This window comes from Bacillus spongiae, from assembly GCF_037120725.1.
Classification (GTDB): domain Bacteria; phylum Bacillota; class Bacilli; order Bacillales; family Bacillaceae_K; genus Bacillus_CI; species Bacillus_CI spongiae.
Map to the genome: position 1 here is coordinate 57,672 of NZ_JBBAXC010000002.1, position 57,671 is coordinate 115,342.

62 protein-coding genes and 1 pseudogene (2 of these 63 cut by a window edge) are annotated in these 57,671 nt (G+C 34.5%); 48 read left to right on the plus strand and 15 right to left on the minus strand.

Going from position 1 to position 57,671, the window contains the following annotated elements; translation table 11 throughout:
- The 4 genes from WAK64_RS02410 to WAK64_RS02425 form a co-directional block, all read left to right on the plus strand.
- Positions 1-345 carry the 3' portion of a methylated-DNA--[protein]-cysteine S-methyltransferase gene (locus WAK64_RS02410; protein WP_336585337.1) on the plus strand. It extends 120 nt beyond the left edge of the window, so 345 of the gene's 465 nt are visible here — the last part of the coding sequence; its start codon lies off the left edge, out of view; the stop codon is at positions 343-345.
- 54 nt (positions 346-399) lie between these two features.
- Positions 400-690, plus strand: a complete 291-nt coding sequence (locus WAK64_RS02415; protein ID WP_336585338.1) for a DUF2087 domain-containing protein — start codon at positions 400-402, stop codon at positions 688-690.
- Positions 691-922: 232 nt separating this feature from the next.
- A complete protein-coding gene (locus WAK64_RS02420) occupies positions 923-1,372 on the plus strand; it encodes a MarR family winged helix-turn-helix transcriptional regulator (RefSeq protein ID WP_336585339.1) in 450 nt (149 codons plus the stop codon).
- 220 nt (positions 1,373-1,592) lie between these two features.
- Positions 1,593-3,287 (plus strand): M3 family oligoendopeptidase, encoded by a 1,695-nt coding sequence (locus WAK64_RS02425; protein ID WP_336585340.1) that lies wholly within the window; start codon positions 1,593-1,595, stop codon positions 3,285-3,287.
- A gap of 140 nt (positions 3,288-3,427) precedes the next feature.
- Here WAK64_RS02425 and WAK64_RS02430 read toward each other — a convergent pair whose 3' ends face one another.
- Positions 3,428-5,551 carry an ATP-dependent Clp protease ATP-binding subunit gene (locus WAK64_RS02430; RefSeq protein WP_336585341.1) on the minus strand — a complete coding sequence of 708 codons (2,124 nt, stop codon included), beginning with the start codon at positions 5,549-5,551 and terminating at the stop codon, positions 3,428-3,430.
- 328 nt (positions 5,552-5,879) lie between these two features.
- Between WAK64_RS02430 and WAK64_RS02435 the strand changes: the two genes are divergently transcribed.
- Positions 5,880-6,914 (plus strand): YkvI family membrane protein, encoded by a 1,035-nt coding sequence (locus tag WAK64_RS02435; RefSeq protein ID WP_336585342.1) that lies wholly within the window; start codon positions 5,880-5,882, stop codon positions 6,912-6,914.
- A gap of 104 nt (positions 6,915-7,018) precedes the next feature.
- Here the strand turns inward: WAK64_RS02435 and WAK64_RS02440 are convergent, their stop codons facing one another.
- Positions 7,019-7,627: a CPBP family intramembrane glutamic endopeptidase gene (locus tag WAK64_RS02440; RefSeq protein WP_336585343.1), complete on the minus strand. Its 609-nt coding sequence runs from the start codon at positions 7,625-7,627 to the stop codon at positions 7,019-7,021.
- A 184-nt stretch (positions 7,628-7,811) separates the two neighbouring features.
- Here WAK64_RS02440 and WAK64_RS02445 point away from each other — a divergent pair, with 184 nt between their 5' ends.
- The 3 genes from WAK64_RS02445 to WAK64_RS02455 all read left to right on the plus strand — a co-directional run bounded on the left by WAK64_RS02445 (position 7,812) and on the right by WAK64_RS02455 (position 9,280).
- Complete coding sequence (locus WAK64_RS02445; RefSeq protein WP_336585344.1) at positions 7,812-7,925, plus strand: DUF6254 family protein; 114 nt, start codon at positions 7,812-7,814, stop codon at positions 7,923-7,925.
- A 143-nt stretch (positions 7,926-8,068) separates the two neighbouring features.
- Complete coding sequence (locus WAK64_RS02450) at positions 8,069-8,827, plus strand: hypothetical protein (protein WP_336585345.1); 759 nt, start codon at positions 8,069-8,071, stop codon at positions 8,825-8,827.
- Between the two features lie 15 nt (positions 8,828-8,842).
- A complete protein-coding gene (locus WAK64_RS02455) occupies positions 8,843-9,280 on the plus strand; it encodes a hypothetical protein (protein WP_336585346.1) in 438 nt (145 codons plus the stop codon).
- A 55-nt stretch (positions 9,281-9,335) separates the two neighbouring features.
- Here the strand turns inward: WAK64_RS02455 and WAK64_RS02460 are convergent, their stop codons facing one another.
- On the minus strand, positions 9,336-9,524 hold the full coding sequence (locus WAK64_RS02460; protein ID WP_336585347.1) for a YkvS family protein: 189 nt from the start codon (positions 9,522-9,524) through the stop codon (positions 9,336-9,338).
- A 191-nt stretch (positions 9,525-9,715) separates the two neighbouring features.
- Here WAK64_RS02460 and WAK64_RS02465 point away from each other — a divergent pair, with 191 nt between their 5' ends.
- The 13 genes from WAK64_RS02465 (at position 9,716) to WAK64_RS02525 (ending at position 20,608) form a co-directional block, all read left to right on the plus strand.
- Entirely contained in the window at positions 9,716-9,910 is a 195-nt protein-coding gene (locus tag WAK64_RS02465; RefSeq protein WP_336585348.1) for a hypothetical protein, read from the plus strand.
- 236 nt (positions 9,911-10,146) lie between these two features.
- The gene (locus WAK64_RS02470; RefSeq protein WP_336585349.1) at positions 10,147-10,353 is read left to right on the plus strand and encodes an aspartyl-phosphate phosphatase Spo0E family protein; all 207 of its coding nucleotides are present in this window, start codon (positions 10,147-10,149) and stop codon (positions 10,351-10,353) included.
- Positions 10,354-10,553: 200 nt separating this feature from the next.
- The gene (locus WAK64_RS02475; protein ID WP_336585350.1) at positions 10,554-11,492 is read left to right on the plus strand and encodes an AAA family ATPase; all 939 of its coding nucleotides are present in this window, start codon (positions 10,554-10,556) and stop codon (positions 11,490-11,492) included.
- A 4-nt stretch (positions 11,493-11,496) separates the two neighbouring features.
- Positions 11,497-12,690, plus strand: coding sequence for a DUF58 domain-containing protein (locus tag WAK64_RS02480; protein WP_336585351.1), 1,194 nt, complete (start codon positions 11,497-11,499; stop codon positions 12,688-12,690).
- Positions 12,657-13,919, plus strand: a complete 1,263-nt coding sequence (locus tag WAK64_RS02485; RefSeq protein WP_336585352.1) for a hypothetical protein — start codon at positions 12,657-12,659, stop codon at positions 13,917-13,919. Before WAK64_RS02480 ends, WAK64_RS02485 begins: the two co-directional genes overlap by 34 nt.
- A gap of 39 nt (positions 13,920-13,958) precedes the next feature.
- Complete coding sequence (locus WAK64_RS02490; RefSeq protein WP_336585354.1) at positions 13,959-14,567, plus strand: ABC transporter ATP-binding protein; 609 nt, start codon at positions 13,959-13,961, stop codon at positions 14,565-14,567.
- 67 nt (positions 14,568-14,634) lie between these two features.
- On the plus strand, positions 14,635-15,381 hold the full coding sequence (locus WAK64_RS02495) for an ABC transporter permease (protein WP_336585687.1): 747 nt from the start codon (positions 14,635-14,637) through the stop codon (positions 15,379-15,381).
- 61 nt (positions 15,382-15,442) lie between these two features.
- The gene (locus WAK64_RS02500; protein WP_336585355.1) at positions 15,443-15,697 is read left to right on the plus strand and encodes a hypothetical protein; all 255 of its coding nucleotides are present in this window, start codon (positions 15,443-15,445) and stop codon (positions 15,695-15,697) included.
- A 703-nt stretch (positions 15,698-16,400) separates the two neighbouring features.
- Positions 16,401-16,961, plus strand: coding sequence for an isochorismatase family protein (locus WAK64_RS02505; protein ID WP_336585356.1), 561 nt, complete (start codon positions 16,401-16,403; stop codon positions 16,959-16,961).
- Positions 16,962-17,261: 300 nt separating this feature from the next.
- Positions 17,262-17,528, plus strand: a complete 267-nt coding sequence (locus WAK64_RS02510) for a phosphocarrier protein HPr (RefSeq protein ID WP_336585357.1) — start codon at positions 17,262-17,264, stop codon at positions 17,526-17,528.
- Positions 17,528-19,243 (plus strand): phosphoenolpyruvate--protein phosphotransferase, encoded by a 1,716-nt coding sequence (ptsP, locus tag WAK64_RS02515; protein WP_336585358.1) that lies wholly within the window; start codon positions 17,528-17,530, stop codon positions 19,241-19,243. Before WAK64_RS02510 ends, ptsP begins: the two co-directional genes overlap by 1 nt.
- Before the next feature lie 263 nt (positions 19,244-19,506).
- Positions 19,507-20,373: an NAD(P)-dependent oxidoreductase gene (locus WAK64_RS02520; protein WP_336585359.1), complete on the plus strand. Its 867-nt coding sequence runs from the start codon at positions 19,507-19,509 to the stop codon at positions 20,371-20,373.
- 58 nt (positions 20,374-20,431) lie between these two features.
- Complete coding sequence (locus WAK64_RS02525) at positions 20,432-20,608, plus strand: hypothetical protein (protein WP_336585360.1); 177 nt, start codon at positions 20,432-20,434, stop codon at positions 20,606-20,608.
- A gap of 35 nt (positions 20,609-20,643) precedes the next feature.
- Here the strand turns inward: WAK64_RS02525 and WAK64_RS02530 are convergent, their stop codons facing one another.
- Positions 20,644-21,810, minus strand: coding sequence for an aminotransferase A (locus WAK64_RS02530; RefSeq protein ID WP_336585362.1), 1,167 nt, complete (start codon positions 21,808-21,810; stop codon positions 20,644-20,646).
- A gap of 243 nt (positions 21,811-22,053) precedes the next feature.
- Between WAK64_RS02530 and WAK64_RS02535 the strand changes: the two genes are divergently transcribed.
- Together WAK64_RS02535 and WAK64_RS02540 are read left to right on the plus strand one after the other, a co-directional pair.
- A complete protein-coding gene (locus tag WAK64_RS02535) occupies positions 22,054-22,497 on the plus strand; it encodes a TlpA family protein disulfide reductase (RefSeq protein ID WP_336585363.1) in 444 nt (147 codons plus the stop codon).
- 259 nt (positions 22,498-22,756) lie between these two features.
- Positions 22,757-23,659, plus strand: coding sequence for a chemotaxis protein (locus WAK64_RS02540; protein ID WP_336585364.1), 903 nt, complete (start codon positions 22,757-22,759; stop codon positions 23,657-23,659).
- A gap of 101 nt (positions 23,660-23,760) precedes the next feature.
- On the opposite strand, the gene WAK64_RS02545 is transcribed toward WAK64_RS02540, so the two are convergent.
- A complete protein-coding gene (locus tag WAK64_RS02545) occupies positions 23,761-24,180 on the minus strand; it encodes a YkyB family protein (protein WP_336585688.1) in 420 nt (139 codons plus the stop codon).
- A gap of 198 nt (positions 24,181-24,378) precedes the next feature.
- On the opposite strand from WAK64_RS02545, the gene WAK64_RS02550 reads away from it, so the two are divergent.
- Together WAK64_RS02550 and WAK64_RS02555 are read left to right on the plus strand one after the other, a co-directional pair.
- Positions 24,379-25,896, plus strand: coding sequence for a Ppx/GppA family phosphatase (locus WAK64_RS02550; protein WP_336585365.1), 1,518 nt, complete (start codon positions 24,379-24,381; stop codon positions 25,894-25,896).
- Positions 25,897-25,935: 39 nt separating this feature from the next.
- Positions 25,936-28,053: an RNA degradosome polyphosphate kinase gene (locus WAK64_RS02555; RefSeq protein ID WP_336585366.1), complete on the plus strand. Its 2,118-nt coding sequence runs from the start codon at positions 25,936-25,938 to the stop codon at positions 28,051-28,053.
- 142 nt (positions 28,054-28,195) lie between these two features.
- On the opposite strand, the gene WAK64_RS02560 is transcribed toward WAK64_RS02555, so the two are convergent.
- Positions 28,196-28,462, minus strand: a complete 267-nt coding sequence (locus WAK64_RS02560) for a hypothetical protein (protein WP_336585367.1) — start codon at positions 28,460-28,462, stop codon at positions 28,196-28,198.
- Between the two features lie 475 nt (positions 28,463-28,937).
- Between WAK64_RS02560 and WAK64_RS02565 the strand changes: the two genes are divergently transcribed.
- From WAK64_RS02565 to WAK64_RS02575, 3 genes are all read left to right on the plus strand, one after another.
- Positions 28,938-29,150, plus strand: a complete 213-nt coding sequence (locus tag WAK64_RS02565) for a hypothetical protein (protein WP_336585368.1) — start codon at positions 28,938-28,940, stop codon at positions 29,148-29,150.
- Positions 29,151-29,275: 125 nt separating this feature from the next.
- Positions 29,276-30,040 carry a 2,4-dienoyl-CoA reductase gene (gene fadH / locus WAK64_RS02570; RefSeq protein WP_336585369.1) on the plus strand — a complete coding sequence of 255 codons (765 nt, stop codon included), beginning with the start codon at positions 29,276-29,278 and terminating at the stop codon, positions 30,038-30,040.
- Between the two features lie 175 nt (positions 30,041-30,215).
- Positions 30,216-30,446 carry a hypothetical protein gene (locus WAK64_RS02575; protein ID WP_336585371.1) on the plus strand — a complete coding sequence of 77 codons (231 nt, stop codon included), beginning with the start codon at positions 30,216-30,218 and terminating at the stop codon, positions 30,444-30,446.
- Positions 30,447-30,514: 68 nt separating this feature from the next.
- Here the strand turns inward: WAK64_RS02575 and WAK64_RS02580 are convergent, their stop codons facing one another.
- The gene (locus WAK64_RS02580) at positions 30,515-30,748 is read right to left on the minus strand and encodes a glutaredoxin family protein (RefSeq protein ID WP_336585373.1); all 234 of its coding nucleotides are present in this window, start codon (positions 30,746-30,748) and stop codon (positions 30,515-30,517) included.
- 261 nt (positions 30,749-31,009) lie between these two features.
- Between WAK64_RS02580 and WAK64_RS02585 the strand changes: the two genes are divergently transcribed.
- From WAK64_RS02585 to WAK64_RS02620, 8 genes are all read left to right on the plus strand, one after another.
- Positions 31,010-31,258 carry a YkuJ family protein gene (locus WAK64_RS02585; RefSeq protein ID WP_336585374.1) on the plus strand — a complete coding sequence of 83 codons (249 nt, stop codon included), beginning with the start codon at positions 31,010-31,012 and terminating at the stop codon, positions 31,256-31,258.
- Between the two features lie 99 nt (positions 31,259-31,357).
- Positions 31,358-31,504 carry a hypothetical protein gene (locus WAK64_RS02590; protein WP_336585704.1) on the plus strand — a complete coding sequence of 49 codons (147 nt, stop codon included), beginning with the start codon at positions 31,358-31,360 and terminating at the stop codon, positions 31,502-31,504.
- Between the two features lie 85 nt (positions 31,505-31,589).
- Complete coding sequence (cbpB, locus tag WAK64_RS02595; protein WP_336585375.1) at positions 31,590-32,036, plus strand: cyclic-di-AMP-binding protein CbpB; 447 nt, start codon at positions 31,590-31,592, stop codon at positions 32,034-32,036.
- A gap of 115 nt (positions 32,037-32,151) precedes the next feature.
- On the plus strand, positions 32,152-33,663 hold the full coding sequence (locus WAK64_RS02600) for an MDR family MFS transporter (protein ID WP_336585377.1): 1,512 nt from the start codon (positions 32,152-32,154) through the stop codon (positions 33,661-33,663).
- A 15-nt stretch (positions 33,664-33,678) separates the two neighbouring features.
- A complete protein-coding gene (locus tag WAK64_RS02605) occupies positions 33,679-34,566 on the plus strand; it encodes a LysR family transcriptional regulator (RefSeq protein ID WP_336585378.1) in 888 nt (295 codons plus the stop codon).
- Positions 34,567-34,700: 134 nt separating this feature from the next.
- Positions 34,701-35,411: a 2,3,4,5-tetrahydropyridine-2,6-dicarboxylate N-acetyltransferase gene (gene dapD / locus WAK64_RS02610; RefSeq protein ID WP_336585379.1), complete on the plus strand. Its 711-nt coding sequence runs from the start codon at positions 34,701-34,703 to the stop codon at positions 35,409-35,411.
- A gap of 188 nt (positions 35,412-35,599) precedes the next feature.
- The gene (locus WAK64_RS02615; RefSeq protein WP_336585689.1) at positions 35,600-36,712 is read left to right on the plus strand and encodes an N-acetyldiaminopimelate deacetylase; all 1,113 of its coding nucleotides are present in this window, start codon (positions 35,600-35,602) and stop codon (positions 36,710-36,712) included.
- Positions 36,713-36,902: 190 nt separating this feature from the next.
- Positions 36,903-37,358 carry a GNAT family N-acetyltransferase gene (locus WAK64_RS02620; protein ID WP_336585690.1) on the plus strand — a complete coding sequence of 152 codons (456 nt, stop codon included), beginning with the start codon at positions 36,903-36,905 and terminating at the stop codon, positions 37,356-37,358.
- Positions 37,359-37,508: 150 nt separating this feature from the next.
- Here the strand turns inward: WAK64_RS02620 and WAK64_RS02625 are convergent, their stop codons facing one another.
- The 3 genes from WAK64_RS02625 to WAK64_RS02630 form a co-directional block, all read right to left on the minus strand.
- Positions 37,509-38,411: an NAD(P)/FAD-dependent oxidoreductase gene (locus WAK64_RS02625; RefSeq protein ID WP_336585381.1), complete on the minus strand. Its 903-nt coding sequence runs from the start codon at positions 38,409-38,411 to the stop codon at positions 37,509-37,511.
- Positions 38,412-38,568: 157 nt separating this feature from the next.
- The gene (locus WAK64_RS22340) at positions 38,569-38,751 is read right to left on the minus strand and encodes an Rrf2 family transcriptional regulator (RefSeq protein ID WP_419465886.1); all 183 of its coding nucleotides are present in this window, start codon (positions 38,749-38,751) and stop codon (positions 38,569-38,571) included.
- A gap of 220 nt (positions 38,752-38,971) precedes the next feature.
- On the minus strand, positions 38,972-39,652 hold the full coding sequence (locus tag WAK64_RS02630) for an HAD family hydrolase (protein ID WP_336585383.1): 681 nt from the start codon (positions 39,650-39,652) through the stop codon (positions 38,972-38,974).
- A 373-nt stretch (positions 39,653-40,025) separates the two neighbouring features.
- Here WAK64_RS02630 and WAK64_RS22345 point away from each other — a divergent pair.
- Positions 40,026-41,063: pseudogene (locus WAK64_RS22345) on the plus strand (cache domain-containing protein); the annotation flags it as partial.
- Positions 41,064-41,069: 6 nt separating this feature from the next.
- A complete protein-coding gene (locus tag WAK64_RS22350) occupies positions 41,070-42,005 on the plus strand; it encodes a methyl-accepting chemotaxis protein (protein ID WP_419465887.1) in 936 nt (311 codons plus the stop codon).
- A 449-nt stretch (positions 42,006-42,454) separates the two neighbouring features.
- Here the strand turns inward: WAK64_RS22350 and WAK64_RS02640 are convergent, their stop codons facing one another.
- Positions 42,455-42,877: a hypothetical protein gene (locus WAK64_RS02640; protein WP_336585388.1), complete on the minus strand. Its 423-nt coding sequence runs from the start codon at positions 42,875-42,877 to the stop codon at positions 42,455-42,457.
- Positions 42,878-43,249: 372 nt separating this feature from the next.
- Positions 43,250-43,804: a hypothetical protein gene (locus tag WAK64_RS02645; protein WP_336585390.1), complete on the minus strand. Its 555-nt coding sequence runs from the start codon at positions 43,802-43,804 to the stop codon at positions 43,250-43,252.
- Between the two features lie 684 nt (positions 43,805-44,488).
- Between WAK64_RS02645 and ahpA the strand changes: the two genes are divergently transcribed.
- Positions 44,489-45,031 (plus strand): biofilm-specific peroxidase AhpA, encoded by a 543-nt coding sequence (gene ahpA, locus WAK64_RS02650; protein ID WP_336585391.1) that lies wholly within the window; start codon positions 44,489-44,491, stop codon positions 45,029-45,031.
- Between the two features lie 124 nt (positions 45,032-45,155).
- Entirely contained in the window at positions 45,156-45,611 is a 456-nt protein-coding gene (locus tag WAK64_RS02655; RefSeq protein ID WP_336585691.1) for a TlpA family protein disulfide reductase, read from the plus strand.
- Positions 45,612-45,763: 152 nt separating this feature from the next.
- On the opposite strand, the gene WAK64_RS02660 is transcribed toward WAK64_RS02655, so the two are convergent.
- Positions 45,764-46,471 (minus strand): isoprenyl transferase, encoded by a 708-nt coding sequence (locus WAK64_RS02660; protein ID WP_336585393.1) that lies wholly within the window; start codon positions 46,469-46,471, stop codon positions 45,764-45,766.
- Positions 46,472-46,794: 323 nt separating this feature from the next.
- Between WAK64_RS02660 and WAK64_RS02665 the strand changes: the two genes are divergently transcribed.
- From WAK64_RS02665 to WAK64_RS02675, 3 genes are all read left to right on the plus strand, one after another.
- Entirely contained in the window at positions 46,795-47,679 is an 885-nt protein-coding gene (locus WAK64_RS02665; protein WP_336585395.1) for an alpha/beta fold hydrolase, read from the plus strand.
- Positions 47,680-47,769: 90 nt separating this feature from the next.
- Positions 47,770-48,165 (plus strand): NUDIX hydrolase, encoded by a 396-nt coding sequence (locus WAK64_RS02670; protein WP_336585396.1) that lies wholly within the window; start codon positions 47,770-47,772, stop codon positions 48,163-48,165.
- A gap of 95 nt (positions 48,166-48,260) precedes the next feature.
- Positions 48,261-48,656, plus strand: coding sequence for a GyrI-like domain-containing protein (locus tag WAK64_RS02675; RefSeq protein WP_336585397.1), 396 nt, complete (start codon positions 48,261-48,263; stop codon positions 48,654-48,656).
- An 82-nt stretch (positions 48,657-48,738) separates the two neighbouring features.
- Here the strand turns inward: WAK64_RS02675 and WAK64_RS02680 are convergent, their stop codons facing one another.
- Both WAK64_RS02680 and WAK64_RS02685 read right to left on the minus strand, forming a co-directional pair.
- On the minus strand, positions 48,739-49,455 hold the full coding sequence (locus tag WAK64_RS02680; RefSeq protein ID WP_336585692.1) for an SDR family NAD(P)-dependent oxidoreductase: 717 nt from the start codon (positions 49,453-49,455) through the stop codon (positions 48,739-48,741).
- Positions 49,456-49,773: 318 nt separating this feature from the next.
- Entirely contained in the window at positions 49,774-51,438 is a 1,665-nt protein-coding gene (locus WAK64_RS02685; RefSeq protein WP_336585693.1) for a DUF3981 domain-containing protein, read from the minus strand.
- Between the two features lie 179 nt (positions 51,439-51,617).
- Between WAK64_RS02685 and WAK64_RS02690 the strand changes: the two genes are divergently transcribed.
- The 5 genes from WAK64_RS02690 to WAK64_RS02710 form a co-directional block, all read left to right on the plus strand.
- Positions 51,618-53,372, plus strand: coding sequence for an ABC transporter ATP-binding protein (locus tag WAK64_RS02690; protein WP_336585398.1), 1,755 nt, complete (start codon positions 51,618-51,620; stop codon positions 53,370-53,372).
- Positions 53,373-53,376: 4 nt separating this feature from the next.
- Complete coding sequence (locus WAK64_RS02695; RefSeq protein WP_336585399.1) at positions 53,377-55,203, plus strand: ABC transporter ATP-binding protein; 1,827 nt, start codon at positions 53,377-53,379, stop codon at positions 55,201-55,203.
- Positions 55,204-55,420: 217 nt separating this feature from the next.
- Positions 55,421-55,993, plus strand: coding sequence for a hypothetical protein (locus WAK64_RS02700; protein WP_336585401.1), 573 nt, complete (start codon positions 55,421-55,423; stop codon positions 55,991-55,993).
- A 574-nt stretch (positions 55,994-56,567) separates the two neighbouring features.
- Positions 56,568-56,939 carry a GntR family transcriptional regulator gene (locus WAK64_RS02705; RefSeq protein WP_336585403.1) on the plus strand — a complete coding sequence of 124 codons (372 nt, stop codon included), beginning with the start codon at positions 56,568-56,570 and terminating at the stop codon, positions 56,937-56,939.
- Positions 56,940-56,944: 5 nt separating this feature from the next.
- Positions 56,945-57,671: the 5' portion of an ABC transporter ATP-binding protein gene (locus WAK64_RS02710; protein ID WP_336585404.1), read on the plus strand. Its footprint extends 140 nt past the window's final position; only the first 727 of its 867 coding nucleotides appear in the window; its start codon is at positions 56,945-56,947; the stop codon falls past the right edge of the window.

Below are 57,671 nucleotides of genomic sequence, written 5' to 3' on the forward strand. Positions count from 1 at the left end.
CTTGCAGCAAAGAAACAATTAGAAGAATACTTTGAGCAAAAAAGAACTTCTTTCGACTTACCTTTAAGTATTGAGGGTACTTCTTTTCAAAAAAAAGTTTGGGAGGCGCTTAGATCCATTCCTTACGGTGAAACATGTAGTTATCAAGATGTTGCTATAAAAATGGACAATCCAAAGGCCGTACGCGCTGTAGGACAAGCCAATCGAAAGAATCCATTCCCTATTATCGTTCCTTGCCATAGAGTAATTGGTAAAAATAAAAAGTTAATCGGATATGCTGGGAATCAAACCGATAAACAACAATATTTGTTATCATTAGAAAATAGTTCAAATAGTGTGAACTGACCGTCATCATCTAATTTGCAAATGAGAAATGTTCAATAGAGAGGTTGAAGTAAGATGGAAAATAAACAAAATGAAAAAGAAAAAATTGTTAGAAATTATTTGAAGGGTGGTAAGTTAACAGTTATTCCTTCACAATTAAAGAAAAAACTTTACATACTCGAATATTTGGCTGAAGGGCTTTCTGCTGAAGTTAAGTATCATGAAAAAGAAATTAACGAGTATATAAAAAAATATCACGAGGATTTTGCAACCATTCGTAGAGAGTTCATTGTTCAAGGAATAATGACCCGTGAAAATAATATATATCAATTAAACTCACGTGATAAATGGCGAAGAATTTCTTAATCCAATAGGTAGCTTGTATTGGGATGAGAAAGTAGAGGTAGAATTGTAAATATAGTAGAGTTTAACCGTCCTTGCTAATTGTATTTAAACAATTATTAAAAAGTTAAAAATGGACTGTATAAATAGCAATTACTAGGGTAAATCATTCTGATAACCCTCAATTGTTGACATCATCCCTTTGTTTTTTTATAATGATTTAGTTAAATGTTAGTTATATAAAGGATTTGATATAATGACGAATAGAAAAGAAATTGAACAATCCTTAAACTTATTTATTGTATTATCACGAGCGAATAAGGCTATGAATGAGAAAATAAGTATTCATATTCAAGAGCAGGGTTTAAATCCTACTGAGTTTCAAGTATTAGAACTCCTGTATCATAAAGGAAATCAACCACTGCAACAAATTGGTGGGAAAATATTGCTTGCTTCAGGAAGCATTACCTATGTTGTAGATAAGCTAGAGAAAAAAGGTTTAATTGAGAGAGTAGCTTGCCCAAGTGATCGACGAGTAACGTACGCATCCATCACTGAAGCAGGAAAATCATTAATTAGTAATTATTTTCCTGACCATGAACAATTAATTCATGACATTACGTCAGTCTTATCGATGGAAGAAAAAGAGACGGCGATCAAACTGATAAAAAAATTAGGCTTGTCTATTAAAGATTTTTCTCGTTAAGCACTCCCGATACGGAGTGCTTTTTAGTTTTAGTCCTTTTTTGATAATTTGTCCATACATTAAATTGATAGGTTTTCTAAAATCGTTTATGATACGTGGTAGACAGATAAGAGTAGTTATTGTCAAAGCTTTACCTTCGTCTGTGAAGGGGTTAAGTAAAGGAATTTAGTTTAGAACAGCGAATACATAATAGAAATATATAAGAGGAGTGTGGAAAACAATGTCTTTTCAAGATTATACGTATAAAAGGCCAGACATAGAGAAAATAAAAGCTGTCTTTCATGACTCATTAACTGCCTTCCAGTTAGCGAGTTCAGTTGAAGAACAAATTGAAGCAATGGAGCAAATAAACTTCATTCGCAATGAGTTTGATACAATGCTGAATGTATGCTATATACGACATTCCATCCAAACTGAAGACAGTTTTTATCAACAAGAACAAGAATTCATGGACGAAGTTCAGCCCGAGATAGAAGAATTAACTTCTAAATACTATAAGGCATTAGTTTCCTCTAAGTTTCGTTCTGAATTAGAAAATAAATGGGGGGCTCAACTTTTTCGTTTAGCAGAAACACAGCTAAAAACATTCTCATCAGAGGTTATTCCATTACTACAAAAAGAGAATAAACTTTCTTCTGAATATACGAAATTAATTGCATCCGCAAAAATTATGTTTAATGGAGAGGAGATGACCCTTTCCCAACTACAGCCATATTCACAATCATCGAATCGTGAAGTAAGGCAAAAAGCATCTTTAGCAAGAACGAAATTTTTTATTGATAACGAATCTAAAATAGATTCTCTATTTGATGAGTTGGTAAAAATTAGACATCAAATTGCTACTACACTCGGTTACCAAAACTTTGTTGAATTAGGATATTACAGAATGGCAAGAACAGATTATTCTCCTAAAATGGTCGAAAAATTCCGTAATGAGGTTCATCATCATGTTGTCCCGCTCGTCTCGGCCTTAAAGGGGAGACAACAAAAGCGAATTGGTGTCAATAAACTGAAATATTATGATGAACATTATAAGTTTAAATCAGGAAATGCTGATCCAAAAGGGCCACCTAAGTGGATTATAGAGAAGGGAAGAAAGATGTATAACGAATTGTCTAAAGAGACAAGCGAATTCTTCAATTTTATGATTGATAACGATTTAATGGATTTAGAAGCAAAAAAAGGGAAAGCAATGGGAGGATACTGTACGTATATAGAGAACTATAAAGCACCGTTTATTTTTTCGAATTTTAACGGAACAGCTGGAGATATAGATGTTTTAACTCATGAAGCAGGTCATGCGTTTCAAGTGTATTGTAGTAGGGACGTTAACATACCAGAATATATTTGGCCAACGTATGAAGCGTGTGAAATTCATTCAATGAGTATGGAGTTTTTAACGTGGCCTTGGATGGAACTATTTTTTGAAGAGGAAACAGATAAATACAAATATACACATTTGAGTGAAGCTTTAATCTTTATACCATATGGCGTAGCCGTAGATGAGTTCCAGCACTTTGTTTATGAAAACCCAACTGTCACACCATTAGAACGGAAGTTAAAGTGGCGTGAGATTGAAAAGAAATATTTACCTCATAGAGATTATGATGGGGAAGAATATCTAGAGAATGGTGGATTTTGGCATCGTCAAGGTCATATATTTAATTCACCATTTTATTATATTGACTATACATTAGCGCAAGTATGTGCATTTCAATTTTGGAAGTTATCTCAAGAGAACCAACAAGATGCGTGGGAAAAATATTTATATCTTTGCAAGCTAGGAGGAAGATATTCCTTCACAGATCTTTTAGAAAAAACTAGCTTATTATCACCATTTGATGAAGGAAATATGACAACCGTAATTAAACCAATTGAGGATTGGTTAAGAACAGTGAATGATGATACACTTTAAAGTGACAATTCTAATAGGATAAATAGAAAAGCGCTAGGAGATGGTAATCTCCTAGCGCTTTTCTTATTGTTCATTAACAAATCAATATTCATTTATTAATGAGTATAAATCGCTGCTTGCATTAAGGTAAATTGAGTAGATTATTGAGTCTGAATGACAATTTTATTATTTTCGACGGATGCTGATAATGTCTTAACATTCGGTTCTTCTAAAATAATATCGACAATTTGATCTTCAAGCTCTTGCTGAATGACTCTTCTTAAGGGGCGAGCGCCAAAAGCTGGGTCAAAGCCGTCAGTCACTAGTTGTTGTTTCACCTCATGACTTAATTCAAGCTTAATTTTTTGTTCATCTAAAGATAAGTAAACATCTGATAGCATCAGGTCAACAATTTGTAGTAGATCTTCATTACCAAGAGATTTAAATTCAATCACAGAGTCTAAGCGGTTTAGAAATTCAGGTTTAAAATACATTTTTATAGAATCGATTATGTTGGATTCCTGATAATCCTCTTTACCGAAACCTACCGTTATTCTTTTTTCGCTTTGGCCGGCATTACTTGTCATAATAATGACGGTTTCCTTAAAGCTAACGGTTTTTCCTTGACTATCTGTTAATCGTCCATCTTCTAATATTTGTAAGAAAAGATGTTGAACATCTGGGTGAGCTTTTTCAATTTCATCTAAGAGAATAATACTATATGGGTTTCGACGAACTTTTTCTGTTAGTTGACCAGCTTCCTCATGTCCTACATAACCAGGAGGAGAGCCAATAATTTTAGAAATAGAATGTCTTTCCATATACTCACTCATGTCTAAACGAATCATGCTCTCTTTTGTGCCAAATAATTCCTCCGCTAATGATTTGGTTAACTCTGTTTTACCGACACCTGTTGGACCGACAAAGAGAAACGATCCAATTGGACGATTATGTCTCTTAAATCCTGTACGACTTCGACGAATAGCTTTAGATACTTTAGAAACGGCCTCAGATTGACCAATCACCTTTTTCTGTAAATTTCCTTCTAGGAGCTTTACACGTAACTTTTCATCTTGATGTAGTTTAGTAACGGGAATACCTGTTTTCTCCTCAATAATAGATTGAATGTGCTGAATGTCTACTGTGACTTTAGTATTGTCATTCCTGTCATTTGATGAAAGTCTCTTCTCTAACTGTAATTCTTCATCACGTAATTTGGCTGCCCGTTCATATTTTTCCTGTTTTAATGCATCCTCTTTTTCTTTATGAATTACATTTAATCGTTCACGTAATTGAGAATGGTCACTTTCACTCAAGGAAAGATTTAATTTTGATCCCACTTGGTCCAATAAATCTATTGCTTTATCTGGCAGATAGCGATCCTGAATATAGCGGTGGGAAAGCTCAACACATGCTTTGAGAGCTTCATCTGTATAGTTTACACTGTGAAATTCTTCGTATTTTTCTTTTAGCCCTTTCAGAATAATGAAGGCTTCTTCAAGAGAAGGTTCCTTCACCATTACAGGTTGAAATCTTCTTTCTAAGGCTGCATCTTTTTCAATTTGTCTATACTCTTTTAATGTTGTAGCCCCTACAAGCTGTAATTCACCACGTGCAAGGGCAGGTTTTAAAATATTACCTGCATCCATGCTACCTTCCGCAGAGCCAGCTCCAACCACTAAATGTAATTCATCTATAAAGAGGATAATATTTTTCTTTTGCTGAAGTTCAGAAATCAGTTTTTTCATCCGCTCCTCAAATTGTCCTCTAATGCCTGTGTTAGCAACTAATGAAGCAACATCTAACAAATAGACTTGCTTGTTTTTTAGTTTTATAGGTACGTCACCTGTGGCAATTTTAGAAGCAAGCCCTTCTGCAATGGCTGTTTTCCCAACACCAGGTTCACCAATTAAGACAGGGTTATTCTTATTGCGTCGATTTAATATTTCGATTACTTGTTGAATTTCTTTATCTCTTCCGATTACAGGATCAATTAATCCAGTTTTTGCAATGCTAGTTAAATTACGACCAAATTGGTCCAGAAAACTGTTTTCTGTTTGTTTTTTAGTAGCTCTCGATGTATTTTGTTGGTTCATTTCATTTAACCAATCATTCATTGAGAAACTATTCATAGATGGGGGTGTTTGGCCATTAAAAGTAGCTCCTAAATTGCTTTTTTGTTGTTCATAGCATGAGTGACATAGTATTGCCTCTGATGTATTGCCGTTCAAATTAAAAGAAAGTTTAATACTCGCTTGATTTTGATTACATTGTTGACATTTCATAATTTGTCTCCTCCTTTAAAAATAAAGTTCTCAGTTTGACTTTGACTTTCTTTGACTAATTTCTTTTATTATAATTTGACCTTTCTTGACTTTCAAGTAGTTTGCCTTGAGAATTAGTCGCTTGAGTTAAAGAAGAGACAAAATGGTACATCCATAATTAGGATATGAAATGTAGCTTCCTTTAAAATAAACGAATTTCATTGTTTAGGGATTTAATGATGGAAGTCATAAAAATCATGACAAGCTATAATTTGTAGTTAAAAACACTTCTGTTTCCCCATGCTTGGACATAAGTTGTAATAAGTAAGAAGGGAGAAGTGGTAGGTCAGTGAAAAATTGGAATCAAGCTTTTCAATTGGCAGCTGTTTATGTAGGAACTGTGGTAGGCGCTGGTTTTGCCACTGGCAAAGAGATTGTTGAGTTCTTTACACGTTTTGGTTTTATTGGCTTTATTAGTATTTTAATGAGCGGGTATTTATTTATCATTATGGGATCTAAAATGATGATAAAAGCACAAGAAATAAATGCAAAATCATTTGAAGATTTTCAAACTTACTTATTTGGACCTTTTTTCGGTAAGGTGATGAACGGCCTCGTTTTACTTATGCTTTTGGGAGTAACCTCTGTAATGCTTTCAGGTGCAGGTGCGGTGTTTGAGGAACAACTTTACTTGCCGAAAACATTAGGAATTGGATTAACTATTTTATTAGGATATATCGTGATCCTTGTTGGAACAAAGGGTCTTTTTATGGTGAACTCATTTGTTGTACCAATCATGATTATCTTTAATTTTTTAATCATGATAAAATCTGTCACTACAGACGGGTTTATAGGTGAATTTATGTGGATTCCTCATGCAGAAGATGGGTGGAAAGTGGTGGTGGCACCTTTCTCCTACACAGCATTTAATTTAGCAATGGCACAGGCTGTCCTTGTTCCTATAGCTGCTCAAATAAAGGATCGTACCACTATTCGTTTAGGTGGACTAATTGGAGGTGCATTCTTAACGTTAATTCTTTTATCTATACATTTTACACTGATAATGCTTCCAAATTTAGAAACGTATGAAATTCCGATGGCAGCAGTTATGCAATTGATTGGAGGGGGATTTTATTGGCTCTACGTAGTGATTATTTATGGAGAAATCTTCACGTCAGTAATAGGTGGTGTCTTTGGTTTAGAACAACAGGCGATGACTCATGTTAAGATAAACCGTTCTGTAGTCTTACTCATTTTATTTGCCACGATGTATATAATTAGTCGAGTTGATTATAGTGAACTGCTTTCCTATTTATACCCATTATTCGGAAATGTTAGTTTGATTTTTATCGTATTGTTATGGATGAAAAAGGAAAGTGGATAAATGAAAGCCAAACCTCGAGGGTAGTACACTTCTGTTGAAGTAAAACTTTAAGCAACGATGATCGGAAATAGCTGCTTAAAGTTTTACAATGAAGGCTTCAGCTCTTATAGAGGAAGCAAGATAATAAAGAATAAAATAAAGACTATATGAGAAACAATGACAAGTCGCAAGCTTTCTTTCCACTTGTAAAGAAGTCCCCAGAATAGTCCTGCTACAAAGGCAGCGAGCATCCATATAGGTTGAGAGCTATAGTAAAAAATGGAAGCGTAAGCAATGCTGGAAATAAAGATAGCCATAAAACTGTTCATTTTACTTGCAAGCCTTCTTTGAAAAAAACCACGCCAAAATACTTCTTCACCTGGAATTAAAATAAATAATAACACTAAATAATGCCAAAAGAATTCAGGTGAATAATTTCCATATAATTTATTTACGTCCTTTTCTACTGAGGAAGAGAATAGAACTAAGAGAGAAAATCCAATTTTAAATATTCCGTATAGTAGTAAACCTGAAAGGATTCCGTAGAGGTAATCCTTCTTTTTATCGCTTTGACTTTTAGGAATATGATAAAAAAGCGTAAACGTTACTAAAAATAAAATAGCGGCTGTATACATATACCAAAAGATATCTTTATCAATAAACGTAAAATATAAAAGTATGTGTGCAAATAGTAAGCTAACAAGGAGAGGTAGTTCCTTATTAAAGCGTTTCATAAAAAAATCCCCTTTCTTATATCAGGCACTATTGTATCAAAATGAAACGAGAAATGGTATGTCTGTGGTATTATTTTGAAAAAAAAGAATGTTTCATTTTTATAGATATAAATTTAAACACCATAAGCTGTGGTTAATTTTTATCTATTTGCTTAGGCTAACAAAGGAAAGGAGGTATCCTATTATGTCAAAATCTAAGCGTGAAAGAGAGAGAGAATGGAAAGTAAGAAAAGAAGACCAACCCTCTCATGGAAAAGTAGAATCTTTTAAAGAATTAAAGAATAAAAAAATGGACTAAGGCAGCCAATGGCTGTCTTTTTTTATACAATTAATCGTTTAATAAAACTTGATGCCAATGTATGGTAAGAAGCGAGACAATTATAGAATAGATTATGACAGAATCAAACAAACTAAGAAAAATGTCTATAGAGGAGAGAGTGTGTGAATCATAACTCCGTTTATCTTAACATTACTAGTCAATATTCTATAAGTTCTCTACGGATTCAAAATCCATATATTGTGGCATGGTGGTCAGCTGCGTTTCCTGGATTCGGTCACCTATTGATTGGCAAGCTATACTTAGGTTATTTTCTGATTGTGTGGGAAGTTATTGTCAATTCTCTTGCTCATTTAAATGAAGGTATTTATTATTCAATGGTAGGTGAGTTTGAACAAGCTGTCCACGTTTTAAATGTCCAGTATTTAGTATTGTATTCCCCGATCTACATATATATCATTTGGGACTCGTATCGGTGTACACAAGAAATCAATCATTTAACACGGGCTGTATTTCAAGAGAAAAAATCATCTATTCATCAACAGAATATGGACATAATCGATCATAATGTAAACCTTAAACGAAACCCTATTCAGTCCATAATCTGGTCAATGCTTTTTCCAAGCTTAGGTTATATGTATAACAATAAATTTCTTTCTTTTATTTTTGGTTTGTTGTTATGGGTGACGTTGTCCACACTTTCCCATGTATATGATGGTTTATATTATTCTTATATAGGTGATTTTCAATTAGCAATCGATACGGTAAAACCAAAGTGGTTATTATTTCTACCTTCAATTTATGTTTTTTTTGCTTATCATGCATTTGTTGATTCAGTCGAACATAATCGATTAAGTGAATTTATGAATAAAATAAAACTAGCCAAAAAATTTAATCCCAAAAGCTTTAAAATGCCATTTTAGAAAGTAGGATTGAATATGTATGTTGTTTCCACCTTCGCATCCTCATTAATAGTAGAGCCCCTTCTTTTAGAGGTTCAAGAGGAGAATATTTTATTAGAAGATATTCTTGTTCTGCCATTGGAGTCTCACCTAACACATATTCCAAACGAAAAAGTCCCAACAGAGAAGGGGTATATTGATTTTGGTGCTATTTTTGGTGCGATTTGTATGCTTTTAGGTGTGATTTATGGATTCAAGGTAACGATCGGTCCTATTCTATTAGCTTTAGTTGGTTTAATTGTAGGGGGAGTGCTTGGTGCACTGATATATCACGTTAAGAAGAAAAAAATAGGAAAAATCAAAGAGTCTTGCTCAGAAATATTAATTATGATTCACTGTCAGAAACATCAGTCTCACCAAATTATATCGATTCTTGAATGTTATGCTCCCTTATCTATTTCACATATTGATTGATTTAGTATTTAGGATAAAAACCCCTTATTCTATGAATAAGGGTAGGGCCTGTAGTTTAATTTGTAGAGCTCTCAATTATTTTATAATTTTTGTGGTTAATCACTGTTTTTTCTTCTAATTCAAGTTCACGATAATGTGGCATATATGTTAAATCTACAATGACGGAATTTTCGTTGATTTTTTCGACAATTCCTCGGAGACCACCTTTGAATTCTATGATATCTCCTATATTTGCTTTTTTCATGTGCCAATCTCCCTCCAATAAGTTTCAATTACCATATTATATACAGTTTGCCTTATTCCTGTGAAAAGGTAAATAGTTTTTAGAAAATTCACTTATAAAATAGACATTTTCATGCTTTTGTAAAAAGAGATTGAAACTTTTTACTATGAACGTTATTCTTTTTGTGGAGAAGTATGAAAGGTAGTGACAAAATGACTGAAGAACAATGTTTAAGCGTTATTCTGCAATTACGTACCGGAGAAATTCAGGAAGTTGAAGTAAAAAAGGAATATTTTTTAACTTTTCGACAATTATTAGTTCAACAGGAAGACTTTAAGCATTTTCGTGGGCAAGCTCTTCAAGGTGGGAATGTCTTATATACCTATACGAAGCAAGCGAGAAGTTAATAAGGAAAGGTTGAATTGATGTCGTTTATTAATTTTAGTATAGATGTGAAAATGAGCATTTTAAATATGGAAAAAAACGGTTAAGCTAATTAACACGTTAATGCTAGAAATTTGATGAAACCGGTTACATTGCGGGTGGAATAACTCTATCCAATCAAAAAATATACTATTTACCCATTGTTGAAACTATATTATAATAGTAAAAAAATAGAAGCTATAGGAAGGGGTGACAGTTGGTGGATAAGTATTCGTTTGAGAGAATTGACACTTTAATTGAAAAAAAAAGACAGCAAATGATTCAGGTTGGATTAGCAAAAGGATTGTCTAGTGAAGAAACGGTTACCTTAAGTAAGCAGCTTGATCGATTACTTAATATCCACTCTCGTCGATATTTACTCTCAAAAAATTGGTCTACCAGCTCAGCCTTCATCGTGACGAATTAAAACAAAACTGTTTATATACTAATAGATGAACCATTTGGAATGGTGCTTAGAAAATAGTTTGAATATAGGAAGAGTCAGCCAAAAGGCTGACTCTTCCTATATTCATCACGTCTTTCAAGATTCAAATGTCCTGTTTTTTTACAAATGTAGACAGTAATCAAAAAAATTGTTATATTTTACCGAAAGAAAAGGGGGAAATTATGAATAACTTTGTAAAATCCATAAAGAGTGAAATCAATAAAGTGATTGTTGGAAGAGAATTAGAAATAGATTTATTTTTGATTGCGTTACTTCAAGAAGGGCATGTTTTGCTTGAGAGCGTACCAGGTACAGGGAAAACATTGATGGCTAAGACGTTTGCCAAAACGTTGAATACTGATTTTAAGCGAATTCAATTTACACCTGACGTACTTCCTAGTGATATAACAGGTATTCAATTCTTTAATCCAAAACAGCAGGAGTTTGAATTAAGGCCAGGACCTATTTTAACGAATATTGTATTAGCCGATGAAATTAACCGAGCAACGCCTCGAACTCAATCTAGCTTATTAGAAGTAATGGAAGAAAGACAAGTAACGATAGAAGGTGAAACGTTACCATTACAGTACCCGTTTATGGTTATTGCAACACAAAACCCGGTAGAATCACAACAAGGAACGTTTCCCTTACCTGCCGCTCAGCTAGATCGATTTTTAATGAAAATTCCATTTCAATATCCTTCCTTAGAAGAGGAACAAGCGATAATTCGGAGGTTTAAAAACAAAGAAGAAGTGAAACAAGTAGAGCAGGTAGTAACGACAGAGGATTTGATTGGTGTAGCCAAAGAGGTAAAAGCGATAAAAGTCTCAGAAGACATTGAGCTCTTTATGCTTCAATTAATAAGAAGTACAAGAAATCATCCAGCAATTGAGCTCGGGGTAAGCCCGCGAGCGAGCATCGCTTTGTTACGAGCCTCTCAAGGAAAGGCTTATTTAATGGGACGCGACTATGTGACTCCTGATGATGTGAAATACGTAGCACCTTTTGTAATAAATCATCGAATTCAACTAACTTCAGAGGCTTCATTAACGAAATCAAATGACCTTGTAATGGAAGACATTTTAGAAAATACCCCAGTTCCAGTAGAAGCAAGAGGGTAAGCCCATGCAGTGGAAAAAAGAGGTTGTTGATTTGCCACTTGTTAAGCTCAGTCAGTACCTTGTATCAGGTGGCTTATTTTTCACACTGATTATACAGCAATATTCAATTTTTATTGTACTTTTATTTTGCGGTTGCATTTTATTTATACAAGATTTTTATTTTCGGAAAATAGCCGATAAAATTATGTTGGAAAATGTGAAAGGCAGAGAGCGACTTTTAATTGAAGATGAAACGAGTTTAAAGTTTACTTTTTTTAATTCAGGTTTACCAATATGGCAAGCGAGTTTAACAGTTGTTTTTGATGATGCTGTAGAGCCTCTTGTAGGTGATAATCATCATTATCAATCTCACAACGAAGTAATCATTCCACTAACGCTACGAACAAACAAAAAATATACTGTATCAATTCCAATTAAAGCGCGTCATAGAGGATTAATGAAAGTTCGGAAATTACAGTTGAGAATTCCTAATTTATTTGGAGTAGGGACTGTTTTTTTAAGTTTAGACGAACCATACTTAGAGGAAAAAATAGTTTATCCGAAGTTCCACCATGTTCTTGGTGAATTATATTCTTCCTCCCAAAGGTTAGGTAACGTTCCTACACCACAAACGTTATTTCAGGATCCGTTTAGTCCAGTTGGAACTAGAGAATACAGATATGGGGATAGCTTTCAGCATATTCACTGGAAAGCGAGTGCACGTTCGCAAGCGTTACATACGAAAGTTTTTGAAACAACGGCAGATCATTCCTGGCTGGTTATAGTAAATGTCGTTGAGCACTATTCCATTACGCGTGATTTGGAAGAAATAATAACAGGAACAACCTATTTAATTGAAAAGGCGTTCGAGGAAAATCATTCATACTCATTAGCTATTAATGTAAGATCCATTAACAAACGACCTTATTACTTTCTCCCTTTAGGTAGTGGAAAAGAACAAAGAAGAAAGGCGTTGGATTTCCTTTCTACTTTATCTAAAAATGATGCAACTATCCCAGTTTCTGTTATGCAGCAACAACTACTACGAAGTGGGCAAATACCGTCTGTTTCGATTTATATTGGGAATGAAACAGAAGAAGTACAATCTGGTTTAAGGTTAATTAATAGTAAAGCAACAACAATATATACTCTTGATCTTTCAGAGAAGCAAGGAGTCTTGAAGGAATGGAACAACAATTATCTGCAAAAACAGGGTTAGGATCAAAGTACAGTATGGCATTGAGCTCGGCGTATTTATTTATCTTGGAATGTGGATTCTTAGCTACTTTCTTTACGGTTTTTTACGATTTTTTAAGTTTTTCTGTTCTTTTGTTTTCGATTATTTATAGTGTAGGTTTCGTTATATTTCAAAAATATGTTTCCTACCACTCCTACTTTTTTTTAATGGCTGTGCCATTGCTTGTCATATTCTATTTAATAGGCTTTCCTTTATGGGGAGAGTTAATTATTATCGTTTATTTTTATAAACGGCTTTTAGCATATATAGAAAATCAACATGAGGACTTTGAAGTTTGGGACGGGTGGATTTTGAGCTTTTTACTGTTCAGTTTCTTTTTCTATATACTAAATAGCATTTGGTTCGGAAACCAATCCATTATATTGCTTATAATCGTATTAGAGTTTTTTATTTTTAGTGTTGGCATCTACTTTATACGATATTTAAATCGGAGAGAGAGCAAAGAGAATACAGAAGAGAGTACCCGGAAGAAAATGTTGGAACATAAACCCTTGATATGGATGATATCAGGAACGGCCATTGTATTAGTGTTCTTTTTTCAATTCAATAGTCTATTAAGAGATGGCATTACCTTAATCTTTGGTGTAATGATTGAAGCGATAACCCCAATTATTGATCCTATCTATACATGGTTAAATTCCTTATTAGATGAAGATTCTAAAGCGAAAATAACAGAGAGTCTTCAAGATAATTCTTCAACAGAATATGAGGATAGTAGTCAAGAGTTCGAAAAAAGTATTGTTGAACAACTTAATTTTAGCTATATCGATGAAGTATTGTATATCATTCTATTTATTACTATTTTCTACTTAATCTTTAAAACATATAAACGAAGAAAAGAACTAGATTCAGAATCAGTCAAGGTAGATCACGTATTAGTAGAAGAAGGGGAAGGGTTTTACCGAAGGAAAAAAGTAGAACATCTAAAGACCATGCCGTATTCAAAAGCATATAATGACATCCGAAAAGAGGTAATAAAAGTAGAACGAATTGCCCGCAAACAAAAAAGAGAACGTAAGTCAAACGAGTCATTGCGTGATTGGCTAGATCGAATCGGATTAGAGGAAAAAGAATGGATCGAATTATATGAGAATGTTAGATACAGCCATATCCAACCAACAACTGAGCAAGTTGATAGGTTTAAGCAAATGGCAAACAGGATTATAATGAGAATAAAGGACAATACTTAAGAGCATATAATGCTCTTTTTCTTTTGGAGGGAGCTACACATGTTTACATTAAAGAATATTGTCTATAAGGATATTTTAAGGATCAGTGAATTACTTATTGAACAGGGAAAAGTAACATGCATTATAGGAGCTAGCGGCTCAGGAAAAACGACATTGTTAAAGCTGTTAAATAAAATGGTTATTCCGAATAGCGGTGAAATATTTTTTAAAGGAAAACCACTTTCCGAAAAGGATGCAATTCTTCATCGTCGTGAAGTGTCAATGCTTGCTCAAACTCCGTTAGTATTTGAAGGAGATATTGAACGTAACCTTCAAATAGGGAGACTATTTGCGGAAAAAAAACCCGCAAGTCTTAGTGCATTGAAAGAAATATTGAAAGCAGTTTCTTTAGAAAAAGAGCTGCATGGTTCACCTAGTTCATTATCCGGTGGAGAATCACAGAGACTATCTCTTGCGAGAATATTATTAGTCGAGCCATCTGTCTATTTATTTGATGAACCGACGTCTGCACTTGATAAGGAGACAGAAATGAAAGTAATGGATTCGGTTTTATCAAAAGTTAAGCAGCAAGGAGGTTCAGCAATCATCGTTACACATTCACATGAAGTGTCTGACCGATATGGAGAGGAAATTATTTCATTATCATGAAGATTATCGATTTGAGGAGTGAGATATTCTGGAACAAGGAATAATAAATATTGAGTTTTGGCGGCTTATTGCTTCCTTTGCCTTCGTCGTATTATTATTATGGATCGTTCGTTTTCGAGGTGTAAAAAGAGAACGTGTGATTATCGTTGCCACTTTTCGAATGACGATCCAACTTGTCATCGCTGGTTATATCTTAATTTTCTTGTTTGAGCGCCCTAGCTGGATATTAACGTTAATTGTATTAGTGATTATGCTCATTTTTGCCATTCGAAATGTTTACCATCAAATAAAGAGTCCATTATCGTTTTCAATAAAAGCCGTGATTGCTATCTCGATGGTTTTGGGAACGATTTTATCCATCTTATATTTCACACTTATTGTCATTCATCTGTCTCCGTGGTATGAACCTCGTTACTTTATACCGATCTCAGGGATGATCATTGGAAACAGTATGACTGGAATTACAATCGGTGTCTCCACTTTGTTCACTTCGTTAAAGGCGAATAGAGACAAAATCCTCGGTGCTTTAATGCTGGGTGCTAAACCAAAAGTAGCGATAAAATCTTATATTAATGAGGCTTTCGATGCAGCTATTTTACCGACACTCAACAATATGATTGGAATGGGAATTGTCTTCTTACCAGGTATGATGACAGGTCAAATCATTGCAGGTATAAATCCATTACTGGCAATTGAATACCAAATCGTCATTTTATTAGGAATACTTGGTAGTGTTACATTAACCGTTTTTCTATTCATTATTTTGTCTGTGAATTCGCTATTTACAAAGGAAGCTAATCTAAATGTCTCATAAGAGTGTTCTATTATAGCAAAATCCTTCATAACTATTACTAGTATTAATAGGAGGGGTTGCTATGAAAACAGAAATAGAGCAGGCAATTCGAATAAAAAGTACGGCATTAGATGTAATTGAGGAGTTAGTGAAAAATGAATATTCACTAAACGAGCAACAGGTAAAGGAGTCTTTAGAATTGATGGCTCGATGTGTATGTGACTTAGTTAATGTATACACAAATATCACTGAGGACCACCAATCAGCGTTACAGGGAGGAATGATTAAATCAAAAATTTGCTTAAACCTTATTCAGAAAAGTCAAACGACGAAATAGAATAATTTACCTCATCGTAAAAGAAATAGATAATCTATTAAAACGATAAATAGATCAATCTGAAAAAAGTGTGTTCACTCCCCTTTAGAAACACACTTTTTTGTATTTGGTTCATCTATCTAGTAATCCTTTGTACGGTTTTTACACAAGAGGAAGGTCAAAAAATAGGAATAATAACTTTCTAAAGAAGACCCACTGTGAACACATAGTGGTGAATCAGTTAAAAACATAGTAGCATAAAATTAATTCAGTCATTCTACATCTGGTAAGACAGGTTGGGGTGGATATTAATCGATTACTGTGTAGATAGAAAATAAAGTCGCACCGATTGGACCCTACGGATATCGTAGGGTTTTTTCAGTAAAAGGGAAATGAATTTAGAACTATAAGCTAGATAAAAGAAAGGAAAATATTAGGGCGATTCCAAAAAGGGCCTTATTGTGTATTGATATTAAGAAAAGGATACGAAAGGAAGTAGTTAAGCTAGCGGGTGGGTTATATGAAGTACCTCATGATAGTTTCCTTATTCTAAAGGTATTTGTGTTATTATTAAATTATCAAAAAATTAAATAAAAATTTTTTTGCAATATTTTTTAAGGAGGTAGATATTATGACTAATAAAACGACCAATGGCGTAATGAAAACTAAGGGGAATACGTCTAATTAAATAGAGCGTTTCCCCAATTTGAAAGGGGAAAATCATTTGAAGCAAACATTATTAATCATTGATGCCCAACAAGAGCTAATAGATGGGAATCAAGCAGAAAGTGCTGTTTTTAGAAAAGAGCAACTTATAAGGAATATCAATAGTGTTGTTAAAAAAGCAAATAAATCCAATGTCCCGGTTGTCTTTGTTAGAGATTTAGATGTTGCTGAAGGCAAAGGAAAAGGGTTTCAAGTCCATGAAAAAATTCATGTGCCTACGGATGCAATGATTTTTGATAAAACGGCAACGAATTCGTTCCATGGGACAGGACTTCTAAATTATTTAAACGCTCAAAAAGTTGAGCATGTTGTTATTATGGGGTGTGCTACTGAGCATTGCATAGATAGTGCAGTTAGAACCGCCACTATTAGTGGTTTAGATGTCACATTAGTAGGTGATGGACATTCTACGAAAGATAGTCATCCATTAAATGCAGAACAAATTATAAAGCATCATAATCAAACCCTTCATGGTCATTACAATGTAGAAAACTTTTCAATTGTAAGAAATACAGAGGAAGACTTATTTTATCCAACGCATGATTTATATAGAGAGTAGATATTATTAAAAATCAATATCCCAATTTCTTTAAGTTAGTCTAAGGAATTGGGATATTCCCCCTTTATTAATGGTAACTCTATCATCTAAAATACATTGTTTTTTTGTAAAGCGTTTACAATTCGGTGGAATTTATACATAAGATGACAACTTTACGAAATACTAAAAAAAAAGGCTTATTATAATTGAGAAACTTTGAAAAGCATGATATTCTTTGTAATTGAGAACTACTTCACAAAGTTCGTGTTTTTTTATACGAATGGTTGAAGTGATTAATGTAGACTAAAGGAGAGATTTTTTATGGCACAAAAACAATTCACCGTAACAGCAGATACAGGGATTCACGCACGTCCTGCAACACTATTAGTTCAAACAGCTAGTAAATTTGATTCTGATGTGCATTTAGAATTTAAAGGAAAAAAAGTAAACCTAAAATCCATTATGGGTGTCATGTCTCTTGGAGTAGGAAAAGGCGGAGAAATTACGATCATTACTGAAGGTAGTGATGAGGATGAAGCATTAAATACTCTAGATGAAGCTTTACGAAAAGAAGGTTTAGCAGAATAATGTCAACAGTCTTAAAAGGAATTGCCGCATCTAGTGGCATAGCAATTGCAAAAGCATATCGCTTAGTAGAACCTGATTTATCTTTTGAAAAGACTTCCGTTGATAACACAATGGAAGAAGTAAGTCGTTTTCAGCAAGCCATCTCTACCTCAAAAGCAGAGCTAGAAGCTATCAGGGATGCTGCAAAGGTAGATCTTGGTGAGGATAAAGCCGCTATCTTTGAAGCTCATTTACTAGTATTAAGTGATCCAGAGTTGGTTGGACCGATTGAAGATAATATTAAAAGTCAACAAATGAATGCAGAAGCAGCCTTAAAAGAAACAGCTGATATGTTTGTAACCATGTTTGAAAGCATGGATAATGAGTACATGAAAGAGCGTGCTGCTGATATTCGGGACGTAACAAAACGAGTACTGTCTCATCTTCTAGGTGTGCAAATTGTAAATCCTAGTATGATTTCTGAAGAAGTCGTTGTTGTAGCAGAGGATTTAACTCCGTCTGATACAGCCCAACTTAATAAAAAATTTGTAAAAGGATTCACGACAGACATCGGAGGACGTACTTCCCACTCAGCTATTATGGCACGTTCATTAGAAATTCCTGCTGTGGTTGGTACAAAGGTCGCAACTTCAGAGATTCAAAACGGAGATATTGTTATTATTGATGGATTAAATGGGGAAGTACATATTAATCCTACGAATGAAATAATTCAAAAGTATGAAGAAATCAATAAAAAGTACGAGCAACAAAAATTAGAATGGGCGAAATTAGTTAATGAGAAAACGGTATCTGCTGACGGACATCATGTTGAATTAGCAGCAAATATCGGAACACCAAATGACCTTGATGGGGTAAAGAATAACGGTGGAGAAGGCGTAGGGCTGTACCGTACAGAATTTCTTTATATGGGCCGAGACGAACTTCCAACAGAGGACGAGCAATTTGAATCGTACAAAGCGGTTCTTGAAGGGATGCAAGAAAAGCCTGTCGTTGTTCGTACTTTGGATATCGGTGGAGATAAAGAACTACCTTATTTAAATTTGCCACATGAAATGAATCCATTCTTAGGTTACCGTGCCATTCGTCTATGTCTAGATCAACAAGAGATTTTCCGTACCCAATTGCGTGCTTTATTACGAGCAAGTATATATGGAAACTTAAAGATTATGTTCCCAATGATTTCTAACCTTGATGAATTTAGACAAGCAAAAGATATATTATTTGAAGAAAAAGGAAAGCTCGTATCAGAAGGTGTAAAAGTTGCCGAAGAGATTGAAGTAGGTATTATGGTTGAAATACCGTCGACAGCTGTTATGGCAGACCTTTTTGCTAAAGAAGTAGACTTCTTTAGTATTGGTACAAACGATTTAATTCAATATACGATGGCAGCTGATCGTATGAATGAACGAATTTCATATTTGTATCAGCCTTATAATCCTGCCATCCTTCGATTAGTGAAGATGGTAATAGATGCTGCACATAAAGAAGGTAAATGGGCAGGAATGTGTGGAGAGATGGCTGGAGATGAAATCGCTGTTCCTATCCTCTTAGGCTTAGGTCTAGATGAATTTTCAATGAGTGCTACATCTATCCTCAAAGCACGTTCGCAAATTCGTTCATTATCAAAGTCTGATATGGAAACTCTTGCGAACAATGTACTGCAAATGCACACAAATGAGGAAGTCCTATCAGAAGTAAAACGTATTTTAAAATAGTGAATGTATTTAAAGAAGCCGAGTGGTAGTCCTCTCGGCTTTTTTAGTGAACAAAATGTTTGAGAAATTTTTAAATGCCTCAAAACGATTTTCAGTTATAATAAAAGAGGAAATAATCATTTGAAGAAGGTTTAAAAAGAAGAGGGTAGGGTATTCTATTAACAAGCATGAAATTGGAGAATGTCACTTAATACCCTTTTTTCCTTCTTTTGAACCTGAATTTCAGGTTCTTTTTTTATGTTAAAAAGGAGGGAGTCTAAGAAATGAAACGAATTGGATTTATAGGACTAGGTGTTATGGGAAAAAGCATGGCTCGCCATCTCGTGCTAAATGGTCTTAATGTGACAATATATACACGAACAAAGGAAAAGGCAGATGACCTTATTCGAGAAGGTGCTAAATGGGCAAATTCGTTAAAAGAAGTTATTGAAGTATCTGATATTATCATCACCATGTTAGGTTATCCATCAGATGTTATGAAAGTATATTTAGGTGATGAAGGGCTTATACCAAATGGACATAGCGGACAGATCCTTATCGATATGACCACATCTGAACCATCGTTGGCAAAGAAACTCTACAATGAAGGAGAAAAGAAAGGTATTTCTGTAGTAGATGCACCTGTATCTGGAGGGGATATTGGAGCCCGAAATGGCACTCTATCTATTATGGTTGGTGGAGATGCTAAAACATATGATGACCTAAAACCTATTTTTGACTTCATGGGAACAAATATTGTTTATCAAGGGCAAGCTGGGGCTGGTCAGCATACGAAAATGTGTAACCAAATTGCTATTGCTACAAATATGATTGGTGTTTGTGAAGCTTTGGTATATGGGAAAAGAGCAGGGCTAACAATTGAAGATGTCTTAAAAAGTATTTCCACTGGAGCTGCCGGGAGTTGGTCGCTGGATAACTTGGCTCCTAGAATGTTAAAAGGAGATTATGAGCCTGGTTTTTATATTAAGCATTTCATCAAAGATTTACGGATTGCTTTACATGAAGCGAAAGTAATGGGCTTAACATTACCAGGGTTAACGTTGGCTGAGAAAATGTATGAAGAGCTTTCGAAACGTGGGGAAGAAAATAGTGGTACTCAAGCGCTCTATACATATTGGGGAAATGAATAAGTTGCAGTCCCTTTTCTAATACTAGAATTGATTCTATTTATTTGGAAGGAGAGTCACTGTGGCCAAACGAACAAAAAAGCATGATGCCGAACAAAAGAATAAAAAAGGATTTGATTCTAGCGTATTAAATGAGGAATTTGCTCATGAAATGGGTAGTGCCCAAACCAATAAAATTCATCATGATAAGGCGAAAAAAGAAAAAGCATCAAAGAATAACGGTAAATTTGAAGGATGAAAAAGCGGTGAGTGTTACTCACCGCTTTTTTATGCTTATCCTATCTCTTCAAGCCTGACCTTTGTTAAATAAGAATCAATACGATGAAGCCCTTCTTCAAGGTTCTCTAAACTACAGGCAAAACTTATGCGAAAATAGCCATCTTCTCCTCCTGAGAAGGCACTTCCTGGTACGACGGCTACCTTTGCCTTTTTTGCTAAGTTTAGTGCGAAATCAAATGAATTCTCTGTTATAAATGAAGGAATTTTGACGAAAAAGTAAAACGCACCGTCAGGTTTGACCGTTTCTAGCTCCATTTCTTGAAGTCGTTGAAATACAAAATCTCGCCGTTCTTTATATATGTTTAGCATCTCTCTACTTTCGGTCTCTCCTCCCGAAAGAGCAGCTATTGCCGCCTTTTGAGAAATAGAGGAAGCACATGAGACATTATATTGGTGAACCTTTAACATATGTTTAGTTATATTCCTTGGGGCAAAGGTAAAGCCAATCCTCCATCCAGTCATACTATGTGATTTCGAAAGTCCGTTAATGACAATCGTTTGATCTTTTAGGTATGAAGCAATAGATACATGCTCGTTTTCATAAGTTAAAGCACTATAAATCTCGTCTGCAATAACAAAGATTTCTTTCCCTTTAATTAAGTCTGCAATCTCCTGTAATTCATGCTTCGACAAACTCACACCAGTTGGGTTTGATGGGTAAGGAAGAATAATACATCTTGTATTAGCCGTTATCGCTTGCTTAATTAATGATGCAGTCAATTTAAATTGATTCATTGTTGTATCAACAAACACAGGTTTAGCACCACACAGCTTAATAAGTGGTTCATAGCCAGGATAGACGGGACTAGGTAGAATCACCTCTGTATTAGGAGCTAGGATGGTTCTTAACGTAACATCTAATGCTTGAGAAGCTCCGCTTGTGACGATGATTTCATCAAGCTTATAGTCGAGGTGGTAATGTTTTTTTATATACTGTGAAGCAGCCTCTCTTAATTCTATAAACCCAGCGTTATGTGTGTAGCTAGTATAATTGTTTTCAATTGCTGAAATTCCAGCAGTTTTTACGTAATCAGGCGTGGGGAAATCCGGTTGTCCAATTGTTAAAGAAATCATATCCTCAGTATTGGAAACTAGATTGAAAAATTTTCTTATACCTGATATTTCAATTTTTTGAACAGCTTGATTTAGTAGGTGTTCCATTCATGACATCCTTTCCTTCGTCAATAGTTATATTGTAGCGTAAAGAAGGTAGAGAGGAGAAGTAAAGCGCTGTAAAAAATAATCTATATCTTTATCTTTTCTTATTTTTAGCACAAAGGTTAGAATAAACCATTTACCAATGTGGTGAGCGAATTAATTGACTTAGCTTAATTAAGATTTTATACTTATGATGTTATTAATAATAATTATAATATGATATTAATTATTTTTGGAGGAATTTAAATGAAATTGCGGGAACCAATGCCAGAATTAACAGGCGCTACTAAATGGATAAATGGAGAAGTAAAGAAAGAAGATTTAATAGGAACGAAACCAACACTCATTCACTTTTGGTCGATAAGCTGTCATTTATGTAAGGAAGCAATGCCAGAAATTAATGAGCTCCGTGATGAATATAATGAAGAATTAAATGTCGTTTCTGTTCATATGCCGCGTTCAGAAGATGACTTAGACCTTAATATGATTGAACATATGGCATTAAGTCATGATATTATTCAGCCTACTTACGTTGACAGTGAGCATGTTCTGACAAATCGATTTGAAAATCAGTATGTACCAGCATATTACGTATTTGATAAAGAGGGGAAATTACGTCATTTTCAAGCAGGTGGAAGTGGAATGAAAATGTTACGGAAGCGTATTGATAGAGTATTAGGAGAAGAATAAGGAAGCAAAGGATCTGAAAGAGAATTCAGATCCTTTTTTTGTCTGATGAGACGATTCTATCTAGTAAGGGTTTGTCCAAAGCTGTAGTGATAATCTCTGCAATTGAAAGAGAGAATATATATGTTATTGTTCATTTCCTTCTTGTTTTCAAGGAATTCATCGTATGATAAGCTTAGACTAACAAAATTTACAAAACATTGAATGGATTCGGAAATTATTATTCTGTTCATATGTAAAAAAAGAAGGTAGGTCAAATGCTATGGAAATGGACAAAGGTATTTTACTAGAGTCGGGAACAAATGAATTAGAAATTGTAGAGTTTGAAGTAAATAATAATAAATTTGGCATAAATGTTATTAAAGTAAAAGAAATTATCCAACCGGTAGAAGTAACGAAAATACCGCATGCCCACCATTACGTAGAAGGAATCATTCAGCTAAGAGGAGAGGTATTACCTGTTATTAATATGGAGAAGGTGCTCGGAATATATGGAAAGGCTGAGCATGCCCATAGTAAATACATCGTCACACAGTTTAACAAGCAGAAAATCGTTTTTCACGTTCATAATGTGACTCAAATACATAGAATTTCTTGGAAAGATATTGAAAAACCATCTGATTCTTATGATGTTGGTAAAACCAAAATTATTGGGATTATAAAACAAGAAAAACAAATGATACTATTGCTAGATTTTGAGAGTATACTTGTTGAGATCAACCCTGAATCTGGTATCCATGTTAATCAAGTAAAAAAAATGGGGCTACGGGAAAGGTCAGAAAAGAAAATAATCGTAGTCGAAGATTCTCCATTGTTACGAAAATTATTATATGACACATTAAATGAAGCTGGTTATGTTAATCTAGAGTTTTTTGAAAATGGACAAGAAGCACTTCGATATTTAGAGTCATTGGCCCTCGAAGAAGCGATAGAAAAAAAGGTTCAACTGATGGTTACAGATATTGAAATGCCACAAATGGATGGGCACCATTTAACGAAAAGAGTCAAAGAAAATAATCGCCTAGCTAATTTGCCTATCATTATTTTCTCCTCCTTAATTACAGATGACCTCCGTCATAAAGGGGAAGTAGTTGGAGCAGATTCTCAAATTAGTAAGCCTGAAATTGAACAATTGATTTTGACAATTGATGAACTAATTTTATAAACAGAAAAGGAGTTTGCCAAAATAGCAAACTCCTTTTTGCATAATGAAGTACATGATAGGCTTAGATCTACATGAGTTCAATCCTTGTATGTATTTCGAATTTAAAAGAAGCTATCACCTAATTTTTTGAATACAGGTTTTTTATACGCTTTTTGATTGTTATGATTAGTTAGCTTTTTTTCAATTGTACCAGTATATTTTTGTAAAATCCTTTTTGCCTCAGTAAGATTCATTCGGCATTTGGGGTTTCTTGTAGTTTGGTTAAGTTTCCCTAGGTGGCGCAAAGATTTGAAGTCTTCTTTGGATGGAGGTATGTGGAAAGTGTATTCTCCGCACTTAACTAAAACATCAGACTGTTGGTTACTGAATTTTGGGTTTTGTGAAAAATGGAGGCCAACTTTTGAGGCTTTACCTTCTTTTATCATTTTAAGAATAGCTTGTTTCTTTAATGTATATAAAAATTTTGGATTTGTAGCCGTTTTGGCATGTCGATTTACGGTAAAAATTGCTTGAGAGAGCATTTTAGTCGTAAAGGGTTTTGAGGGATTATTTTGATTATGCGTATTTTTCAAGATGTTGACTCCTTTCTCAACCATCATACTTCATTATATCATCTTTTGAATATGGACAAAAGTTATGCAATGAGAAATTTTAAATCATCTGAAATCTGGATATATTATAATATAGTGTTAAGGAAATTATTAATTAGGATGATGAATATGGAAAAGAAAGCAATTATCGATATTGGCTCCAATACTATAAGGTTGGTAATCTTTGAATCATTATCTACAGGAATGGTGAAGGAGAAGGAAAACGTAAAGACTGTAGCCCGATTAAGAAGTTTTTTAAATAATAATAATGAACTTTCTCAAAAAGGAAAAAATGTACTGTTATCTATCTTAGTAAGTTTTAAGGAGATATTAAGTTTCTATAACGTGGAGAATGTCCGCTGTGTAGCAACGGCTACGATTCGTCAAGCGACTAATGCACACGAAATTGTTACAGAGATAAAGAAACAAACAGGGTTAGAGGTGAAAATTTTATCGGCAAAACAAGAAGCATATTACGGTTTTATAGCAGCCGTTCATTCCACCTCTATTGAAGAGGGAATTAGTATTGATATTGGTGGGGGAAGTACTGAGATTACGTACTTTAAAAATAAAAAACTAATTTTTTCTCATAGCTTTCCTTTTGGGGTGGTTTCCCTTAAGGAGCAATTTATTAAAGGAAATCAACTGAAGGAAATAGAAAGGAAACAACTTCAACTTTTTTTAATTAGTCAATTTGATTCACTTCCATGGCTAAAAAATAAACAAGTGAAAATCATAACAATCGGCGGAAGTGCTAGAAATATAGCTCAGATAGATCAGCAGAAAAAAAAATACCCCATAGCTGGTGTTCACCAATACGAAATGGGTATAAATGATCTAAAGAACATTAGAGAAGAACTTTATCCGTTACAATATCATGAGATCGAGAAAATTGAAGGGTTATCGAAGGACCGAGCAGATATTATCATTCCTGCGGTAGAGGTTTTTAATCAATTGTATCATTATACAAACGCCACAGGCTTTTTGTTTAGTCGAAAAGGGTTGCGAGATGGTTTATTAATTGGGGCAGATGTAGGTGCGATCACCAATGAAGAAATCAAACAGGAGAGCATAAACGAACTTGCACTTGAATACAGTTTAAATTACACACATGGGGAACAAATGATATTTTTAACAAGAAAATTATGGGAAGAATTAGCAAGAGAAGGATATTGGGAGTGGGACGAAGAAGATAGTATTATGCTTCAGAGAGCGGCATTTCTTTATTATTTGGGGGCCTATATTGATGATGAATCCAGTTCTCAACATACGTTTTATCTTCTTGCCAATAAGAATATTAATGGTTTTACCCATAAAGAAAGAGTGCAATTAGCCTTATTAGCTTCTTATAAAAATAAGGCGACACAAAAGCAATATTTAAAGCTATTTGATGCATGGTTTGAAAAAGAAGAATTAAAAAGAATGAAGGGTTACGGTCCTATCTTAAAGTCTGCTTATAGTTTGAATGCAACAAAAAGAAGTGTTGTGAAGGACTTATTCATTAAGCGTCGATCAGAAAATGAGATGCTGTTGACGATTTATACGAAAGGAGATATTCTTGCGGAAACATACCAGTTTGAGAAGCAAAAACACCATTTAGAAAAGTTCTTGAAAAGTACTATTCAATTAGATGTTATCGCAATGTAGTGAGTAATCTAAAGTGAATTTAGTAAAGAAGGTGTTTACATGAAAGAAAATGATTTATCGACGCTAAAGAAACACGACTTTTCATTACCTCAATATTATAATAATCGAGAGTTGAGCTGGCTAGCTTTTAATGAAAGAGTGTTAGGTGAGGCGCAAGATGCTGAAAATCCACTCTTTGAAAAAATGAAATTTTTAGCTATTTTTAGTAGTAATTTAGATGAGTTTTTTATGGTAAGGGTAGCCGGACTAAAGGACCAAGTTAAAGCGGGTTTTAATAAGCCAGAGAATAAAGCGGGACTTACTCCCATGCAACAGCTTAAAGAAATTAGTAAAAAAAATCACGAGCTTGTTGAACTACAGTATAAGACGTTAAACCAACTGGTCATACCATCTTTAAAAGAAGAAGGCGTCATGATACTTGAGACAAAAGATTTGACATTATCGCAAAAAGATTATTTGAGAAAATACTTTGAAGAACAAATATATCCTGTATTAACTCCTATGGCAGTAGATGCCTATCGCCCCTTCCCGATGCTTCTTAACAAAAGTTTAAATATTGTTGTGATGCTAAAAGACAATTGTGCTCAGGTTGGAAGCCATCAAAAAGTGGCGATTGTTCAAGTACCATCCGTATTGAATCGATTTGTTCCTCTACCACATGAGGATGGAAAGGAATCTTACATTTTATTAGAAGACGTCATTCAACAGCATATTTCCTTATTGTTTAACGGATTTGAAGTCCTTTCAAAGTGTCCTTTTCGTATTACACGAAATGCAGACATGACGATTCATGAAGAGGGAGCAAGGGATTTATTATTAGAGATTGAAAAAGAGCTAAAAAAAAGAAAATGGGGCTCTGCTGTTCGTTTAGAAGTAAATGAAGAAATTGATTCAAAAGTTCTATTGTATTTACTAGACCAATTGGAGATTCATAAGGATGATGTATACAAAATAAACGGCCCCCTTGATTTGACTCATTTATTTGGTTTCATTAAAGAATTACTTCCAAAACGTGAACATCTTAGTTATCAAGCATTTATTCCACAGTCCCCAAAAGATTTGTCATCAAGAGAGGATTTATTTGAAAAAAGTCTCCACAAAGACTTACTTTTTCACCATCCATATGAGTCCTTCGAACCTGTAGTGGATTTCGTTTCAGTTGCTGCAAATGACCCTGATGTCTTAGCAATCAAACAAACCCTTTATCGTGTAAGTGGTGATTCGCCTGTTATTGAAGCATTAAAAAGAGCGGCTGAAAATGGGAAACAAGTAACGGTTCTTGTAGAGTTGAAAGCTAGGTTTGATGAAGAAAATAATGTTCAATGGGCTAAAGAACTTGAAAAAGCAGGTTGCCATGTCATTTATGGAATGACTTATTTAAAAACACATAGTAAAATTACACTGGTAGTTAGAAGGAAAAATGGACATATTGAACGGTTTGTCCATCTAGGCACTGGAAATTACAATGATCAGACTGCAAAGTTGTATACAGATTTAGGGCTCATTACGTCAAAGAGGAAGATAGGAATAGATGCGACAAACTTTTTTAATTTCTTGAGTGGCTTTAGTGAGAAGCCAGATTTTCATCATCTCGTTATTGCACCCTTTGATATTCGAGACGAATTTATTCGGTTAATTGAAGCGGAAATTCAATATCATAAAAAACACGGTAATGGTCGAATTATTTGTAAGATGAATTCTCTAACAGATAAAGTCCTTATCATGAAGTTATATGAAGCTTCAGCAATTGGTGTAAATATAGATTTAATTATTCGAGGCATCTGCTCTCTGAAACCAGGTATTCCAACAATAAGCGAAAACATTCGGGTTATTAGCATTGTAGGTCGTTTTTTAGAGCATAGTCGTGTTTATTATTTTCATCATAATGGGGAAGGGAAGATGTATCTGTCTTCAGCCGATATGATGACAAGAAATATGGTGAAGCGGGTAGAAATACTATTCCCGATTTTTGAAGGAATACTAAAACAGCGGTTGTATCACATGTTACAGCTACAATTACAAGATAATGTTAAAGCAAGAGAACAGGATTCGAATGGTATTTATCACTATGTTTCAAATAAAGAGCAAGAAGAGCACATCAATAGTCAGCTAGAAATGACTAAGGAAGCTTATCGATTATTAGAGGATGAAGAGTGATTTTACTATAGTATTTCTCTACAAAGTACAACGGTTGGTTGTTCCGATAGTTAAATTTTGTTGGTATGTAAGTTCGTATTTAAATAAGAAAAGGGGCGTCCAATAGTCGAATAATTGACTGGATCGCCCTTTTTTTATCTTTTTATGAAGGTGTTGGAGCATATGGAGACTGATTATACGGTAATTGATTATATGGACTTTGATTAGGTGGACCTTGGTTGTATGGTGGATAAGGAGGTGGATAGTATGGGTATGGTGGATAATAAGGTGGTCTATTAAATAAAAGTGGCGCAGCGGCTAAGCCTCCGACGAATCCTAATGCACCAAAGGCGACTGGAAGAGCGAATGGAAAAAAGCGCTGGTTATAGCGATTTATCGTTCGATAATGATTAGGGTGATAACGATGCATGTAATAGACGGCCTCCTTTCTTTATAAACAGTGTATGGGAGCAAAACGGGCTTGCGCCTGTACAACATGATGATGGGCTAATGACCCTTAATTATCTTACATATAGTTTGTAAAATGTACATGATTTCATGGTTGAAATTTTTAATTACGAGATAGGTCGTTTCTAATGCTATAGTACTACAGAAAGAATCTTTATGTGTTTATGAAAGGTATGCTCTTTCTTATGCCAAAAGGCATAATTCAATAGGAGTAGTATTTGAACGTTTCTTTAAGATATCCCTAAATGCACAACAAAATTTTGTTGTGCGTTTTTATAATAGTGAAAATTTACAAATTTATAACGAAATTAGGCTAGAATTGGCGCTAATAATTCATTATAGTATGAGTAATTATTAGGTACATTTTTTATGAAATGTAAGAATATTTTGAAATGTAAGGATGAATAAAATCATTATAATGTCTAGGGGTGAAGAATATGCAAGGGGACTACCGCTATGAAATGATTATCCTTCCAACTGATTATGGAGATATTAAAGTGTACATATACGGATTTGAACCTTTCTGTAAGTGGGGACATGTAATTGCTCAGTATAAACAAAATGTTGCTTCTTCCAAAGGGTGCAATCGAAAACAAACAATTATTCGTACAATGACGATGCTTCATCACTCGATTGTAAAGGAAGGATGAAGACTTAAATTATAATTTTTAAATAATAAAATATTCTAAAAAATTAAAAAAAAGTAGGGATAGTAGATGAAGTATGGTAGAATAATGACTGAATACTCATTCATTTATTGTAAAGGGGGATCATTATGGGAGAGAAGGTTGTTATAGTTACAGGTGGTTCAAATGGAATGGGAAAGTATATGGCAAAGAAGATGGCAGATGAAGGTTGGAATGTATTAATTACAGGAAGAAACAAAGAACGACTAGTAGAAGCACAACAAGAAATACAAGGGGAAAATGGCAGAGTTGAAATTTTTCAAATGGATGTTCGTGTTGAGGAGCATGTTGACGGAATGGTTCAGTTCGCTCATGAAACGTTTGGTCGAATCGATTCTTTAATCAATAATGCTGCGGGTAATTTTATTAGTCCGGCTGAGAAATTATCTTTTAACGGTTGGAATTCAGTTATTAATATTGTACTAAACGGGACTTTTTATTGTTCAAGCAAGGTAGGAAATTATTGGATTGAACAAGGTATTAAAGGAAGCATTATTAATATGGTGGCAACATATGCTTGGAATGCAGGGGCTGGAGTATCTCATTCTGCTGCAGCGAAAGCCGGAGTATTATCCTTAACGAGAACCCTTGCGGTTGAGTGGGGGAATAAATATGGAATTCGCGTAAATGCAATTGCTCCAGGACCAATTGATAAAACAGGTGGTGCAGAAAAGCTTTGGACTTCAGAGGAAGCGGCTAAGAGAACCATAAATTCCATTCCATTAAAACGATTAGGGCAACCAGAAGAAATTGCTGACCTAGCGCATTTCTTATTATCTGAAAAGGCAAGCTATATCAACGGAGATTGTATTACTATGGATGGCGGTCAATGGTTGAATCAGGTCCCTTTCTAAATCATTAAAAATGCGTAGTCTGATGGTTCATTAAAAGTGGAAGATTTAGATAGAGTTTTCATTAAAAAAGATATGGGTAATCACGTTCTCAATTTTTTTGGCAATTGATTAAAGAATGTATAAGCTAAAGACTCGTGAGGAAACGTAAAGGAAAGAGAAAAAGAAAGGTGATTCGATGAGTGTTTATATAACCGTTCTTTCCTTTATTGTGGTTATCCTTTTATTAGTATCATTAGGCTATACATTTTATGTCACAAAACAGCAAAAAGAGTTAAAAGGGGAGTATGATGGTCCTATTCCGGATAGCGTCAAAAGTCATCCCTATTTGCGTAATCCGATTTTTCTATCTATGCTCATTGCAACAGTATTAATCTTGATGTACATTGTCTATTTGATTGCAAAATAAAGGGTTACCTATCAAGGAACCCTTTTTTGGGTTGGAGGGATTTTAGTGTTCCTTGAATATAGGATTGTTTAATTTTGTAATGCAGATTGGATTTCTTCCAATTGAAATCCTTTAATAACCGTATCATTTACAATGGTTGTTGGGGTCGAGAAAGATTGAAGTTCATGTATTAATTCTCTCTTTGCTTTTTTATCCTCTTTAATGTTTTTTTCAACATATGAAATTCCTTGGTCCTTTAAAAATAATTTAACGATTTCGCATGGTGGACAATCTGGTTGAGTATAGATGACAACTTTATTCAATTCAGGAACCTTCTTTCATATTTTTCTGTTAGTATTTAGTAGAATAGCTTTAGCTGTGCTATTATTATAAAGGTACAATACTGAAATGAGAAGTAAAGTGGACTATTATTAAAATGTCAGAACATTCTTTTATGGGGAAAAGGCTGTATCTCATATTAAAGATATGGTATAGTGACTAATGCTTTTCCTTGTAGAAAGGATAAAAAAAATGAATAGGCTAATGCTAAAAAATGACTGGACGTAATGAAAGGAGATTGGCTCATGTCTCAATTAATGGGGATTATTCAAAGGTTGAAAACAATGCAAGAAACACAAGATAACGGTGAAGTACCTCAACGCTTCTTTGAAGTGAACGGAAAGAAATTGTGCCAAGTTAAATATTTCCCGTCAACTGACACTTTCGAGTTAGAAGTTTACGGATCGGATAAAAAGACAAATAAATATCCTTTTGATGATATTGACATTACTGCCATTGAGATTTTTGAATTATTACAAGAGGAAAATGATTAAGAGCCATAGGGCTCTTTTTTATCTTTTAAGATGTGATACGCTTTAGAATCCAAGAATAGTTAACGTTTATTGTGCCAATATAAGTACGAGGTGAGGATCATGATGATGCCAAAGGTAAAATGTCCACAATGTCGACAGGAACAATATATGAATGATGTGGTAACGGCCCAATCCAATCAAAATATAATATATCAATGCCCACATTGTGGTTTTCAAAAACGAAATATTCAAACTCATAAAGGATAAATAAAATGGTTGTGTATCACAAAAATAGGTAACGTATGATACAATATTGGTACATATGAAATATGTGGGATAGGGAGTTCGGATAATGATTTCATTTCAAAGTAAAGAACTATTAGAAACAAGCATTCAACCATTTATTATTCCTTCTGAGAAAGTGGCTCATGTCCAAATGGGAAATTCTCTAGAGCATGCATTACTGTTGTTAACGAAAAGCGGGTATTCAGCGATTCCAGTTCTTGATCCACGCTTTCATTTTCATGGTTTAATCAGTTCTCCACTTATAACAGATAGTATTTTAGGTTTAGAACGAATCGAATTTGAAAAGCTTGATCAAAAAAAAGTAGAAGATGTCATGAATCGTACTGTGCCAACAATAAAAGTAAATTCGCAGTTTCAACAAGCTCTTACTTTGTTAATTGATCACCCATTTCTTTGTGTAGTAGATGATGTTAATTATTTTGAAGGGATATTAACACGGAGAAGTATTTTGAAAGAGTTGACGAAACAACTTCATACAAACAAGAAGCAGTGAAGATAATTGTTTCTTTGTATTTTTTTACATAGCTCCCTTAAGGGGGCTTAACTTTTTTATTCAATTATTGAGGGCACAATGGGTGATGGTCGGTTTGTTTAGGAAGAAGGATATAATGAGAGATGAATACGTGATAACAAATGTTCAAAATAAAACAAAAAAATCCTTTGTATTAGCCTCTGTGATGTTGGCGATGTTTATGGGGGCAATTGAAGCAACGATTGTTTCGACTGCTATGCCTGCGATTGTAGGGGATTTAGGTGGCTTCTCATTATATAGTTGGGTCTTTTCCTCTTATCTATTAATGAACACTGTTACGGTTTTGATTTACGGAAAGCTATCTGATTTATTTGGACGTAAGCCAGTCATTACATGGGGGATTGTATTATTTATCATCGGTTCTATTCTTTGTGGCTTAGCGCAAACGATGGAGCAGCTGATTTTGTTTCGGTTTATTCAAGGTTTCGGAGCAGGTGCTGTCTTACCAATAGCTTCTACAATTGTTGGCGATATTTATTCAAAAGAAGAACGAGCGAAAATTCAAGGATACTTATCTAGTGTGTGGGGAATATCAGCTATCTCAGGTCCAGCGATTGGCGGCTTACTTATTGAGTTCGTTAGCTGGCGTTATGTTTTTTGGATTAATATTCCTTTAGGTATATTGGCTATCGCTGGAATTTGGTTATTTTTACATGAGGATATTGAGAAAAAACAACCTAAAATTGATTTTATTGGTGCCTTTTTACTAACCATGTCTATTACAAGCTTACTATACATGCTAGTTGAAGGTGGTATAAATATTCCTTGGCTCTCTTGGGAAGCATTAGGGTTATTTATCTTTTCCATCCTCTGTTTTAGCTTATTTTTTTGGAACGAAAAAAATGTCAAAGAGCCTATGATGCCTTTCTCCATTTGGAGGGAACGCTCCATTTTTATTGCCAATATCGTTTCTCTTACCTCAGGCATTATATTAATTGGTATCTCTAGCTATCTACCTGCTTTTGTTCAAGGAGTGATGGGGGAAAGTCCTACTGTTGCTGGATTTACACTTACGGCTATGTCAGTTGGTTGGCCGATTGCTGCAACGGTTGCGGGAAAGTTATTGTTGAAAATTGGTTACTTTAAAACCTCATTCATGGGCGGTGTAGCACTCATTTGTGGCGGAACTATATTTGTAACAATGAACCCTGCTTATGGTCCTTTATATGTAGGGCTTGGTTCTTTTTTTGTAGGCGTCGGAATGGGGCTAACGACAACGGCGTTTATTGTCTCGATTCAAAGCCATGTCAGTTGGCAGCAAAGAGGGTCTGCGACGGCAGCGAATGTATTTATGAGGAACTTAGGGAGTACTGTGGGAGCTGCTTTATTAGGAGGCATATTAAACACAAGACTTATCGCTTACATAAAAGAACAGGATACAACAGGAAAGCTTACAGTTGATTCGGTTAATCGCTTGCTTGAGGCTGAAAGTAGAAGTAATTTAAGTCAAACAGCAAGGGATATTCTTCAACCGGGGTTAACTGTGTCTCTTCACTGGGTATATGGGGGAGTACTGTTGTTTGCTGTAATAAGTTTTGTTGGGATTCTCTTCTTGCCAAGGGATTACCCGAAAAAAGAAGAAATATAGTACGAGGAGAGCAAAATGGCATTTTCAGAATATCAGCTGCTTTCTGTATTAGCTCAAGAAATGAATATGAGGAAAGCAGCAGAGCGACTGTTTGTATCACAACCAGCCTTGTCACAAAGGCTACAAAACATTGAAAAAGAATGGGAAACAAAACTCTTTATTCGTTCGCAAAAAGGTTTAACGTTAACACCCTCTGGGGAGTTAGTTGTTAAGCTAGCGAATGAAATGTTAGAACGAAAAGAGAAAGTTCGTGAAGAAATTCAAGCAGTAGATTCCAAAATCCATGGGACTTTAAAAATTGCTTGTGCTTCAATTGTGGGACAAAACTGGCTACCGCAGGTTTTAAAGAAATACGTAGAGAAACATCCAGAAGCTAAAATATCGCTGATGACAGGTTGGAGCTCTGAAATTTTAAAAGCTCTATATGAAGATGAGGTACACATTGGTATTATTAGAGGTACACCTGATTGGAAAGGGACGAAAACCCATCTGTTTAAAGACCAATTATATTTAGTTGATAAGGAAATTGAGAAGGTTGAAGACGTGTTAAAGACAGAGCGACCATTTGTGCAATTTAAGAGTGATTCGAACTATTATCAGGAAATTCAAGAATGGTGGCATCGTCATTTTAAAACAACACCAAACCGTACGATCATCGTTGATCAAATAGAAACGTGCAAGCAAATGACGTTAAATGGTATTGGTTACGCGATTCTACCGTCGATTACGTTGAATTCTACTGATGATAATATTTATAAAATTCCTTTAACCGATGAAGAGAATCGGCCAATTCAACGCGATACGTGGTTACTAGGGTATGAATCAGCCTTTGAGTTAAGGCAAGTCAATGCTTTTGTTGAAATTGTAAAAGAATGTATCGAAGCAGATCCCAACCTTCAATAAATGAAAAATAGAGGTTTGTCGTACAGAAAATTATACTCCTTCAAGGGAAGAGAAGAATTTTTGTGCGATTGTATATTGATAAATTGAAAATAAACATCTATAATTTTAAAAAATACAAACTGGAGGTAATAGAAGTGAAAATGATGGACGCAAATGAAATTATATCTTTCATTCAAAATAGTAAAAAATCAACACCTGTTAAAGTGTACGTAAAAGGGAATCTAGAGAATATTAAATTTGATGAAAGTGTACAAACCTTTTTAAATGCGGAAAATGGTGTAGTGTTTGGAGAATGGGCTAGTATCCAAGCAACATTAGAAGAATATAAAAAAGAAATCGTCGATTTTGTTATAGAAAATGACAGACGCAATTCTGCGATTCCTTTATTAGACATGAAAGCAATTAATGCTCGTATAGAGCCAGGGGCGGTTATTCGTGATCAAGTTGAAATTGGTGATAATGCCGTTATTATGATGGGGGCCATGATTAACATTGGAGCGGTCGTTGGATCTGGGACAATGATTGATATGAATGTTGTCCTTGGTGGACGAGCAACAGTAGGAGAGAATTGTCATATCGGAGCTGGCGCTGTACTTGCAGGAGTGATTGAACCACCTTCAGCTCAACCAGTTATCGTCGAGGATGATGTAGTAGTAGGTGCAAATGCAGTGATTCTAGAAGGAGTTACTGTTGGAAAAGGATCTGTTGTCGCGGCAGGAGCTATTGTAGTAGAAGATGTACCACCATTTACGGTCGTGGCTGGAACACCTGCTAAAGTCATCAAACAAATTGATGAAAAAACGAAGTCAAAAACAGAGATTAAACAAGAGCTTCGCCAATTATAATGGTAAACAGCACAGGGGGTATCCTTGTGCTGTGTTTTTTTAAAGGTTATTAGGTCAAATTGGACAGGAACAAGCACGTAGTCTTCATTTTGTTAGAATGCGAGCTTTCGCCTGCGCTTTTTTTATTGTCTAGCTCTTTTGACCAGTGCTTTTCTTATTTCAGATAGGGGTGTTATTTAGTGAAACAGATGAATCCTTTTGTTGGAATACGTCGAGATCTTCACCAAATTCCGGAAATCGGATTTCAAGAAGTAGAAACGCAACAATATTTGTTAAATTATATAAATTCTTTACCACAAGATCGAATTGAAATAAATACATGGCGTACCGGGATTTTGGTGAAAGTTAATGGAAAAGTAGGAGAAAAAACGCTTGGTTACCGAGCTGATATAGATGGTTTGCCAATTAAAGAAGAAACAGGATTGTCGTTTGAATCATCACACGCGGGTTATATGCATGCATGTGGTCATGATTTTCATATGAGCATCGCCCTAGGGGTATTGACAAATCTTGTCCATTCTCCCATTGACCATAATGCTTTATTTGTTTTTCAGCCAGCCGAAGAGGGACCTGGAGGGGCTGAGCCGTTATTGAAAAGTAATGAATTTAAAGAATGGAAGCCTGACTTCATGTTAGCTCTTCACATCGCACCGGAATATCCAGTAGGCACAATAGCTATTAAAGAAGGGCTATTATTTGCCAATACATCGGAGTTATTTATTGATATGATTGGCAAAGGAGGGCATGCAGCTTATCCACATCAAACAAAAGATATGATCCTAGCGTCCTCTCTGTTTGTCACACAGTTACAATCAATTGTATCTAGAAATATCGACCCACTAGATAGCGCTGTTGTTACCATAGGGAAAATGACAGGAGGAACTGTTCAAAATGTTATAGCTGAAAAGGCTAGACTAGAGGGAACAATCAGAACGTTAAAGCCTGAAACAATCGAAAAGGTTAAAAAACGAATTGAGGCTATGGCGACCGGGATAGAGTCTTCATTTGATTGTCAGGTTACGATTGATTACGGTAGTAACTATTATCAAGTATACAATGATGAAGAGTTGACACGTGACTTTATGCGATGGGTAGAAGAATATAATGACGCCACATTATTAGAATGTAAAGAAGCGATGACTGGCGAAGATTTTGGGTATATGTTAAAGGAGATTCCTGGATTTATGTTTTGGCTTGGTGTTGATTCTCCATATGGCTTACATCATTCAAAGCTAGCCCCGAAAGAAGAAGCTATTGACTTTGCTATCTCTCTTTTATCTCAATATATTCACCAGCTTTAGGTAATAAGTAAAAAAACACATGAGCAAGGTGGAGTAATCATGTGTTTTTTTCTGAATACCTACTATTTAGTAAACCTTAAATTCAGAAATTTATAATAGTTTTTTATAAATTGCAATATATTCTATAGGTGAGTTTGTAACACATAGAAAAATAGTGGAAAACGATATTAGTGAATGGAGGAGCATAATGGTGAATTTAAGAGATGCATTACGTGAGGATGCTGAGAGAATAAGTAGTATAGCGATTAGATCGAAAGCCCATTGGGAATACAGTAAAGAATTTATTCAAGCTTGTAGACAAGATTTAACCATTGATGAAAATTACATTCAAAATCATAATGTCTTTGTTTTAGAAGAAAAGGAAGAGATTGTAGGGTTCTTTACCTTTATAAGAGGAGAAATGGATCGACTAGATTTTCTTTATATAGATCCAAAATATATAGGAAAGGGCTTTGGAAGAATTACATGGGAGCATGTCATTCAAAAAGCACAAGAAATGGGGGTAAAGAGCTTTACTATTGACAGTGACCCAAATGCAAAAGCATTTTATGAAAAAATGGGTGCTAAACAAATTGGTGAAATACCGTCTACTGTATTTAAAGATCGCTTCCTACCTTTGATGAAATTTACGGTTGAAGATAATTAGATCATTCAATGCATAGCGAACTAATAAAATATAATCCTTTTCCTGGTTTTCTTGAATAATGAAGCACCCATTATTTATTTTAAGGGAATTTATTTTGTAAATTTCCTTAATCCTTCTTTTCCTGGGAATGGGCAAAACCCCTATAATACTTTAAAATCTATCTAATGTTATATCCATGTTTATGCTGAAAGCAGCCTTATTGCCGTCGGCCGCAGCCATCATTAAAGATGAGGGGCCTACCGTTTCGGTTTCACCTGCAATGTATACCCCATTCGTTGTTGATCGTCCACCATCTGTGATAATTCTTTTATTTTCATTAATTTGACAATTTAATTGTTCGGCAAATTGATTTGGTCGATAAAAACTAGGAACGACAAATCCGCCACTTCTTAGAATGTTATCACCTGATTCTAACTCAATACTTTTTATGTTGCCGTTATCACCATGTAAGTTTTTAATTCGTGTTGTATAAATCTTAATTTCTTTTCTTGCAAAATCATTTCGTACATTATTGGATAGTTGATGACCATTCGTAAAAACGATTAAATCCTTTGACCAATTATAAACTAATTTAGTCAGATGAATCATGTGTTTTTCAGCTTCGGCAATGATTGCTAACGGCTTGTCTCTTTGTTCCCATCCATCGCAATATGGACAGCTGAATAAACTTTTACCATAATATTGTTTAATTTGTGAAAAGGAAAACTCTTCTTGTATACCAGTAGCTAACAATATTCTTTCTGCAAAATAAAAATGATTGTTCGATGTTTTGATTAAGAATAAATCCTTTTGCTCTTCTTTCTTTACCTGAATAACGGTCTCATTTGAAATCGAAACAGAAGGATAAGATTCTAATTCCTTCATTGCTATTTCTTTAAATACTTGTGGTTTAATTCCATCTCTTGTTAAAAATCCATTTGATTCGCGAGTTACACGATTTCGATTTTTTCCATTATCAAATATGGCAATCTTTCTACGTGCTCTCCCTAAAGTTAAGGCTGCACTTAACCCTGCAGGTCCTGCACCGATTACAATACAATCGAGTTTCTCCATTAATTCTTTACCTCCGCACCAACAAAGTATATTAAAGAGTTTTAATATCTATTATTTGTACATGTTCATTTTGTTAGCAAAATCAACTAAACGTGTTTAATTCTATTCATCTTAAAGCTTTTTCTCAGGTGCCTTAATCTGCTTCTGAATAAAACAATCAGGAAAGACAATTATTCAAAATAAGCGTCAAACCTTCAATAATAGCTTTTATAAAATCTAGTAATGAAAGCTCTTCGCAACCTCGTCTTAATTTATAGCCCCCATTTACTCCTGAGATAACTTCAACTACACCTGATTTTACTAACTTTGTTAGTATTTTAGATAAATATGTCGTTGAAATTTATTGTTGTTCGACTCATTCATTAAAAAGGTTAAATGCTAAGGTTATTTAACAAAAATAAAAGAAGCCCTTTTAAATCAGTATTCCAAATAGGCTTCTTTTTAATCATGAAAATAGAAGGATTATTGACATATATAATCTATTCTAAGACAACGGTTAGGGTAAATTTATATCATGCTAATTGTTATACCATCACACCTAGTATGCAAAAGGTAAAGGTTTAGATGACGAGTGTAGTAAGTTCATTAAGATTATTAATTACAATTACATCGTTATGTGATGTTTTATCCTTACGATTGATCCAAATTCCTCTCATCCCAGCCTTCGTACTTCCAATAGCATCTATTTCTAACCTATCCCCAATATAATAGCTTTCTTCCATCTTAACATTTGCTTGCTTACAAGCTTCTATAAATATTTTTGCATCGGGCTTAGCTACGCCTACTTCGCTAGATGTAATCACATGACTAAAATACTTACTTAGTCCTATTCCTATCTTATGTATTTTTTCAATTTGTTGGGTATAGTCACCATTACTAATAATGCCAAGCTGGTTTCCCAATTGCTTCAATGATTCGAGGCAAGGAACAGCATCTTCATACGCTGTCCAATTTCTTCTATAAGAAAGTAAGTAATCATTAAACTTCAAATCGGCTTGTCGGTTATTTAAGTGATGTCCAAATAAATCTTTCATTCGCAACCTTCTTTGCTCTTGAAAGGATACTTCCTTTGATAAATATTTATCATAATATTTAGTAGATGAATGGTTCATCCATAAAATCATAAACTCATTCTGGGTAAGCTGTAGCTCTTCAGTGTAATCGTTATAAAATTCAAACGCAGCCACTCTCTCTGCCCGTTCATGATCAAGTAATGTTGCATCAATATCGAAAAAAATCACAGTTTTCACCCTCAGTCATTCTATTTTCCATTCACATATTACTATAAAAACCATCATTCTCCATCTCTTATTCTCTCAAATAAGTATTTAATTTCTTCCAAATGTATAAATACTAATTGGGGTAAATTAGAAATTTTCTTTGTGTTGATAAGAAGCTATTTTAATTTCTATTTAACTGTTTCATTTGAACATTCATGATTAGTGAAACGGTAAGATTAAACTCAATTTTAATTATCCAAATGACCTTTTCATAATCACAGATGAAGGCTGTGCGAATCAGGTAGTTAACTTTTTTACTACCAATCCGATACTAATACTACGGTATAGCTAAATAAGGAGGAAAAGAATGTTTAAGAAAATACAAACTAAGATTATGCTTACTGTTAGTGTATTTATTGCAATTATTCTTATTGCTGTTTCATCAATTACTTACTTTCAAACAAAACAAGAGATTCTTTCAAGTGTCGATCAAATTTCTAAAGAACAAGTAGAAGATGTTAAAAGTAGAATGGATCTCTATCTTAGCTTTTATGGAAAGGCTGTTGAGCAATATAGTCAAGATAATCGAATCCTATCATACTTGCAAAAACTAAAAAGCAATGAAAAGGAATCATTGGAAAAATACTGGCCGAGTGTTGCAAATGATTTTGAACATTTTACAAAGTTAAATCAAAATGTTGCAGTTATTTATGTAGGAGCTGAGACGAAACAATTTCAAACGACACCATTGATTGATTTACCTGATGACTTTGATCCTACTGAAAGGCCATGGTATGCTGCAGCATTGGATTCACCAGAGAAGGCAGTTTGGACCGAACCATACCAAGATGCTAGTACAGGGGAGTACGTCGTTACAGTGGTAAAACCTGTAGTTGATCCAATCTCAAGTGAAGTATTAGGAGTAGTAGGGCTTGACTTGAACTTAGCAGGATTAACCGAAATGATTAACAGTCTTAAAATAGGTTACGAAGGGTATGCTTTTCTATTAGATAAAGAAGGAATAGCCTTGGTGCATCCAGAGGAACAAGGAAATAGTTTAAGTGAGAAAGCATACATAGAGACAATAAATAGTAGTCAGTCAGGAGATACGTCATTCAAAGAAAAAAATACAGATCATGATATGTATTATCACACGTTAGATCAGACAGGCTGGAAAGTTGGCGTCGTTTATGAAACAAACAAGCTACTGTCGAATGCAGAAAATTTAAGGAACTTGACATTAATTATTGCTACCATTTCTGTTATAGCTAGTTTGGTATTAACTTATCTTCTTTCTAGAAGTATTGCAAAGCCAATCACACAATTGAATAAACAAGTTCAAGAGGTGGCTATGGGTGATTTAACCATTAACACCGAGGCTAAATCAAAAGACGAAATAGGGCAACTAACCTACCATTTTAATGAGATGGTTCAAAATATGAGAAACCTTATTTCGGCTGTTCATCATTCAATTGGAAATGTGAATGATTCTGCTAACAACCTTACCGCGGTTGCCGAAGAAACGATTGCTTCTAGTGAAGAAGTAGCAAAGGCGATTGGAGAAGTAGCTATAGGGGCAACTCAGCAAGCACAGGATTCTGAGGTTGCGAATGATAGAACCCTTAGTCTTTCAAATCAATTTGAAATAATTAACCATAAAGTATTAGAAATGGAGAATTTATCTAAACAGGCAGAAACAACAAATCAAAATGGCTTGGCGCAAATGAATAATCTAAGAGATAGAACAAAGGAAAGTAGTGAGGTTGTAACAAAAGTGGGGGGAGTCATTGATAATTTAGCTACTCAAGTAAAAGAAATTGAGCAGGTGATTCATTCTATTACTGAAATCTCTGAACAAACAAACCTACTAGCCTTAAATGCTAGTATTGAAGCGGCAAGAGCGGGTGAGAGCGGGCGTGGCTTCGCTGTAGTAGCTGAAGAAGTAAGAAAATTGGCCGAACAATCTGCATTTGCTGCCCAACAAGTGAAAACGACCATCTCGACGATTGATAATGAAACAAAAATAGTCGTGAAAGAAATGGAACAAACAGTAGCGATTTCCCAATTGCAGAATGAAACAGTAAACCATACAGAATCTGCTTTCACGGAAATTTCTCAAACGATGAAGGCAATTGTCTCTTCAATTGAACAAATAACAAAAGAAGTAGAAAGTACGAATGTGATGAAGGACGATGTAGTAGCCTCCATACAAAATATTACATCGGTATCTGAGGAAACCGCAGCTGCAACGGAAGAGGTAAGTGCCTCTACGGATGAACAAGTTCGAGCTTTGAGTACTGTCACACAATCTGCTATTGAATTAAACGAATCTAGTTCAAAGCTCTCAGAAATGATTAAGCACTTTAAAATATAATTATCCATTGTTAAATAATATGTGATGTCAACGTTAATTAAAGGGTAGTTGAAGGCGGAGTAAATTCTTTTAGCTTTTTTACTAGACTTGGTTCAAAAGAAAAGTTTATATAAACGGAAGATGTAGCATGAATGCTGCATCTTTCGTTTTGTAGTAGTAAGATTTGGGTTGTTTCAAATTTGTATTAACATACTCGTAGACCATTAGGAAGAGTATATGAAATCTTCCTTTTAAGAAAATAAAAGGGGGCTTTGATACGAGCTTTACATATATGAATTTCACGACATATAAATTGAAGGTGACAGAAGTGTACAAGATTATTGGACTAAATGAGAAATAAGAATTTAACCGAAGTAATAGAATTAACGTTCTGATATTTCCTTTATGACTTATGAATGCGCTTAGCGTATTCAAAGGATAGGGATTCATTATTAATTTAAAGCCCTTTATTATCTATATGAGTACCAAACATTCCACCCACTATTTTTAGTTTTTACTACAAAGAATATTCCTGAAGGACTTGTACTAGGAAGCAACTTAGGAAATTCTACTTTAACTATCCAAGAATTATTGGCAATTGGTTCTCCGCATAATCTTATAGCTATTCTATAATAAGCATCATCGTACTGAACCCCAATTACTGAAGGTAAAGGTACTATTTTTATAACATTCCATTTATTATATTCATTGTCAGGATAAGCGATTGGAATGAGGTCATTTAATTTCCGTACGAGCTCATCCGTATCTGCTAAAGTGGTCTTTAAAATGCTTTCGATATTCGGGCAGTTTGGTTTTAAAAAAGGTAATTCTGTCGCTTCTGCTACATTTGAAGTTATTGTACACAATAAGATAATAATAATCTTCTTTACCATATCATTACCTCCTCGTATAAAGTTTGCATCTTATTGATTGCTTTAATTAGTACCGTTACTTAATAAGAACGCTCATACATTATTCTAAATGGGTCGAACCCTCCTATATTTTATGGAAAAGAAACTGAAAATCTGTGTCGAAAAAGTTAGTAATATCAAGATGAAAAAGAACGTTAAGTATATCTTTTACGTTCTCCTGTTTATTTATTGGTTTGTATGGAACAGTAAAAAAATTTACATCTAGTAGGTTGAATTCTTCACAAAAAATGGTGTGAAAACAAGAGAAGAGAAGGTGAGGAGGTTCAACGGGGTAACAGTAAAAAAATTACGAGCATAACTTGTGCTTTCATTAATCAACATAAAAAATGTCGTTTATGTTGAATTTTGATCATACTTAGAAATAAAACGTTTTCGGCTGTCTTCAATTTCATTTTTAATATAATCTTGGTATTCTTTTTTCATTAACTCGTCTGTGAGTTCTATATTTCCGTTAATTTCAGCTAAAAGCAAACTACCATCAACTTGAGAGTAAGTCATAAAAATATATTGTTTGTTTACTTGTGGAAGACCATTGTCTTTTGATTGGTCAGTTTCATTTAAAATTAATGTGCCTTCATTGTTATACCCTCCTTGCTTCTTAACTTCCACTGTAGTGACTAGTTTTCCTTTCAAGTTTTCATTGACCTTTATGCGGTAAATTCTATTTGGGAAGTCAGAATTCACTATATCATCCACTATCTCTTCAACTGTTCCGATGAATATATAGTCCATAGTACCCGCATACTCGTATAAATTTGTTTCATCTAGATCTAAAGTTAAATGGTTATATGCTACTTGCCCATTTGGTTCTACTTCACTTTTAAGAGAACAACCTGTTATATATATTGAAAATATTGCAATACAAACAAAGATATATTTTAATTTCATGAATATCCCTCCCTTTTAATAATATTAGACGTTGCGTCTTAGAAAAAGTTTTGAAAAATTTCTATCTTTGTATTAGCATTAGTGTTTAGTGAAAAAATTCGAACTTATCGGTATTATATTCGCAGTTTTGCATCAATAACTTCTTAAAAGGTGCATCTATTTAGATGGAAATTATTCATGATGACTTTCAAAATGAAGTACGTTTACATAATCTGTGCAACCGATAACCACCTGGGTTTGAAGAGTGGATTTTATCGTACCATTGTGTATTTACGTAACGTAATGAATCACTCTAGTCTGTCATACGTTCAACATGCTTGTTAAAGAAATTTAGGAGTAATAAATATATTCACTCCATGACAAAACGTTCCTTTCAAAAAGGGTTTGCCCTTATCCATCAACCTTTGTAAGGTTTAGGCAATATATTTTATTCTAGAAGAAAAGAATGGTAAACTAAAACTATTAAATGAAAAAAGTTTTTTAGACAGGATTATTTTCTACATATTATGGGGAAAACAATGAAGTAGATTTTCCCTCTATTCAATAACTGTTTTTTATTTAGATTTATTTTAAATAAAAGTTGACGAGAATAGAGGGTTACACTATAATTATTATTGTTGAGATGAAAGTAAATGAGAAAATATGATTTGCTTTCTCATTTATAATTTTTGGAGGGATTTAACAATGGCAGAACGTATGGTTGGAAAACAAGCTCCACGTTTTGAAATGGATGCTGTATTAGCGAACAAAGAATTTGGAAAAGTTAGCTTAGAAGAAAACATGAAGAATGATAAATGGACAGTTTTATTCTTCTATCCAATGGACTTCACTTTTGTTTGTCCAACAGAAATCACAGCGATGTCAGATCGTTATGATGAGTTTGAAGATCTTGATGCAGAAGTAATCGGTTTATCTACAGACACGATTCATACTCACCTTGCTTGGATCAATACTGATCGTAAAGAAAACGGTCTTGGAGAATTAAAATATCCACTTGCTGCAGATACAAACCACGCAGTATCTCGTGAGTACGGCGTATTAATCGAAGAAGAAGGAGTTTCACTTCGTGGATTATTCATTATTAATCCTGAAGGAGAACTTCAATATCAAGCAGTATTCCACAATAACATTGGTCGTGATGTTGATGAAACACTTCGCGTGCTTCAAGCCCTACAAACTGGTGGGCTATGTCCTGCGAACTGGAAACCTGGACAAGCTACACTTTAATTAACAGAAAAAGACCTAACGGCTTGTTAGGTCTTTTTTTCTGTTAAAGAAGTTATTTGATTGTATGTAGTACAAAGGGTTATTTACGTTATAAATAAATTCGAATACTGATGGAGTGATAATGATGAAATTAAGAACATCGATGCCTGAACTTGCAGGAGCTACTGGCTGGCTAAATGGAGAAGTTCTGAAAGCGAATCTTGTAGGGGAGAAACCGACGTTAATTCATTTTTGGGCGGTTAGTTGTCACCTATGTAAAGAAGCAATGCCTCAAGTAAATGAATTCCGTGACAAATATAATGATCGCTTAAATGTAGTGGCAGTACATATGCCACGTTCTGAAGATGATTTAGACTTAGAGAAGGTCAAACAAGTAGCAACAGAACATGATATTTCACAACCGATTTTTATTGATAATGAACATAAATTGACAGATGCCTTTGAAAATCAGTATGTACCTGCTTACTATGTATTTGATAAGGATGGCAATCTTCGTCATTTTCAAGCAGGTGGAAGCGGTATGAAAATGTTAGAAAAAAGAGTGAATCGCGTTTTAGCTGAAATGGAAACAGCGGAATAATTATTGAGTAGGTGAAAGGGCAACCTTTAATAGGGGAATGACGTCATTCAGCTATTTATCTAATTAATTGGTCGAGAAAAAGCCATCATTAGATGTGTAACCACATTTAATAATGGCTTTTTCCATTGTATTTTATTAAAATGTACGTACTTTTAATGAGAGGTTATTGTTTGTTCTCTTTCATTAACCTCCGTTATTGCTTGTATTAGTAATTGTTTGTTAAAATCAGGAAAATACGTGTCTGTGAACCATAGATGTGATTTGGAGGATTGCCACAATAAAAAATTGCTGATCCTTTTCTCTCCTCCAGTACGTATAATAATTTCTGGGTCTGGTAGTCCGGTAGTATAAAGATAGTTTTCAATTAATTCATTACTGATTTCTTCCATCTCAACCGATGTGTTTTTAACATCTTTTATTAATGATTTTACGGCAAAAAGTAGCTCTTTTCTGCCTCCGTAATTTAATGCGAAATTGACAATAAGCTTATTATTATCCTTTGTTTTTTGTACAGCTTCTTCAACAGCTTTCCTCGTATGTTGAGGTAAACCTTGAATATCACCAGAGATACATACTTTTATATTATTCTTCATAAATTCAGGCAATTTTTCTTTCAGGAAGATAGTAGGAAGATCCATTAAATAGTTTACTTCCTCCTTCGGCCTAGACCAATTCTCACTCGAAAAAGCATAAAGCGTCAATGCTTCAATACCCAAATCAAGTGAATCTTTGATGATGTTCTCCATGGCGACTGAACCAGCATAATGTCCCTGACTTCTTGTAAGGCCTCTTTGTTCTCCCCACCTTCCATTTCCATCCATCATAATGGCAATATGCTTTGGTGCTATGAGTGTTTCCATTACTATCACCGCATCCTCTTCACTATAAAATTAAGAATATCTTTTGCATAGATTTTCTATAAATAATTATATAAAAAGAATGATTATAAGAGAAGAAATTTCCAACATTGGAAGTACTTTATCACATTTCTGTCATTATGAAATAAACAAGATAAGAAGTATTACCTTTTAATATGATACTTATCATGAGAGGTGAAAAGCTGAACGACCGGTCGTAAATTGGAGAAGGGAGTTGTGGGAACATAGAAATTACTGGATAATTCTAATAGGATAACGTAGTGTTTTATTGGAAACGCATATCTAAATAGGGGGACACAGTCAAATTGAATCTAAAAGATGGAGAATTTATAGTAAGTTTAAACGGAGTAGATCATTGGGTAAAAATTGAGGGAAGTGAAAACGAAACACCTCCACTTATTATGATTCACGGTGGGCCAGGTGGAAATCATTATGTTTTTGAAAGAACGGCAGGCCCTTTATTGGCGAAAGCTAGAACGGTTGTTTACTATGAACAGCGTGGAAGTGGTAGGTCTCAAAAGCCAAAATCAGATCGAGATTATTCGATTAATTTACTTGTTAAGGATTTTATTGAATTGAAAAAATGGTTAGGGATGGAAAAAGTAGACCTTCTAGGATATTCATTTGGAGGTGAATTAGCACTAGAAATATCTAATGCTATTCCTGCAGAGATTAATCAACTGATTCTATCTGCTCCTAGTTTAATATATTCCGAAATTGATAAGATGGTTAAAATAACTGGATTTATGTCAATAGCAAACACTTCACAATCAAATGATATTAAAATGCTTCTTCAAGAAAAACTGGATATTGGAGAAGTTTTAACTGGAATTTGGGAGCTTGTTGGACCTGAAACGGTTGATAAATTATTATTTGAGAATCAAATAATCGCAAGAAAAAATAGGCAGTTGTGGGAAGAAAGTAATTTGATTAATACAGGCAAGATGATTGAAGCACTTCAAAGCAATCCGGTGGAAGTGCCTCTAACCAAACGCCTTAATGAGATTAATCATCATACGTTAATTTTGACAGGAGCTTTTGATCGAAATACAGGTTTGCCTATTGCAAAAATCCTACATACTAACCTTAAGAATAGTAGTCTTGTTGTATTTAATAAGAGTGCTCATTTTCCGGATTTGGAGGAAACAGATAAATTTGTAGACGTTATAAATGATTTCTTAAAAGCTTAATTGCTTTTTATTTATTCCATATATGAGCTCAGGAAGAGTAACATCGCGCTTTTTTAATGCAAAAAGCTTATATGAAAGGGAGTTACGGTCATGCGAGATAGAGCTTCAGTAATAATCGTAGAAAATAAAAAAGTTGGATTAATTAAAAGAATAAGAGAGGGTATCGTTTATTATGTTTTCCCTGGTGGGGGAATAGAAAATGGAGAAACACCAGAAGATGGTGCGAAGAGAGAAGCATTAGAAGAATTAGGCGTGGATGTTAAGGTGAATGATTGTATTGCAGAGGTGGAATTTAACGGAACTCAATATTTTTTCCTCTCTGAAATAATAGGTGGAGAATTTGGAACTGGACAAGGTGAAGAGTACATAGATGAAAATAGAGATAAAGGAACATATATACCCATGTGGGTTAATGTAGATAAATTATCATCTATTGATGTTAAACCGAAAGAAGTTGCTTTAAAGATTCAAGCGTTATTCATATAAAGAACGTACTTATTAAAGCAAAAAAGGAGTATAAGAAGGAAAAAGCGGAAAATTTATTAAAATTCTTATAAGAGTAAAAGAAAGGGGTGCAAGCAATGGAGTTGAAAATTATTAATACCATTAGGACGAATAACTTCAATGACGAACATATCATTCAAAAAATCACAGATATGTGGAAGAGTGCATCAACTGAGTTATCAGAACATGAAGGCAATACATACGGTTTGTATTATGGTTATGCATCTAATTATCAAGGCGATTATACAGTAAGTGTGGCTATTGAAGGAGAAAATGAAGGTTCAATAACGATTGCCGAAGACACAAAATATGAAGTGTTTAAAGTCAATACAGATGAAGAACAGGGGATTTTTAAAACATGGAGTGAGAATTGGGGTAAAGAAAAAGACGGACAGTTGGAACGTGCTTATACGTATGATTTTGAAAAGTACTATCCGGATGGAACGGTTGATATTTATATTGGTGTTAAGTGAAATTCTAGCATTTTCAATTTTTGGGCACGCTTATTCGATAGCGCGCCTTTTTTTATATTAACTTTAAAATATTGCATCTTTCTTATAAAGTATTGACCATTTCTGGCATGGTGACTTCCTTTACACAAGCTGCTTTAGACAAGTTTGCAATCGTCTTTACGAGCGAAACGATATCCTGAACAGGGATTTTTGTTCCTTTATAAGTGGTTAATGCTTTTTCTACCCCTTCTTCATATGGAATTGTTGCTGCGATGTTACCGGGATTGATACATGTTACACCAATTTCATATTGTCTTAAGTTTTCACGTAGGGCATTACTGATACCACGAACTCCAAATTTAGAAGCGACATAAGTAACTTGTTTACTAGAGTTATGATCGACTCCATCAACAGATCCGATTAAAATAATCTTTGCGTTATTTGATTGTTTTAGATTAGGTAATAATTTTTGTGCGCAAAGGATCATCGAGGTTGTATTGACAAACATGATGTTAGCAATATCCTGAGGATTATCTTTTTCAAAGTCATAATGGTCTTCAAATCCTTCTTTTTCCCATATACCAGCATTATAAATCAGTACGTCGATTCGAGTGCCTTTTAGCGCATCTGATATACGGTTGCTTGAATTATTCAAGGATAAATCTGATTTGATCCAATGTCTATTCACGCCATCATTTAGCGATAAATTAGCTGGAAGGCTCCTGGAAACTCCCCATACATGATCACCTTGCTCGGGAAGTCCCTTAACAAATGCATCACCTAATCCCTTACTTGCACCTAAAATAACATAATTCATAATGATTCCCTCCATCTTATAGGTAAGTGACTTCTAAGCCCTACTTTAATGATAAAGACTATTTATAGTCGAAACCTCATTCAAAGTAATGAACTGTTTATACAACTTAAGTCTGAATTCTCACCTTTAATCTTTCTAGAGAATAGGGAATCTGAAAGCATAGAAGAAACTCTTTAAAAATTGGTAAGTTATGTAGGCTTGATATAACATGACTATTTAAGAGGAGTTCGATATTTTTGTAATAAGAGTAGCCCGTTTCTTTATGAAACGGGCGCGATTGTAATAGGCATGCGATTTACTCAATTTTAATAAGGGTCTTAATTATTGCAATGATTGGTTCGTAAAATTAGTTATGGATACTATTTGTTCACCAGTATCAGCATACGTAAAGGTCACCTTATCACCAGCTTGTGTGAACATACTATTCGGAAAATCAGCTGTAGAGATCATAAAGGTTCGTTTATCGTTTTCCATCAGTAAGAATACGATAGAAAAATCCTCTCCCTTTTCTTTATGAACACGTTGAACGGTCCCTGAAAGTTGCTTCTCCTCACTTTGAGAGCTCGGACGCTTTGTTAAGTCTTGCCTTGTTAAAGAAGTATTATATTTGGTAAATGCTTCTTTTTGTGTTGCCCCAGTCGCAAACACTTTCGCATTAGATGCTAAAACGACTGCATAGCTTCGTACAAGACCGCCATCATCAATGACAGGTACAACCCAACTCGGTTTTCCATATACATTGTAAATGACCGGCATCGTTCCGTGCCATTTTTCCTTTTTAAACGTATTGTCGACGACTTCATTTGCTGCAGACCCATCCATAATGCCTTTCACTAATTCACCGTTATAATAAGATAAAACACCTGAACGGGCATCAATGAGCGCATAGCCTAATGCGGAGTCCACTCCCTCTTTAGGAGAAGTAAAGTCGGTGAAATAATACATTTTTCCATCCTTACTAAAAATGGGTGTAACACTTTCATACGTTCCCCAATCTGTGGGAATTTTAACATCACTTTGTGAAAAGACGTTGTTCCAAAATCCATGAACATACTTGCCAAAATAGTCATTTGCTAAAGCAGCTGTTTCATAATTCAGGATGCCATCAATAAAAGCAGGCGCTTTATCCTTTTTGTATTTCTGAATATCTCCTGTTTGTGGATCAATGACTACTACACCCTCTACAATAAACCCTGAGCGTAGTGATATTTTACGTCCATATGTCATGGTATAAAACGGCTTTCCATTATCATCGATTTCAAATCTTGGTCCACCATTAAAGATTAAGTCTGGCTCAACCTTCCTAACCACCCGTTCAAGATTATTTCCGAAATACATGCTTGGTGTATAGGTCATGTCATAGCCAACCATTAATTTGGCTTCCGCATCAGGATTAGTACCAGACATTGTAATATAACCTGGAATAGACCCAGCTTTTATTTCTTTAAAGAAACTAGAAACTTCAATTGGCGCTACATATAGCGATTCACCATTTACAATCTGGGGTGTTAATTCGCCTAATTCAAAATATGAAACGTTCTTAAGGTTTCCAAATACTTTTTTCATTTTATTTCTAGCTGTTTCAGGTGGTACGGAGAAAGGTGTATCATCCTCTGTAAATACTTCCGATAGTTCTTTTTCGACTTTTTGAACGGACTCATATTTATCTTTTGCAATAACCATTGAGTGAAGGAAGCTCATATAAAGGAACCCTCCTATTAAGACGATTGATATGAACGTTTTTACACCGATTGTTGTTTTTTGTTGAGCTGGCTCAAACATAAGGCTTAGAAAAATGAAAATAGCAGCGACGATAGCATATGACGTCCAAATTGAAGCAGGATTATTATCAAATAAGAAAAAATATTCACCTAGTCCTATGAAGGTCCAAAATAAGATAGGGAAGAAAAGAATTTTCTGAAGAGGTATGGATTTTTTAAAAGGAAACATAAATGCAGTTAATATAAGTAGTATAAGAAATTTAATCAAATGTACTACCCCTTTCAATTGGTATTAATAACTATACGTTAATTGGGTACCGCAAGTTTCAAAAATGGAATGAGAAAGTTTTTAAAATTTTTTAACAGATTACTGGATATTTATTTCGGAATCCGATATATTAATTATTATGTTTTATTGTTAAACATCATGAGGGGAGGATAAAAATGGAAGTATTTAAAAAACTAAAGGAGTTTTATTGGCCTTATAAGAAATACTTTTTTACTTCAATGATTTTTTTATTATTTGTAACAGGTATAACAGTTGTATACCCAATGATTTTACAAATTACCATTGATGAAGTTGTGCTAAAGTCAAATTATGATTGGATTCCATACTTAGCATTAGGGTTTATTGCTGCAATGGCTTTAAAGGGAGTTGCAACATTTATTCAACAATATACGGGTGATATGTTTGGGATTACGTCTGTTTATCGTTTACGAAATGTCCTGTATGAGAAACTTCAATTTTTACCTTTTAAATATTATGATAATGCAAAAACGGGGGACTTGATGTCAAGGTTGACAGCAGATGTTGAGGCTTTTCGTTTCTTTTTATCATTTGGCTTTACTGAATTAATTCGATTTTTCTTATTGATATCGATTAGCTTTAGTGTCATGATGTACTATTCAGTTTCTCTGACATTTGTTACGTTGATGACATTGCCATTTTTGGCCATTGTTGTTTATAAATTTGACAAAGCGGTACACCCGGCATTCAGGGGAATTCGAAAATCATTTGGGAAACTAAATACGAACGTTCAGGAAAATATTAGTGGAATTAATACGGTTAAAAGTTTATCAAGAGAAGGTCATCAAATTACAAAGTTTAACTCTTCAAATGGAAATTACAAAGAAAATTATATATTTACGGCAAATATTTGGGCTAAATACTTTCCGTTGATGGAGTTATTAGGGAATATAAGCGTCGTTGTTTTACTAGCGTATGGTGGCTACTTAGTCATGAACGGTAGCATACGACCAGGAGAATTAGTTGCGTTTTATAGTTTAGTTTGGTATATTATTTGGCCAATTATGAATCTAGGCTTTACGATTAATTTGTTTTCTCAGTCAAAGGCCTCAGGCGAACGTTTACTTGAAATTCTTGAGGTAGATGAAGAGATTAAAGATAAAGAGAATCCGATAAATGTAGATCGATTTGAAGGGGAAGTAGAATTCAAAAACGTTACATTAAAGTATACAGATGAAGATGAACCCGCCCTTAAGGATATTAACTTCCATGTGAAACCAGGATCTGTCATTGGCTTAATTGGGGGAACAGGTTCAGGAAAAACAAGTATACCTCAACTTATGACCCGTTTTTATCAGCCTGTCGAAGGGTCTGTCAAAATTGACGGGAAAGATGTAAAGGATTATTCTTTACAGGCACTTAGGCAGAATGTTGGGTTTGTATTACAGGAATCGTTTTTATTTTCTTCCACGATTGCAGCTAATATCTCATACGGTCGCCCAGAAGTGACGATGGACGAAGTAATAGAGGCAGCGAAAAGAGCGCAAGCTCATGAATTTATTATGGAACTTCCTGATGGCTATCAGACGGTACTCGGTGAACGAGGGTTAGGTTTATCTGGAGGACAAAAACAACGAATTTCTATTGCAAGAGCGATTTGTACAGATCCTTCTATCCTTATTTTAGATGATGCTACGAGTGCAGTAGATATGCAAACAGAGTTTGACATTCAAAAGGAATTAAAAGAAGTAATGCAAAACCGTACTTCCTTTATCATTGCTCACCGTATTTCCTCTTTAAAGCATGCCGATGAAATATTTGTTTTAGAGAATGGAAGAATAGTAGAAAGAGGAAATCACGAAATGCTGTTACGTAATAATGGACCATATCAGCGAATTTATGAAATTCAATATAAAGATCAACAGCAAATATTACACGAACAAATGGGGTGAGAGAGTGAGTAAGAGTAAAAACAAACTACAAAATCGGCTATCAAATCGATTTCACTATTCAACAGACCAAGCGATAGATAAGCCTTTTAACTGGGCACAGTTATGGAGGCTCATGGCATATATAAAGCCTTATACAAAAAATTTAGTACCTTTATCGATTGTAATGGTGTTGATAACGACAGCCATTCGTTTAGCCATCCCCATTATGATCGGGGTTTACACACTAGATAAAGCAATCGTAAACAAGGACGTTAATTTGCTCACCATTTTAGTAGGGGTAATTGCAGCGCTCTATATTTTAAATTATATCGCAAATGTACTTCGCATTAGATGGATGAATATGCTTGGGCAAAGTGTGATTTATGATTTGAGAAAGCATTTATTTTCGCATGTTCAATGGCTCTCGCACCGCTTCTTTGATCAACGATCAGCAGGGTCAATATTAGTTAGAATTATGAATGATATAAATTCATTACAAGAATTATTTACAAATGGTGTTATCAATTTATTAATGGATATTATTTTACTGATCGGAATTGTCGCGATTCTATTCACCCTTAGCCCTCAGCTTACATTAGCTGTGTTAGTGATATTACCGATTATGTTTTTAATTTCCACAAGGCTTAGAAAAAATATTCGAAGATCGTGGCAAGATGTTCGCTTAAAACAATCGAAATTAAACTCTCATCTTAATGAGAGTATTCAAGGAATTCGTGTTACGCAGTCCTTTACACAAGAGAAGGAAAACATGACATTCTTTGACGGGGTTAATACGGGGAACCTTGAAAGTTGGCAAACGGCAACAAGAAAAAATGCCATGTTCCGACCGTTAGTTGAGTTAACCAATGCGGTTGGAACAGCCGTGTTATTATGGTATGGTACTCATTTAATTAGCACTGGAAGTCTACAACTAGGTGAATTTGTCTCATTTGCCTTTTATTTAGGAATGTTTTGGGAACCAATATCACGACTTGGAATGGTATATAATCAGCTCCTTATGGGGATGGCCTCGTCCGAAAGGATATTCGAGTTTCTAGATGAGAAACCAATCGTTTCAGAAAAAGGAAATGCAATCGATTTAACCAATATTCAAGGTGAAATTAAATTTGATTCTGTTGAATTTTCTTATGATGAAAAACGGAAAGCTTTAAATGGCATTAGCTTAAAAATGAACAAAGGTGATACGGTAGCTCTTGTAGGTCATACCGGATCAGGAAAAACAACCATTGCTAATTTAATTACTCGTTTTTACGATCCAACAGCTGGAAGTGTGTCCGTTGATGGGTATGATTTAAAGGATGTTACCCTCGATAGTTTGCGGAAACAAATCAGTATTGTCTTGCAGGATACATTTATTTTCTCTGGTACGATAAAAGATAATATTCGCTTTGGACGTCCGGAGGCAACGGATGAAGAAGTAATCGAAGCAGCAAAAGCTATCGGTGCACATGAATTTATCGAGAAAATGTCAAATGGATATGATACCGAAGTAGAAGAAAGAGGGAACGTATTGTCGGTAGGACAACGGCAATTATTATCTTTTGCTAGAGCACTACTAGCTGACCCACGTATCATTATTTTAGATGAAGCAACGGCGTCAATTGATACCGAAACAGAAGTAAAAATTCAAACGGCCCTTAATGAATTATTAAAGGGAAGAACAGCGATTATCATAGCCCATCGATTATCAACGATTCGTGAAGCCGATCAAATATTTGTGCTTGATCATGGTAATATTTTAGAGCAAGGGAATCATGATGAACTAATGAAACATAAGGGTCAATATTATGATTTAGTTAAAACACAATTTAAAATGCTTGAAGCGATGTAATAAAGGTGGAGTCTTGTTTCACATTTAAGGTGAAAAAATGTGAATACATTCCAAGCAAAATTTTAGTCAATTTAATTAGGAAAAGGGCAGCCATAACGCTGTCCTTTTCGTATTTACGTAAAGTATTAAACTGGTACCTTCTTATTTATTACTTAGGCGCCGTTTTTAAACTCACTACGTAGGTCTATTTTTTATAAAGATTTAAGGAGCGATGATTATGAAAAAGAATATAGTATTATCATTTCATCCAGACTATTTTAGACCGATATTATATGGAATAAAAAAATATGAATATAGAAAAGCTTTTTGTAAAGAACCTATAAGAGCCTATTTATATTTAACGAGACCAGTAAGTGAATTTATAGGGATTTTAGAATTAGGTGAAGCAATCCATCCTGAATTTATCAAAGCAACATTTTGTGAAAATCATGCTATACAAAAACGAATGGACATTTGTATAAATAAGAGAGAAAAAGCGATTATTCCAATAAAAAGTTTTCAATTGTTTAAAAAGCCAATACCATTTTCAAAAATCAAAGATGGTGGACTGGATTTTAAAGTACCGCGAGGCTTTACATATATTGACGAAAAAAAGATCCTCCAGTACCTTGAAAGCCAAGAAGTATATGATAGAGAGTTCATACATAGTCATCAGCATATTTATGAAGATAATATTGGCGTGATGTGCAAGGAAATGGAAAGGTCGGATGAGTTTATTCAAAGAGATAAAGATTTCAATCTTTCGGAAAGGTCACATCTTGTCAAATCCAATTATGTTAATAAAATGTAAATCAGTGGATACCCATTTGGCAATTGTCACTAGGTTCCTAAGATTGGTGTCAAAATGGAAGTAGGAAAAAGTACCGAATTCTTTTATAGAGTGGATTTCACGAATACGTTACAAAGAAGGGGTGCCCTTATGAATGAGAACATAGCGAATAGACTCGACTACTAAATGATTTAACATTTATTTTTCACAACGGATGTACATACTAGATCTCTAACCTCGATAAAGAGCATGTTTTGATAAATCTTAATTTCAAAATATGCTCTTTTTGTTATTTATTGTATTAGTTTTTCCTTGTACTACATTGTATGGGTTTATCTGTGAAATTTCCTTTAGATTAAATTAATCGTTGTATAATGTAACTGATATGTATATAATGTGAATATATTATATATACATTATATATACATTGTGTGAGCTGTTACTGTAAAAAATCCTTTTAAAGGATGCTAAAAACTACTTCATTTAAAATGAAGGATTGTGAGTATAACCATGTTTAAATACAAAATGAAAACCCGTAGTGTTCATGATCATTTTAGTATTAATTCAAGTGTCTTTAAGAAGAAGAGGGGTCATCATGAAAATAATTATTTCCAATAGTTCAAAGGAACCAATTTATGAACAAATTACGAATCAAATTAAATCGTCTATCTTATCAGGTGAATTACAGGAGGGGACAGCCATCCCTTCAATGCGTAAACTAGCAAAGGACCTACAAATAAGTGTTATCACAACGAAGCGTGCCTATGAGGAATTGGAGAAGGCGGGCTTTATCTATTCCATTGTCGGAAAAGGGTCTTTTGTTGCGGAGCAAAATTTAGAGATTATAAGAGAAAAGAAGCTGAAGGTGATTGAAGATCAGCTGAGTGCGGTCATATCGAATAGTAGAGAAATTGGCTTGTCATTTGATGAACTGCAGCAATTATTGAAGATTATTTATGAGGAGTGAAATAAATGGAGAATGTGGTTGAATTAAAAAATGTAACGAAGAAATTCAAAGGTTTTTCCGTTAAAAATATTGATTTGCAAGTAAAGCAGGGCTTTGTAACGGGGTTTATTGGGGCAAATGGTGCTGGGAAGTCGACAACGATAAAAATGATGATGAATTTATTAAAACCGGATGCCGGAGAAGTTAAGCTGTTCGGGTTGGACTACAAAACACATGAAAAAGCGATTAAGGAGCGCATTGGGTTTGTATACGATGGCAATGTGTTTTTTGATGGACAGAATTTAAAAGATATAAAACGAATCGTGGGACCTGCTTATAAAAATTGGGATAATGTACTGTTTAGTCGATATACAGAGCAATTTGAATTACCCCTTAATAAAGCAATGAAAACATTCTCAAAAGGAATGCAAATGAAGGCTTCATTGGCGATTGCACTATCACACCATGCAGAGTTAATCATCATGGATGAGCCAACTGCAGGCTTAGATCCAATTTTTAGACGGGAGCTGTTGGATCTCTTGCAGGAATTAATGATTGATAGTAATCGTACGATATTCTTCTCAACTCATATTACAACGGATTTAGATCGCATCGCAGATTATATAGCTTTTATACAAAGAGGGGAATTAGTCTTTAATAAATCTATTCACGATGTAGCTGAAAGCTATGCGCTCGTTAAAGGAGGAATGGACCTCCTAGATAGGGATACGGAAAAGGCCTTTGTTCAAATTC

What these genes read in the sequence shown, in the direction of transcription:
- WAK64_RS02540 (WP_336585364.1), top strand. Translation starts at nt 22,757, where the DNA reads ATGGAAATGGACAAAGGTATTTTACTAGAGTCGGGAACAAATGAATTA.
- WAK64_RS02485 (WP_336585352.1), top strand. Translation starts at nt 12,657, where the DNA reads ATGGAACAACAATTATCTGCAAAAACAGGGTTAGGATCAAAGTACAGT.
- WAK64_RS02670 (WP_336585396.1), top strand. Translation starts at nt 47,770, where the DNA reads ATGCGAGATAGAGCTTCAGTAATAATCGTAGAAAATAAAAAAGTTGGA.
- WAK64_RS02465 (WP_336585348.1), top strand. Translation starts at nt 9,716, where the DNA reads ATGACTGAAGAACAATGTTTAAGCGTTATTCTGCAATTACGTACCGGA.
- WAK64_RS02705 (WP_336585403.1), top strand. Translation starts at nt 56,568, where the DNA reads ATGAAAATAATTATTTCCAATAGTTCAAAGGAACCAATTTATGAACAA.
- WAK64_RS02460 (WP_336585347.1), bottom strand. Translation starts at nt 9,524, where the DNA reads ATGAAAAAAGCAAATATAGGAGATATCATAGAATTCAAAGGTGGTCTC.
- WAK64_RS02550 (WP_336585365.1), top strand. Translation starts at nt 24,379, where the DNA reads ATGGAAAAGAAAGCAATTATCGATATTGGCTCCAATACTATAAGGTTG.
- cbpB (WP_336585375.1), top strand. Translation starts at nt 31,590, where the DNA reads ATGATTTCATTTCAAAGTAAAGAACTATTAGAAACAAGCATTCAACCA.
- WAK64_RS02675 (WP_336585397.1), top strand. Translation starts at nt 48,261, where the DNA reads ATGGAGTTGAAAATTATTAATACCATTAGGACGAATAACTTCAATGAC.
- WAK64_RS02655 (WP_336585691.1), top strand. Translation starts at nt 45,156, where the DNA reads ATGAAATTAAGAACATCGATGCCTGAACTTGCAGGAGCTACTGGCTGG.
- WAK64_RS02455 (WP_336585346.1), top strand. Translation starts at nt 8,843, where the DNA reads ATGTATGTTGTTTCCACCTTCGCATCCTCATTAATAGTAGAGCCCCTT.
- WAK64_RS02530 (WP_336585362.1), bottom strand. Translation starts at nt 21,810, where the DNA reads ATGGAACACCTACTAAATCAAGCTGTTCAAAAAATTGAAATATCAGGT.
- WAK64_RS02645 (WP_336585390.1), bottom strand. Translation starts at nt 43,804, where the DNA reads ATGAAATTAAAATATATCTTTGTTTGTATTGCAATATTTTCAATATAT.
- WAK64_RS02615 (WP_336585689.1), top strand. Translation starts at nt 35,600, where the DNA reads ATGAATCCTTTTGTTGGAATACGTCGAGATCTTCACCAAATTCCGGAA.
- WAK64_RS02425 (WP_336585340.1), top strand. Translation starts at nt 1,593, where the DNA reads ATGTCTTTTCAAGATTATACGTATAAAAGGCCAGACATAGAGAAAATA.
- WAK64_RS22350 (WP_419465887.1), top strand. Translation starts at nt 41,070, where the DNA reads ATGAGAAACCTTATTTCGGCTGTTCATCATTCAATTGGAAATGTGAAT.
- WAK64_RS02535 (WP_336585363.1), top strand. Translation starts at nt 22,054, where the DNA reads ATGAAATTGCGGGAACCAATGCCAGAATTAACAGGCGCTACTAAATGG.
- WAK64_RS02660 (WP_336585393.1), bottom strand. Translation starts at nt 46,471, where the DNA reads ATGGAAACACTCATAGCACCAAAGCATATTGCCATTATGATGGATGGA.
- WAK64_RS02510 (WP_336585357.1), top strand. Translation starts at nt 17,262, where the DNA reads ATGGCACAAAAACAATTCACCGTAACAGCAGATACAGGGATTCACGCA.
- WAK64_RS02480 (WP_336585351.1), top strand. Translation starts at nt 11,497, where the DNA reads ATGCAGTGGAAAAAAGAGGTTGTTGATTTGCCACTTGTTAAGCTCAGT.
- WAK64_RS02640 (WP_336585388.1), bottom strand. Translation starts at nt 42,877, where the DNA reads ATGGTAAAGAAGATTATTATTATCTTATTGTGTACAATAACTTCAAAT.
- WAK64_RS02490 (WP_336585354.1), top strand. Translation starts at nt 13,959, where the DNA reads ATGTTTACATTAAAGAATATTGTCTATAAGGATATTTTAAGGATCAGT.
- WAK64_RS02625 (WP_336585381.1), bottom strand. Translation starts at nt 38,411, where the DNA reads ATGGAGAAACTCGATTGTATTGTAATCGGTGCAGGACCTGCAGGGTTA.
- WAK64_RS02575 (WP_336585371.1), top strand. Translation starts at nt 30,216, where the DNA reads ATGAGTGTTTATATAACCGTTCTTTCCTTTATTGTGGTTATCCTTTTA.
- WAK64_RS02545 (WP_336585688.1), bottom strand. Translation starts at nt 24,180, where the DNA reads ATGCTCTCTCAAGCAATTTTTACCGTAAATCGACATGCCAAAACGGCT.
- WAK64_RS02700 (WP_336585401.1), top strand. Translation starts at nt 55,421, where the DNA reads ATGAAAAAGAATATAGTATTATCATTTCATCCAGACTATTTTAGACCG.
- WAK64_RS02440 (WP_336585343.1), bottom strand. Translation starts at nt 7,627, where the DNA reads ATGAAACGCTTTAATAAGGAACTACCTCTCCTTGTTAGCTTACTATTT.
- WAK64_RS02690 (WP_336585398.1), top strand. Translation starts at nt 51,618, where the DNA reads ATGGAAGTATTTAAAAAACTAAAGGAGTTTTATTGGCCTTATAAGAAA.
- WAK64_RS02520 (WP_336585359.1), top strand. Translation starts at nt 19,507, where the DNA reads ATGAAACGAATTGGATTTATAGGACTAGGTGTTATGGGAAAAAGCATG.
- WAK64_RS02565 (WP_336585368.1), top strand. Translation starts at nt 28,938, where the DNA reads ATGCAAGGGGACTACCGCTATGAAATGATTATCCTTCCAACTGATTAT.
- ptsP (WP_336585358.1), top strand. Translation starts at nt 17,528, where the DNA reads ATGTCAACAGTCTTAAAAGGAATTGCCGCATCTAGTGGCATAGCAATT.
- WAK64_RS02600 (WP_336585377.1), top strand. Translation starts at nt 32,152, where the DNA reads ATGAGAGATGAATACGTGATAACAAATGTTCAAAATAAAACAAAAAAA.
- fadH (WP_336585369.1), top strand. Translation starts at nt 29,276, where the DNA reads ATGGGAGAGAAGGTTGTTATAGTTACAGGTGGTTCAAATGGAATGGGA.
- WAK64_RS02605 (WP_336585378.1), top strand. Translation starts at nt 33,679, where the DNA reads ATGGCATTTTCAGAATATCAGCTGCTTTCTGTATTAGCTCAAGAAATG.
- WAK64_RS02445 (WP_336585344.1), top strand. Translation starts at nt 7,812, where the DNA reads ATGTCAAAATCTAAGCGTGAAAGAGAGAGAGAATGGAAAGTAAGAAAA.
- WAK64_RS02430 (WP_336585341.1), bottom strand. Translation starts at nt 5,551, where the DNA reads ATGAAATGTCAACAATGTAATCAAAATCAAGCGAGTATTAAACTTTCT.
- WAK64_RS02555 (WP_336585366.1), top strand. Translation starts at nt 25,936, where the DNA reads ATGAAAGAAAATGATTTATCGACGCTAAAGAAACACGACTTTTCATTA.
- WAK64_RS02500 (WP_336585355.1), top strand. Translation starts at nt 15,443, where the DNA reads ATGAAAACAGAAATAGAGCAGGCAATTCGAATAAAAAGTACGGCATTA.
- WAK64_RS02415 (WP_336585338.1), top strand. Translation starts at nt 400, where the DNA reads ATGGAAAATAAACAAAATGAAAAAGAAAAAATTGTTAGAAATTATTTG.
- WAK64_RS02475 (WP_336585350.1), top strand. Translation starts at nt 10,554, where the DNA reads ATGAATAACTTTGTAAAATCCATAAAGAGTGAAATCAATAAAGTGATT.
- WAK64_RS02590 (WP_336585704.1), top strand. Translation starts at nt 31,358, where the DNA reads ATGATGATGCCAAAGGTAAAATGTCCACAATGTCGACAGGAACAATAT.
- WAK64_RS02560 (WP_336585367.1), bottom strand. Translation starts at nt 28,462, where the DNA reads ATGCATCGTTATCACCCTAATCATTATCGAACGATAAATCGCTATAAC.
- WAK64_RS02420 (WP_336585339.1), top strand. Translation starts at nt 923, where the DNA reads ATGACGAATAGAAAAGAAATTGAACAATCCTTAAACTTATTTATTGTA.
- ahpA (WP_336585391.1), top strand. Translation starts at nt 44,489, where the DNA reads ATGGCAGAACGTATGGTTGGAAAACAAGCTCCACGTTTTGAAATGGAT.
- WAK64_RS02585 (WP_336585374.1), top strand. Translation starts at nt 31,010, where the DNA reads ATGTCTCAATTAATGGGGATTATTCAAAGGTTGAAAACAATGCAAGAA.